This window comes from Geminocystis sp. M7585_C2015_104 (genome assembly GCA_015295805.1).
In the GTDB taxonomy this organism is placed as follows: domain Bacteria; phylum Cyanobacteriota; class Cyanobacteriia; order Cyanobacteriales; family Cyanobacteriaceae; genus DVEF01.
The window spans coordinates 1-40,629 of sequence record DVEF01000028.1 but is presented as its reverse complement, the minus strand read 5'-3'; the positions used below and the strand labels follow the sequence as shown (position 1 = coordinate 40,629).

Genomic DNA, 40,629 nt, shown 5'->3' with positions numbered 1-40,629 from the left:
TTATAATGGGGTGTTATGGTATTGGTGTCTCCCGTCTCGCCCAGGCGGCAGTTGAACAATCCCATGATTCAGACGGTATTATCTGGCCTGTGGCTATTGCCCCCTATCATGTTATAATAGTAATCCCAAATGTCACAGACCCCCTGCAGGTAAAGGCGGCAGAAGACATCTACCATCGTCTCAATGAGGCAGGCATCGAAACTCTTTTGGATGACAGAGACGAAAGGGCAGGGGTAAAATTCAAAGATGCCGACTTGATTGGCATACCTTATCGTCTTGTTACGGGGAGGGCAATAAAAGAGGGTAAGGTAGAATTGGTAGAAAGGGCAACTAAGTATTCTCAACTAATCCCTATTGAGGATGTAGCTGGGATATTACTCCAAAAAATCAAAGCCAACTGCCATAACTAGCATATGTCTGAAAAGCCATTACAAACCTACAAAAATGTGATGGAGGAATTCGTAGAGGAGGAGATTAAATACCAGATAGCTGTAGACAAGAATTTGGCCAAAAAAGCCTCCTACCTCAATCTAGTAGAGGTGGCTACCTTTGCCCTAAACCGCCTCCCCTGTTATTATGCCTCCTCCGTGGAGGGGGTGGAAAGACAACGACGGCAAATTAAAGAGAAGAGGGATTTGAAACAAAAAATCTCCTTCGTAGTCACCCAAGCCTTTGCCGCTGTTGAAAGGGACCCCCTCCGGCGCTCTACTCCCATAATAGAAGAAAGACAGGATCTCATTCAAGAGGCAAAAGAAGTTATTTCCCGTCTGGATACCCAATCCTGTAGACAGGAGTTGTCTTGGATTGTCTCCTTTATCGAAACCTTTTTGATTAACCTGAAAAATCAAGCCCTTTCCCAGGAAGAAATCATCAAATTTTATTACCTACTCTACTACTATTGGCAAGAAGGTGAAGAGGAAAAAAAGAACAAATAATTTCCACTTTTTGCAATGAAGCCACAAGAAACATATTTAGGAGGTGATGTGCCATTATAGGTGACGGTATTTTGCCAAAACAACGTATGGTGTTGCTTATTGTAAATTAAACAAATAACTAATCGTCTTATAATTCCGTTAGCCAAAGATACGTGATGAGGGTTGTTACTACTGTCAGGGGAAAACCAAAATGAAAATGTTGCCAAGAATACAGTCTACAATCCCCCTTTCGCTCCTTCTGCCATAATCAAATTAGCCACTGAATCAAATAGGATAAAACTTCTCGCTAGGGTGGTACTACCGCTTGATGGTAGTCACCTTCCCGGTGATTTCTCCTCCACGATTCCCTGTCAATAACACCACTGGCACAAATCTGCCGTTGCTATTACCAAATTCAAATTATTATTCGGCCAATCTACCATAAAACCGAGAATATTAAAATTTCATACCCAGGGAGTTAAAATAAACAAACCAGAAAACATAATCTACAATGGTCAATGGATTTGTTTAAAGACTTTTTCCGGGTTTATCCGACGAGTAATTAGCAGCATTGTGGCGCCCAGAAATGCTACTTCTGTTATGGGTAATACCACTACAAAAACCGTCAAGGTAGCCGCAGCCATTTGCAGGTTTTTCGCTGGGAAAAGAAACACCGTACTTTGGCCTCTTTCTCCTCTTTCCGGGCATAACCACCACAGTAAACTAAGCTGGATTGCCAAATCAGCTAAGGCAGGAAAAATTAGAGCCTTTGCCAACTATAAATAACCTATTCCCGACAATGGGCTTACTAAAGTATTCTGAAGATTACCACTAATTGTATTGTAGCTAATGGGCCCATTATAAAGGATAGAAAACTGGATTTACCCCTAAACTGTCAGTTAATTCTAGAATAAAGGGTGTCATTTGAAAATAAGGTAGATAAAAACCCCGTCATGGGAGTTGGCGGCACTATCAGTCTAAAAGGTGTTAAAACAATTCTTTATAAATACTGTGTGCCACCACTGAAAATAAACTATAATTAATTTAAATTGCCATTAATTGTCATCACATTCAGCCAAAAAATGATAGTATTCTCATCAATTGCCTCCCAAGCCTCCCATAATTTCAAACCCTCTAAACTAACCAACAAACCAGTGGTAATCAAGGCAATTGTCGCCCGGTTAACCCGAAACGCTGGTAAGTATTCTAAGGCTAAAGCTAAATGACTGCCAATGACAGTCAATACCCCCAATCCAAAAGGTATATCTTGTCAGTGTTTCATATTATTGCCAAACCTTGCCCTGTTAAAAGCTTATATTGTAGCTACTTTTAGAAACCAAAGAAACCTGTAAATCTCTCCTCTACTGCTACTAGAAAAGTCGATGGCTGTCTAGGCTTGAAACTCAGAATGGAATTCAGAAAAATAACAAGATATAAAAAGTAGGGAAAACACAATATTATGGCAGAATACATCACCAATAGACTGAGAAGGTTAACAGAGGTGGAACTTCAAAATAACTGGTTTTTTTCCGATATAGATTACCAGTGTATACCAACAGAGATAGACAAGGAATGGCAGAAGGCCAAAGTCAACGACAAAGGATATCTAATATGGGAAAAAGGCAGAAAAATTAGATGGTTTGCCCAGAAAATTATCATCCCCCATAGTCTCAGTGAAGGATACCCGGTGATAGGATTAGATTTGCGATTGGCCTTGACGTGGTGGGCGGAGTCGGCACGGGTTTTTGTCAACGGGAAATTGAGGGTGGAGGGAGATTTGTTTGACTCATCCTGTAGGTTTTTAGTAGCAGAAAATGTCCAGGAGAATCAGGAATTTTTTATCGCCCTTCGCTTGGTAAGCCCAAGTCATGATAACGGTGGTTTGATGCTTTCTCGTTGCATTTACGAAGCTAAAAAAGGCAAGATTGACCCCAGTTTTGTGGCTAATGAATTAACTATACTATATAAATACCTTCAAAGTTTTTACCCAGACAAGGAAGCAGAATTTGAAGAGGCAATTGGTAATATAAACTGGGGTTGTGTAGACAATCAGGGGTTGTTTAACCAGGAATTAGAAAACCTGAGAAAACGGCTACTACCCCTATCTAAATACATCAAAGAGAGAAACTTTTGTCTACTAGGACATGCCCACTTAGACTTAGCATGGCTTTGGGATATTGAAGAAACATATGAAGTGGCAGAGAAGACTTTTAATTCTGTATTAAACCTTCAAAAAGAGTATAAATACCTGGTATTCGGCCACACAACAATCTACTTGTATTCCTGGCTATCCCAAAAACAACCCCATCTGTTTAGACAAATTCAACAAGCCGTAACTGAGAAAAAATGGGAAGTGTTAGGGGGAATGTGGGTTGAAGCAGAGGTGAATCTGATTGGAGGGGAATCTTTGGTTAGACAGCTACTGTATGGGCAAAAATATGCTTTCTTATTGTTTGGGAAATACTGCAAAGTTGCCTGGCTAATAGATAGTTTTGGCTTCCCCTGGCAACTACCACAATTTTTACAACAAGCAGAAATAAAATACTTTGTTACAGGCAAATTACACTGGAATGACACCAACTTCTTCCCCTATGGTTGTTTCTGGTGGGAATCCCCCGACGGCAGTAGAATTTTCACCTTGATTTCTCCCCCTAATGTGGCAGGAGTCATGGATACTAATCCTCTCACCATGACTGATTATGGCATCCAATGGGAAAAACAAACGGGATTAAAAGATATTTTCTGGCTACCGGGAGTAGGAGATCATGGAGGTGGCCCCACCCGTGATATGCTAGAAATGGCACAACGTTATCAGCAGTCTCCCTTTTTCCCAAACCTCCAATTTGTCACCGCCGAAACTTTCTTGGACAAAATCAGCAACTCCCCCTCTACTGACTATCCCATATGGAAAGACGAACTCTATTTAGAATTCCATCGTGGCTGTTACACCACCCATGGTGACCAGAAGTATTTTAACCGTTATAGTGAAACTTTGCTATACCAAGCGGAATTATTTGCCACCATCGCCACTATCTTGAAACAGAAACATTTCTTGAAGCAACACCATTTTTCAGCCAACTCCACTGAAGGAGATTATAGTCCCAACATTATAGAGTCTCTTTGGCAAAAGGTATTAGTCAACCAATTCCATGATATATTACCCGGTACTTCTATTGCCCCTGTTTTCACCACTGCCAATAGGTTGTGGCAAGAAGTCATTACCACTGCCAAGACAATTATCACTCAAAGTCTTAAATCCATCTCCGCCTATCTCCCTCCACCTCCCCTTGATTGCCTGCAGGAAATAGTAGTTTTTAACAGTCTCAATTGGCAAAGAGGAGGGGTTGTAGAATTAGACTTAAATAAAGACATAGAAAAAGACAAGACAAAACAAATTCTAAAACACCAGTGTCAGGTATATGACGCCGAGGGTAAACCAGTATTAACAGAAGTCACCCCGGAAGGCAAACTGCTATTTTATGCTGACAATATCCCTAGTATTGGCTATAAAACCTTCTATCTGCTTGTTGAGGATGACTTGGTCGATAACCTAAAATTACCCGCCAATATCCTGCCTCATAACCCAATGGAATTTATCTTAGAAAACCAATATCTGAGAGTCACTATTAACCCCTCTACCGGTAATTTAAGTCAGATTTTTGATAAAGTAAACCAAAAAGAGGTGTTAGCCGCCGAGGGAAATCAGTTACAATTGTTTGAGGATAAGGGACAATACTGGGATGCCTGGAATATCAATCCAGAATATAGAAAATTCCCATTGCCATCCCCAAGAATAGAAGAGATTGAATGGCTGGAAAAAGGCAAGTTAAGACAGATAATTAGGGTCAAAAAAACCTATAATCGCTCCTCTTTCACCCAGGACTATATACTAGAGTATAACTCTCCCCTGCTAGAGATAAGAAATGAAGTAGACTGGCAAGAAGACTACACCCTTGTCAAAACAAAATTTCCCCTTACTGTAAAAAACGACTTTGTAACCTATGAAATTGCCTGTGGCAGTATTCAAAGAAGAGTGATAGATAAGGCAGTTACCCCCTTCGACAAAGCCAAATGGGAAGTATATGGCCACCGTTGGGCCGATTTAAGTGATAATCTTGCTGACTATGGGGTTAGTCTCCTCAATGACTGTAAATATGGTTATTCTGCCACTTCTTCTGAATTACATCTGACACTTTTGCGTAGTCCAAGATGGCCAGATGCCACCGCCGACAGGATGACACACCAATTCCGGTATGCCATCTACCCTCATAGGGGGAGTTGGCAGGAGGCAAAAACAGTAAGAAAAGGCTATGAATTCAATCAACCTTTTTGTTGTTTCCTCCCCACCAACAACAATACCAACAACAAAAGGCAACCCTCTCCCCTTGCCTACCAGGGGGAATTTATAAGTCTGGGGGATAACAGTCTAATCTTAATGGCATTTAAACAGGCAGAAAACAGTCCAGACAAGTATATTCTAAGACTGTATGAGAGTGAAGGCAAAAAATGCCAATTAAAAATACAAAACAATCTAGGTTTGGCATTTTCCCACGGGGTAAACCTGCTGGAAAACCATACCTTTAATGAGATGCCCCAGGTGATTCAACCCCATAAAATAGTCAGTTTCCTATTTAAGACAAACTCTCCCGGTTAAGACTACCAACACCCCATTTTACTCCTTTATAATAACCCAAGTTGCCACCTACAGGAAATTTTGAAATAATAAAACAACCACCCGCAAATCCATGGTAAAAGGTGTGCAATGACTTAACTTTAAATCACCCCGTTAAGTTATAACAAATCAATATCAATGACGAACCCCAAGCCAAAACATCATTGTCATATAACATGCCTAGGTTATGCTTGCCGATGACGGGTTAGTAGGTTATAGGTGGCAACCCGGGTTAAAATATACCACCATGTCCCTCTACCGGTTTTGCCAATAAAGTCTTGAAGTCTTGACTTTAATTTACTCTTGTTGGCATTTTTTCACTTCTTCTTTCACAACATATTTGTCAACATTTGTTACACAGTACTTCCTCCTAGGATTATGCGAATGATTATCATTCGTACACGATCAGCTTCCCCAATAACCCCCACCCTCCTAAACCGCTTCATCCACAATCAGCTTGCCACTACTCATGATTTCTGCTAGGTTGATAATGGCTAGCATTTTCTCTTGATAGGGGATTACCCCCTGTAAATACTCCTGCTGGATTTTAACCTCTTCACTCCTTTCTCCCTTTTGTAACTGTTGAGGATTAATCATGGCAATTTCCTTGATTTCGTCTACGACTATGCCGGCTACAATCCCGTCTACATTCACAACTATTGCCGGTGTTTCTTCTGTCAAAGAAGTTGGTGTTAAATTGAATTCCCTCCTAATGTCTATTAGGGTAATCACCTCCCCCCTAAGGTTAATGTTACCCACCACAAACTCAGGGGTGCAGGGGATTGGAGTGTATTTCTTGAATTTTATGAATTCCCTCACCAGGGATAATTCTACTCCGAAATACTCTTGGTTTAGACTAAATACGGCAACGGGTTTTAAACCGGTGAAGTCTTTGAATTGTATTGATTGTCTCAAACGGCTTGCTCTTTCTCTGAGTATCCTCTTCTCATCCTCTGTTATGTTGGGGAAAAAGTCTGTTTTTCTGTATTTTCTCTGCTGTTGACTTTCCTCTGTCTCTGTGGTTGTGTCTTCTCTTCTTTCCCCTTTCTCCACCCCATCGGCAGGCAACTGAAATAAGTCTAATTCTAGAGATAGTGTTTGGGATTCTACATATCTTAGCAGCTTTTCTGTGTCTAGCAAAAAGATAATCTTGTCTTCCTTTTTTGCTACACCCTTAATAAACTTCTCCTGTTTAAATTCCTCACTTCCCCTGTCATAAGGCAACTCGGGAGTGATGTTTTCCTCCTCAATTATGCCTACATCATCTACATGGTTAGTTATTAATCCCACTTTTAATTCTTCATGCCTTACCACTACAAGGGTGTCACTTATTTGGTATCCATTCGTCTCATAGCCAAAACGAATATTTAAATCCATTATTGGCAGAATTTCCCCTCTTAAGTTTATCACTCCCACCATGTCTTCCGGTGCGTCGGGAATTGGTGTCAATTCGGGGATAAAAAATACTTCTTGAATTTCCTCTGCAGGCAACCCATAAGTTAAACTACTGTGGTTGAAAATTAGATAGTAAGCCATTTCCCTCCTCCTACAACCGCCGCTAGCAACTATTTTTCTGCTTATCAGCCTAAAACATTTTTTAACTGTGTTAGCCAGTTTGTTTCCCCTGGCACTTTTGCTTAAAATACCCTGTGACTGTCTGACTGGGTGGGAAAGTGAGTCTTTTTTGCCATCCTTGCCATCAAGGAGAAACAATTCCAACTAGTCAATCAACCACCTCCCCTCTGTGTCAAGCAAATAGCTAGTCAATAACCTTATCCCCCCTTTCATCTACTTAACCCCGCAACACCTCCTAATTCAATTCCCTCATATAATTAGCCCTCTTCTATCATAAAATCATCTCTCTTCTAGCCGAAACACTTTTTAACTAACTCCAGATGGTATTAGCCTGAAACGTTTTATAACCGTCTCTATTTCGGCTTATCATGGCATCCAGTGTAAACATCTCGTTGTTTCCTGCCTCCTCTTCAACCTATCCCCCTCCATCAGATAGTCACCTCCTTCGGAAACACTTTTTAACACCACCCCCCATGGCATTAGGCAAATTAAACCTTGTCAAACAATCACTTTTTGCCTCTAACTTATATCTTACTGCTTTCTGCCATTAGGAAACAATATCATTCCCCTTGATGCCAAAACATCTTTTTTTCAACTTGCGACCATATTACCCCCTCCTTACAAACACCTTCTAACCCTTTTCAGTTTTTAGTTAGCGTCTCCCAGTATGTATGTCGCAATAATATCATTTAATTCCATCAGACACAGTCGCCTTTCTCCTAGCCAAAACCTTTTGTAATTCTGTCAAATCCTCACCTTCTCCCACCCCAAAACTATAACCTCCTGTAACCATCTCCACAAGTAGCTTTCCTCGGTATCACGCTGATGTGTCTTACTGTTTTCTACTATGCCAAATATTGTTTAACCTTATAATCTGTTGTAACTGGGTAACAAACCCTTTTAGCCTCTTGTAAACTAGTCTGTTGTAAATCACGTCAACCACCCAGCCGAATGTCATTTAACCTGTCTAATTATTTCACCACTTAGCCGGATAATCACCTCCCCAGCTGAGACACCTTCTCACCTTGGCGTTAGTTAGGCTGAAACCTCTATCAATAGTGTCAAGCAAATCACTCTGCGGCAGAAACCATCTCGGCAACAATCTCGTTTAATCCTCTCACACCATCACTCTCCTCTAGCTAAAACTTCTTTCAATCTTGTCAACAAGTAGATTTTTTTTTTAATAGTCTCCCCCATGTGTGTCATTTAGTTCTGTCGGGAAATGGATAATGTTAGAATCCGTTTAGGGTTTAACACCTTTTAACTGTCTTAAACCGCCTCCCTCGTCAGATTAAAACCCCTTTTGACTTACTATCTTAAACAATCACCTCCCCACCCACTGTGTTAATTAGCCTATTGTGCCACTTTCCGGAATGTCTCATTGTTTCACTTCTACTTATTAGTTATACTCCCATGCTAGGAAATAATCTCTCTCAGCAAGAGAGTCTCCCCTGGTATTTGACTAAAGCAAACTATAGCCATTTATTTCTACCATTGGGCTTGTTATGGTGTCAGAATAATAAAAGTGGCAGTTAGTCAGCCATGGTTTCATATATAGCCTGTGTTATAGCGAAACCCCTCGCCATTAAGCCGAAATGTCTTGTAACTGTCTCAACAAGTCACCTACAGAGATGTCATCTAATTCTTCTATCTTGTGATTCTTTGGCATCCTTTCTAAAATTTTTAAGGCTGTGTTTCTCAATTTCTTACTTCTGTCCATATCCCCACTATTTTGATATAAATTTGCTAGACTAAGATAGGCCATAAAGTGATCTGGTTGGAGATAAATAACTCTCTTTAAGGCTTCCTTGGCTTCTTCTATATTCCCCTCTTCCTCCTCTATTTGTGCCAGGAGTAAATAGGGTTTTACTTGCAAATTGTCTAAAGACATAGCGGCGTGACACCATTTCCTAGCAACATCATACCTGCCAAGATTGGCATTGATTTCCGCCATCAAATAGGTGGCAGTATAATGGTGAGGGGATTGTCTTAAAATGGTCTGTAACTTTTTTTCGGCTAGGTAATAGGATTTTTGCTGAATTAGTCTTCTAGCCTCCGCCAGCAATTCCTCCTCCACAAAAGTGATGGGAGGTGGAGGGTTGATAATTGGTTTGGGGGAATTGGCGGGGGGGATAGCCATAGTTACTAGCGGGGATGGAGGTGGGGATTGGGGTGTAGAAAATCTAAAAGTTTGGGGTTTAGGCTGAATTGTAGTGGTGTTTGTCTTGGAGACGCTGACACTGGCTGCGGGTAATTTGCCACCACGGCGTTGATATACTACCGATTCTGGGAAAATTTTCGTTTGAAAGACTTTCACCTGATTGTTGCTCAATTCTGCATGTCCTGTGATTAAATAACCATTGGGTCTGAGGGTGTTATAAAATTTCATTACCACCTTATCAATAGCCGTCTCGGTGAAGTAAATAAACACATTCCTACAGATAATTAAATCCATGTCACTCAATCCCATCTCGGCATTTGGCATCTCATCCCTAACAAGATTGAATTGTCTGAATCTCACCAATCGTTTTATTTCTTCATTCAGTTGATAGTAGCCTCCCAGATTCTTGAAATAACGCCGTTTTATTTCCTCTTCCACCTGTCGAAATGACCACGTATTATATAGTGCTTTTTGCGCTTGTTTTAGGGATTCCCTGTTAATGTCTAGTCCTATAATATCAACTTGCCAGTCTTCCCAATCAGGTATTAATTCCCTTATAAGGATAGCCACAGAATATGGTTCCTGTCCAGTAGAACATCCCGCACTACAAATACGTAACGTTTTTATTCTCTGATTGTTGCGGATTAATTCGGGTAAAATCACTTGTCGTAGCAGTTTAAATTGTCCTTTATCCCTAAAAAAATAGCTTTCTTTATTAGTTATTAGACATACAAATCTTTGCCATTCCTCTTCGCTTTCGCTGGTTTCAGACGCCAATAATTCGTAATAGCTTTCCGGGTTTGGCAGGTTTAATTCCCGCATCCTATTTATTATACAATCCCCCATTGCTCCGTAGTTTTGACTTTTTATTTCTATCCCCGTCTGTTGGGCAATAAGGCTGACAAACTCCTCTCTTAGCCTTGGAGAAATTATTTCTGTATTCATTTTCTCGCCTCTTTTTAACCCTTTTTTACCTTCATCTCCCTTTGGATGAAATTTCTGACATTTACTCTAACATAGTTCCCCTTCACCCTTACTTTTTCTCTTTACCTTTTCGCCGCCCGTTTGCTTCTCCTTCCTCCTTTCCACACCTCTTACTTCAGTTTACCCCTTTTTCTCATTTTTGAATCTCTTTTAACTTTTGTTTTACTTTTAGCCCTCCTCTTTTCCTTTTCCCCTTGACATTTTCTCTTTCAAGAGATAAAATGGTATTCGGAGGGGGCTCCTGCCCTTTTTTGTTTACTTAAAATTACTTAAATAGTTTTTGTTACAAAAAAGAGGGGGAAGGGAGAGGGATAGAGAGATTTTTGGGGGGGAGGATGTTACAATAAGCTAAACATTAATTAACAAAAAAAAGGGGGGAAGAGGGAGAGTAGTAAAAAAAGACTAAACACCACTTAAGGAATCGGGAGAGGAGAGAAAGCCACGGGATTGGAGAAGTTTAAGGAGATGAGGGGCGATGTGGGGGAGGGGAAGGACTTTGTGGACGGCACCGAGTTTGATGGCTTCCTGGGGCATGCCAAAGACGATAGAGGAAGATTCGTCCTGGGCGATGGTATAACCGCCTTTTTGTTTGAGGGTGAGAAGGCCTCTGGCACCGTCTCTGCCCATGCCCGTCATTAAAACGCCTACGGCGGAGGGGCCATAGTAGTGGGCCACAGTTTCAAAGAGAACAGTAGCGGAGGGGTTGTGGTTGTCTACGGGGGTGTCATCGCCGCAGTAAAATCGTCCTTGGCCGTCAATTCTAAGATGCATTCTTTCCGGGGGGAAGTATACCTTGCCGGGTTGTGGTTTTTCCCCTGTTTTTGCTATTACCACGGGCAGAGGGATATTACCCTGCAACCACTCCAAAAACCCCTTCAAAAAGCCTGTACTAATGTGTTGGACGCAGAGAAGAGGCACCGGGAAATCCGCTGGCAGACTGCCTAACACCTCCTGAAAGGCCTGGGGGCCCCCCGTAGAAGCTGCCAGGGCCACCACTGCTATTGGGCTCGTACTGGACTGTGTTGCTTCTTGTAACGGCGTTGCCGGGGGCTTGTGGACTTTGACCGGTTTTTCCCAGGGATCCACCAGTCTTATTCTAGCAGGACGAACCCTTTTTGTGAAGACCTTGACCCCTGCAATTACACGGATTTTCTCCAGTAATCGCTCGCGGATAGAGTCGTATTCTTGTAGAGTCCCACTAGCAGGTTTGGGGAAGATGTCTACGGCGCCGGCTTCTAGAAGTTGGAATATATTATTCTCGTCGTCTTCTTGAATACAGCCGCTGATGACCAGGATGGGCACCGGGTTGGTGGTCATTATCTTGTGGATTAACTCCAACCCGTTCATCCTCGGCATCATCAAGTCGGTGCAGACAATGTCTGGTTTCACTTTGGACAGCAATTCCAGGGCTTCCACCCCACTCCTCGCCGTGCCCACCAGTGTCATATCCTCTGCACTTTCAATAATACGTCTTATTATGGTGAGGGCTACGGGAGAGTCTTCCACTAGTAGTACTTTGATGGTCATAGGGGCGGTTAGCCGCTGAAACCTTGCTACTCGGCCTTTGTTACCTCCTATTTTTAGTTTAAGACAATGGAGGAATCATTAGATCATGGACTCCAGATTTTTTGCGGTGGCACTTAACTGGGCAGTACCTGCTCCTACCTGGGTAATGCTAGCGGCGGCCTCCTGTGCCCCTTTATTGATGGCCTCCATGGCCTCCAAAACTTGTTCTACTGCCTTGCCCTGTTGACGGATATTGAGAAGGATTTGTTGGTTATTCATGGCCACAGTGTTGATGGCTTCCACAATGGAAGAAAAGGCCTTGGCCGTGTTTTCCGTGATGGACATGCCGGCATTGGCAGTTTTTGTGCCTTCGTCGGTTACCATTACGGTGGTATTAATGGCATTCTGGATATCTGTTACTAGTTGACCAATATGCAAGGCGGATTGACGACTTTGTTCGGCTAGTTTCCGTATTTCTTCGGCCACCACGGCAAAGCCCTTTCCATATTCCCCGGCCCTCACTGCCTCCACTGAGGCGTTTAGGGCTAGCATGTTGGTTTGTTGGGCTAAATCGTTTACCAGAGAGGATATACTGCCGATTTGACTAGTTTGTTCGGAGAGACGGACAATTTGGTCGGCGATGGCGCCCACTTTGTTCTTCAGGTCTATCATAGCGGCCACCGTCTCTTCTACAGAATGATTCCCCTGTTGGGCCAACCGTAGTACCTCTTGGGCAGCGGTGGCGGCGGCGGCGGCTTGTTCTTCTGACTGGTGTGCCGAGGCCCTCAACTGGTCCATGGTGGTGGTAGTCTCATTCACTGATGCCGCCTGTAAACTGGCCGTTTTCTCCTGTTCCTCCATAGAGGCGGCAATTTGGGCGGCGGAGGCAGAAATTTGAGCCACCGCCTGTTGAATTTCCTGGGCAATGGCTTTAGCAATGTTGTTGGCCAGTACCAGACTAAAACCACCACCCCCAAAAATCCCTACCAGGGTTATCAGTATAGCTATATTTCCTATCAATTCAGCCCGTTTGCCAATGGACTCGATAATTTCATTTTCTGCCTTTATTATCTCATCCGCCTTTTCATCCAAACCGGCCGCCCTTATCCCTTTTATTTTTTGAACAGCCTCTTGGGTTTTGCCGGCGGCCAGTAATTTCATCACCTCATCTGTTCCTTCTGTTAACTCCCCTAATTGCTTCTCAAATTCTGTCCATAGTTCTTTTATTTTCTCCTCTCGTATTTCCGCCAGGGCAAGGGGGGCATGTTTTTCAATTTTCTCTCTTGCTTTCCCATAAGTCTCCTGATAAGAAGCCAATTCTTCTGGGAAGAGGGCGGCACCCCTGGCTGCTCGTAAAGCGCGAGAGGCGCCTATTACTGTTTCCCTCATATTTTCTATTACCCTATTGGCACGAGCTAGGTCTTCTCTTACGCTATTGTTCAATTGGACAACAGTACCGATGACTATGCCGAACAACACTAATACCCCCAGCGGGAGGGAGTAGCCGCGGAGTATTCTGTCCTGTAGTTTTTGGGATTTGAATAGGCCTACCATAGTTTGTGTCAGTCCTTTTTATGTAGTATTTATTTTACAAGTTAATTATATAAGTCTATCAAGGGTTTCCAGGAGAACATCCTGGTTGAATTGCCCTTTTACTATATAGGCATTAGCTCCGACTTGGGCTCCCTTTCTCTTGTCCTCCTCCTTGGCAAGGGAGGTGACAATAATTATAGGGACTTCCCGGAATTCAGGGTGTTGACGCACCTTGGCTGTGAATTCGAGCCCATTCATATTGGGCATTTCGATGTCGGAGATGATGGCATCAACCTGTAGTCCAGACAGCAGTTTGTTGTAGCCGTCGACCCCATCTACGGCAATAACCACCTCGTAACCGGCCTTCTCTAGGATGCGTTTTTCTTGGGTGCGCACGGCTATAGAATCTTCTACTAGTAATACAACCGGTTTTCGTTCCCTTGGCGCCTCTTCTGAGACAACTGGGGTGAGAGGGGTGGTGGTGTGGCGGACAGATTTGACTAAGTCGTGGGGATTGAGAATAATACACACGTCGCCATTACCCAAGATAGTTGCCCCTGTGACATTACGCACCCTCTTTAACAGCCTGCTTTGGGGTTTGACTACCACATCCAACACCTGTTTGCAGTCATCCACCTCGAAGGCCATCATTTCCCCCTCTACCTGCAAGATTATGGCTTTTTTGAGAGTGGCTTGTTGTTGTGTTCGTCTTTTCTGTTTCTGGTTGCTGGCAACAGTGGCAGGTAATTGCAACAAATCGGCCATTTTCACCAAGGTTACCGGTTGTCCTCCCACAGAAATAGTGGGCCTGCCCTCCAGGGTGTATATTTCTTCCGGTTTTATCAGTAGGGTTTGGACGATGGCATCTGTGGGCAAGGCGTGAACTATTCCCTGTACCTCAAAAAGCATTACATTTAGACTGGAAACAGTACTGGGAACAGTTATGCGGAAGACAGTACCTCCACCCGGGGAGGATTCAAGGGAAATGTTGCCCTTTAATTTTTCTACATTATTTCGTAATACATCAAGTCCTACACCTCTACCGGAAATTTCTGTGACGAAGCTACGGGTGGAGAAACCGGGGAGGAAGATAAGGGCGCGTAGTTGTTGGGGTGTCATTTGCGCCAACTGTTCGGCGGTGTAGAGTTTTCGTTTGAGGGCGGTTTGTCTTATTTTGTCCAAGTCCAACCCTCTACCGTCATCCCCCACCTCAATCACCACATTACTCCCCGTGGCGGTGGCCTTTAGCCAGACTCTGCCCACTGGGTTTTTACCCTTTTCCTGTCTTTCTGCGGGGGTTTCAATACCATGGTCTACTGCGTTGCGCAATAGATGCAAGAGGGGATCTTTCATGTCTTCTAGGATTTGCTTATCCACCGTCAGTTCTCCCCCCTCCATCACAAATTCTACTTGTTTTCCCTGTTCAGCCGCCAAATCCCTTACCACCCGGGGAAACAGGAGAAAAATGGTAGATAGGGGCAAAAGCCTTAGAGTTCTAACCTTGTCATCTAACTCCCGGCAGATGGTTTCCAGACGACTGTTATTTTCTGCAATACTGGTTTGTAGGAGGGACACTAACTCGTCCAGACGGGCCCATACACCTTTTTGTCCTCCCCCTTTTTTCCAGCCTTCCCAGATGGTTTTTAAGTCTTTTATCCTTTCCTCGATGTGTGCCAGACTGGTTTTAGCCACCCTCAACTCCCCAGTGTGAATCATCAGGGCGTCTAAATATTGGGTGGGTACCCTGATGGTGTCCAGTTGTCTGTCACTTCTCCTACGACCGTAATACTGCCTTTTTTTCTCCTCTTCCTCATCCCCTTGCCCTTGTAGGTGCTCCAGTGTCCCTATAGCCTTCTCATAGTCTACTTGTATAGCAGCGCCGTTGAGGGCACATTGGCAAAGGGAGGAGACGACCTGGAGTGTCTGTTGAAGGGTTTTATTGGCTTGGAGAGGTAGACTTTTGGATTTTTGTTTGAAGGTTTCGCAAACCCCCCGAAACTTGTGGAGTATATTCTCAATAATATCCAGGCCCACAAAACGGGAGTCCAACTCAAAGCTTTCTATTTCCTTAATGAGTTCGTCAGGGATTTCCCAGTCCGGATTTTCCTCCAAGAGGGATAAATGAGCCTTTATTTTGTTTAGGTGCTCTTCTTGGGAGATGCTGTAAATCTCCCGCAGAGATTCATCCTCAATGAAGAGGGGAGATTGGGGAATGGGGGATGGGGGCTCGTGGGTGTAAGCCGTTGCGGCAGTAGAGGATGACGTTTGGGATTGGGGCAGGAAGGCTTCCAGAAGGCGGCTCAACTGGTCAGGGTTTACGCCACTGGCCTCGTCTGTCACCGCCTCGTGTACCAATTTTCCCAATGCCCCTACTACGGTGTACATGGCATCCCCCAGGTCTTTTGACCATTCTAGGGTGCCATTTTTCAGGCCCCCAAACAACTCTTCCAACTGGTGAGCCAGGGTTTCTACAGATTTTACCCCTACTACCCGGGAGTCCCCTTTAAGACTATGGGCCTCCCGCAGAAGAGTTGCCAACAACTCCTGGTTTTGGGGCTCCTTTTCCAGACTCAACAGCCCGGCTTCCAGATTTTGTACATGTTCCCCACCAGAAACCTGATATATTTCCCTTAGTTCTGCATCTTCAATCATTGTCTTTGACAAGGGTTATTGCTAATCACTGCCAATTCATTGCCAACAAGTGGCCGCCGGCATCCCCTTCCCAGGTCACGGGGAGCCCCTCCTACAGAGATCCTACAATTGTTTCCCCGTGGCGTAACAATTACTTAATCTTTTTTGACATACTGTCTGTCAATGGACTCCCGACTGTTTTGCCATGGGGATAGAAGACAGATAAAGATTAACAGTGGCAATCAACTTGTCGGCTACGGGGGGTTTAGGGAGAAAATCAGTGGCGCCGGCTAACTTAGCTTTGGTTTTATCTAAAGTGCCGTCTTTGGCAGAGAGGATAATAATGGGCGTATTCTGAAAAACGGGGCTTTCCCGTAAAAACCGACAGACACTGTGGCCACTAGCGTTAGGTAAGTTCAAGTCCAGTATAATCAGGTCCGGTTTATGCTCTAGTATTTTGCCCAACCCTGCCATTGGTTCGCTGATAAGTAAGGTGGCAAATCCGGCCTCCTGTAGAATTTTCTTGAGGGTTTGCAGTATTACAGGACTATCGTCAATACAGGCAATTAGATAATTGTCCCTGTTTTTTTCCCCCTCTTGACCCCTTTGGGCTTTTTTGACAGCATCGGCAGTGGTTTTTTCCCCTTCTTCTGGCGGCGGGGTTACAAAGGTAATCAGGCCCCTATTCCCCCAGTCTTTGAGGGATTTGGCCACCACCTCTATAGGCTGTTTTAGGGAAGCGGCTATGTCCCACATGGTATAGTTACCGTTGAGATAACCCCTTTGGGGGGCGTCTTTAAAAACAGTCTTCCCCTCCTCTGACAAAAGGGGCGCCAGGTTAGGTTTTTGCCAGCCTTCCTTCAACCACTGTTGACTTAGTCTAGTTACCCTGTTGTTAATTTCGAGGATTTCTGAGGGAGGAAGACTGAGGAAATAGGCGAAAGACGAAGAGTCTGTCTTTTCTCTCCCCTGCCATTCCAATTTCACCCCCCCACTGAGACACAATTCCAGCAGACATTCTTCCGTCACTTGACTTATAACAGACTTGGCCTGTGGCAGGGTAATTTCCTTTTTCACAACTCCCCGGCGTAGCAATTCATACTCCCACAATTGTCCTTCAAAGTACCCCGTGGCATACTGAGGGTATTTTGTTGCTACTGCCCTTTGCCAACGTCTCCTCCTTGTAAATTTACATACTGTATACTGCAACACGCCCCTGTGGAAAAAAACTGTTTTGGTGTCCCCATTTTTCTCTTGTAAAAGCAGTTTACCACTGGCTTTTTCCCGGTAAATGTTCTCTATCTTTTCCTGCCATTGAGACAAAAAACTACCTTCCATACGGGCCCTTATTTCCTCCTCCGTTTTACATTTCTCAATACTCTGTTAGGATTATAAACATAACGGGGAGGACTTCCAGTATAGTGTGCTGCAAAAAGAAAAAATGTGCTCCTCCGGGGAAGTATAAATTCCTAACCCGTAATCATCTGGTTTTTTTGGATTTTAGCGGGGAGATGTCTTTCAATTAGACTAAGTAATTCCTCCTCGCTGGCGGATTTATTGAGGAAATCAGTAGCCCCAACCAGTTTTGCCTTTGCCCTATCGACGGAACTGTCTTGGGCGGTTAGAATAATGATGGGGGTTTTGTGGAATACCGGGCTTTCCCGTAAGAATTTGCATACACTATACCCGTTGGCATTGGGCATGTTTAAGTCCAACAAGATTAAGTCGGGCTTATGTTCAATTAACTTAGCAAATCCCGCCATCGGTTCGTTTATAGCTAACACATCAAACCCTGCCCTTTGAAGGACTTTTTTCAGATTATGAACCACAATGGGACTGTCATCAATGCAGGCTATTAAGGGTTCATCTCCCCTCTTGGAAACACTTGGGGATTGTATTGTCACTTCAACATATTCTTCCTTTTCTTCTGGTAACAATACCGGTTTTTTCTCCTCTTTTACTGTTTGCTTTGCCGCTGCTGCCGTTGCGGAGGAATCTTCACTTCTGTTGGTATAGTCTTCAATTTCGATGGTCAAATCCGCCACTGGATTGAAGACAATTAGGCCCTTTTCTTGCCAGTTGAGTAGGGAAGAAACTGTGTTGTCCACCCTCTGTTTAGACTTCAAAGCTATATCCCAGATGGTATACTCACCACTGAGGTATTTTAGTTGCAGGGGGTTTTTCACTAGGCTTTTCCCCTTTTCCAACAAAACCGGCGCCAGGGAGGGCCTAATGAGAGTTAAACCACCCCTTATCCAGTTGTCTCTGATAGCCTCTACTTCTTCGAATACTGAGTGAGTATCCGTGGGTACTAGACTGAGGAAATAGGAGAAGGTGCTTTTAACCCTCTCTGTGGGGTGCCATTGTAACTCAATTTGGTCCTCAAGTGAAATTTCCAACAGACACTCTCTCAACACAGAGGCTATTATCTGCTTGGCATCTTCCAGGGTTATGGCTTTACCACTCACCCCCTGGTATAACAAATCATACTCCCAGGGTTGACAAGTCAAGACTTTTTTGGGATAATTCCAGTCGGGGACGAATTGACTGAGGGCCCTTAACCAACGTCTAACTCGGTGGACTGAGTCGGTTACATACTGCAGTCTGCCGGAAAGGAGGTAAAAGGTTTTTAGGGCATATTCCCCTCTTATTGTCAATTCCCCCGTAGCTTTGTCATCATACAGTTGAGCTAGTTTCTCCCTCAGTGTAGGGAGTATTTTTTCGGCATTTACGTCCATCTTTTACTCCTTTGGGTGTTACCCACGTCTACTGGACACCTATCCTTTCCCCGGAGAGATACCTCCAAGGCTTTTTTAACAAAGTCTTAAGTTTTTCTTCCCACCCCTATTTTACAATGCTGATGACGTCTTTGTGTTTTTTTTTTTGTTTGTAAAAAAAATTAATTTTACTTCATATTTTTGTGGTAAAAAAGCTACCATTAGTAACTATCTCTAAGTAAAAACCATTAGATGTGAACAGGAAAAAGTGTCAGAGGAAACTGAGGTTCAGTATAAAAAATAACCGTTAACTTTTCATATTCCCAGTGGGAATTTGGAAGGGGCATTCAAATAGTTCTAGTCCTTTGGAGAAAACTTCGTCAATGGGCAACATTCTACCATCTTTTGTCATAATTTTGTGGTCTGGTGTAGCCCTAACTATTCTGCCGTCTTCTAATTCGTATTCAAAGACTTCCTGCAAGCCGCGATGGTGCCATTGGGCTATGGGTTGGGTGTAAACAAAGCCATTTTCGTCCACAGTATATACATGACATTTTATATTTTCTTCGACGATTTTGCCAATGGGAAGTGCCCCATATTCTACAGTTAAAATTTCCGTGTCATAACTCAGACAATATTCGGCGAAGTTTAGCATTTGTTCAAATAGTTTTTCAGCAATATCCTCGGGCACCCCATTTTTGACCGCACCATCAATAAATTTTTCCCGGTGTTTCTTCATTTCTTCTGGCTTTTTCTTACCCATGGCGCGACGGAGTAAATCGGCTTCTCCTAGGGTATAACCTGCCAAGTCTTGTGCCATTTTCATGATTTGTTCTTGATATACCAAAACGCCATAGGTTTCCTTTAAAATGGGTTCTAGTAGGGGATGCTCATATGTGATAGGCTCCCTACCATGTTTGCGATTTATAAACAGGGGTATTAGGCCTGCATCCAGTGGTCCGGGGCGATATAGGGCTAAAATGGAGGATATATCTTCAATGCCCGACGGTTTTAAGTCTTTGACGATTTGTTTCATCCCCTCCGATTCCAATTGGAAGATGCCTTCTAAGTCTCCTGACTCTAGTAGTTTGTGGGTTTTTGCCACGTCTTCCGGCAATTTTTTGCTATTACCCCTGGAGATAATTTCTAAGGCTTTTCTTTCTCCTAGGGGCAATTCCTCTACATTTATTTCTAGGTTTTGATTTTGTTTGATTAACTCAGCAGTCTTATGGATGTTGGTCAGATTTTTTAGTCCCAGAAAGTCCATTTTTAGCAATCCCAAAGACTCTAAATCTTCCATGGAATACTGAGTAGTAATAGCGCCCTCCTCGTTGCGTTGTAGAGGCACAATTTCGTCCAAAGGCTGACTGGAAATAACCACTCCGGCAGCATGAACTCCCACGGTTTTGTTAGTGCCTTCTAGTCTAATTGCCATGTCAATCCAACGCTTTACTAGAGGGTCATTTTCGTATTTTTCCTTAAACTCTGGGGAGGGGGTTTCATCGGAAATCATCACTTCTAATCTAGTGGGTTTTCCCCTGGATACTGGGATTAATTTACTCATATTATCTGCCTCTGCATAGGGTATTCCCATCACCCTGGCTACATCTTTTAACACTGCCCTTGAAGTCATACGGTTAAAAGTTATAATTTGGGCCACATTAGCTTCCCCATATTTTTCGGTGACATATTTAACAACCTGTTGTCTTTTTTCAAAACAGAAATCTGTGTCAATATCAGGCATAGATTTCCGCTCGGGATTTAAAAATCGTTCAAATAATAGGCCATGATAAACAGGGTCAATGTTAGTAATTCCTAGAGAATATGCCACTAGTGAGCCTGCGGCTGAGCCTCTTCCCGGTCCCACTGGAATATTATTATCTCTAGCAAATTTTATATAGTCCCAAACTACTAAAAAGTAGGTGGAAAATCCCATCTTCTCAATCATTTTTAGCTCATATTCTAGCCTTTCTCGGTACTCTTTTGGCACTTCACCGCGTTGGACACATTTTAGTCTTTTTAACAATCCTTCCCAAGCAATTTCGTGTAAATAGGTGGCTGGAGTGTGTCCAGGTGGAACTTCAAATTTAGGCAGTCGGAATTCTCCTAGAAGGTCATAGGGTTTGACTTTTTCTGCTATTTCCAAGGTGTTTTTGATAGCCTGTTCAACTACATCGCTATCCAGATGATCTCTGAATAAAAGCCGCATCTCTTCCGCGGATTTAAGGTATTCTGTGCCAGAGTATCTAAGTCTATTTTCCTCATCTATTCTCTTATTGGTTTGAATACATAAAAGGGCATCATGAGCTTCTACATCATAACAGGAAACATAGTGGGAATCATTAGTGGCAATAATCTTAATGTCTAATTCTTTTCCTATTTTTACCAACTCCACATTGACAATTCTGTCCTCCCTATAGCCATGATCCTGTATTTCTAAATAAAAATCATCGGCAAAAACATCTCTGTACCACTTAGCAATCTCTCTGGCTTTTTTATAGTTTCCTGCTAGAATATTTTGGGGAATTTCTCCCCCTAAACAGGCACTAGTGACAATTAATCCCTCTTTGTATTTTTTAAGTAAATCTTTATTAATACAAGGACGGGCAAAAATGCCACTGCCTTGGTATCCTTGAAGATGGGAAATGGTGGTGAGTTTGACTAGATTGCGATAACCTTGCTTATCTTTTGCTAAAACCACCTGGTGGTATTTTTTGATTCGCTTGTGGCGGGTGGTAATATCGCCGTTGATGACATACATCTCATTGCCGATAATGGGTTTGATTCCTTTCTCCAGGCAATGTTTAATTAATTGTATTGCACCATACATCACACCATGATCAGTAATGGCAATGGCAGGCAGTTGTAACTCCGCCGCGCGTTTTATCAAAGCCGGAATCTGAGAGGCGCCATCTAGTAGACTATACTCAGTATGAAGATGTAGAGGCACAAAAGACATGGTTGTAGTGGAATATAATTGTTAACCGGGATACGAATTATAGTTTAACTTTAACCCCCACCTACCAGACTAACCCCACACCAGACTAACTGGTGACTTTATTCGATGTTGTGGCGGCGTATCTGTGGAAGAAGAAGTTTCTTTGTGGTGCATAAATGACAAAAGTATTAGGGATAAGTGGGTAGAAGGGGAAAGGGTTAAGCAAAAATCCCCATTCTACTTCCACCATGAATCCATCCCATTGAGTCATGCGGTTTTCCTCCTTTCTGTTTCTCAAAAAACTCAAGGGAAAACAGTTACCCGATACCTGCTGGCAAATTGAGCCATCACTAGAGAGGAATATAAGGTTACTATTAGACAGGGGGTTAGAGAGAAATGAGGAGGTGATTGCTACAAACCTATTGCTTTTTCTCAGACAACAAGAAGACAAACTCAGGGAGAAACATCTAACTGCCTATCTTCAAGAATGTTGTTTTTTCGCCTCAAAGAATGTGTATCGACGCCTGGAAGGTTATTCTAATTCCCCCACTTGGGAGGATTACTTTCAGTGGGGTAAATCACTGGCAACGTCACCACGTGGCACAAAACTAGCTAATTATGGCAGGTATAAAATAATTGAATCTCAACTGGTGGATGAAGCATACCGGCATTTAAGTTGGAAAAAGCCATACCATGGGGGATTGTTAAAACAATTTAAACCCACCAGTCGGAGAAAGTGTTTGGAGATAATAGGGGGTTATGGGGGTGAGACTCTACAACAGTATCTACCAGTGTGGGAATGTTTTTGCCTTATTTATTCCCCATCAGTGACAGAGGAAAATCAAACACCACCCCCTCCCCCTTTCCTGGCAATAAAATACCACCTACCCCTGCCTTCCCTTGATGCTAGGGTATGTGAGAGGATAATCAAAACCTACATTAACTGTGCCCGTAATTATTGTAACCCCAAAACATTCCCTCTTAAATCCCTGGATATTACCTCAAAAGACAACCAATGGGAGGAAGTCTATGCACCACAAGACTATGAGACAATTAATGGAGTTATCCAGTCAGCATATGGGGATTTAAATCCATGTCGGAAAATAATTTCCCCCCTCCGGTTAAGTTTACAACTACCTCAGAAAACTATAGCCCGGATTTTGTCTACCAATTATAGCAATTCTATTAGGGAACAACACCAGGTATCATGGGAGATTGCCGCTGCCAGAAAGTTTATCTTAGAAAGACTAATTAGGGCGTTAAAACAACCCCTTAAAAACGAGTGGCTAACAAGACCATGTCGACAGATTCTTTTACAGCGGCTATACCCCGTGAAATACTTCTTTTTTCAATTCCTAAACTCCAAATTTTCTGTTTACAGATGGGATCTTCCTCCTCCAATTAATTCACTTTTCTAGGGGATAAAAGGTGCTTTGCATGGGGAGTATAACCCACAATTGCCACCAACATTACAGGGGAAGACTAGTATTTATAACATTACTGAGGGTTGGCTTATACTCCAGTGCCACCAACTCCGATAAAATTCCTCTGCTGACTAACAATTTACACCCTTATCTTGGAGAATGTGACCATGAATAACTCACAAAACACTCCCGGGGATATTTTTGACAGCCCTACCGCCATTCAACAGGATAAATCGTTTTTGCCTATTCCTGAATAATGTATCAAAACGGTTAGAGAAAGAGTGAAAAAATGTTTTCCAAAAACCGTTCAATCTCGTTGCTTATTAAATCTTTTGGCAAGCTGCTTAACAGGGGATTGGCTAAAAAAAATCTATCCCGAATTAGCCAATCAAATCTTCCTGGAGTTGGACGAAAATAGTCTGTTTAGCATTTGGCAATTTGTCAATGGTAGTCCAATTATTGTTAAGAGTCATAATATCCGTCTGATAGTTTTGCCAGAAGAATCTGGCGATTTCAGTGAATTTATAATACCGCAGGAGTGGGTGGATATTCCTAGATTTAGGGGAGACTATTTCCTTCCCGTGTTGGTCGACTTAGAAGGTAACAGGTTAAGGGTTTATGGCTTTGTTTCTCGACAAAGGCTAAAAAGACAGGCTGAATACAATTCAAATCTATACCAGTATCATTGCCCAAGTAGACTAATAGAAAGAGAAATTAATCCGACGTTGCTGTATAGCAAATACCTGCCATCATCGGAAGAGGAATTAGTATACATACCTGATTTTTCTTCAGAAGAGAAGGAAAAATTGATGGCCAGATTGGAGGCTATAGACTGTGATGTCATCCGCTGCCGTCTAGATTTTGGGGAATGGACGGCATTATTTGCTGATGACAATTATCGCCTTTTGTTATACCAGAAATATCAGCCAATAAATTTAGGCGAATGGCTGGAAAAAGAATTACATCAGACTTGTAGAGGGTGGCAAAAACTACAGGATTTGAATGAGGAAATTAACTGGATTATACCCAGATATCTTACCCCCCTTTATCCAGTAAGTATGCGCTCAAACTCTGTGTTAAATTTGGAGGATATTTATGGTACAAAAGATGAAGGCAAGCTAAGGATAGCTGCCCAAAAACTGAGCATAATCTCCAGGAGATATAGTAGCAACAAAGAAAAAATTTTAAAAGCATTGAATTATATCATAACCAACTCACAAGACGAGGAAACGCGGTGGTTGGCGGCGGAGGGTATTTGGCAGTTAAAACCCAATCACCCTCATGCAGGTTTATGGTAGGGGAAAAGATTCAATTTGGGGGTAGAATTAGGGGGATTATCTCTGACTATAGTGATGGGAATACTGTCAAAATCTGCCAACCAAAATAGCATCTTTCTTAGACTATATCCCACCGACAAATCATCCCGTTTGCCGGCAGGGTTAATACTGAGAATACTGGATGGAAATACGGAAGTATTCAAAGAATTAATAGCCAGAGAAGGAGATATATTGTTACAATACAAGTTTTGGGGCAACAAGGGAGAGGTTTTCTGGATACAAATCCAATATCAATCCAGTCAACTAGCTGAAGCCTTCATTATCTAGAAATATCAGTCGATCTAGCTAACTAAATAACTGAAGCCTTGGATAAGGGTGAGGGGAGGGTAGAGGGGTGACTGTAATAAGATTACCCCCCGCCTGCAATGCAGGAATATGCAATACAGAAAAAAAAAGCAAAATCGCCCCCTCCTACTCCCTACATCCTACTCCCTATATCCTATTAGCCACTACTAAAAGCTGTTAGTAAAATAGAAAGCCTAGAAAGTTGTTTAATTAAACCAATAAATGCAGTTTATTACAATTGCTTTAAAGTCCCCCAATATTATCTTTCTTTACAAAAAAATAGTGCAGTGGGTACTTATATGGGGAAAATTATGTAATCTGAGGCTAGCCATTCTAAGTCTAACCAAACCGGTGGTGTGGCGGTGATTGGGAGAAAATAGATTTGGTTACTGAGAAATCCCAGACTCAATACAATAGAGATATGTCAGTAGTTGCGGATTTTCTAGGATGCGAATTACCCTTTGATGAGAGTTTGTTACCCTCCCAGTGTTATTTGGTGGGTGGGATAGTCAGAGATGTCTTGTTGGGGAGAAAAAGGAAACCCCTAGACATAGATTTTGTTGTGCCTCACGATGCTATAAGGATAGCTAAGACTATTGCCCGTAAATATCGTGCTGGATTTGTAGTATTAGATCCTATACACATTATCGCCAGGGTGGTATTCCCCCAAGCCACTGTAGATTTCGCACAACAGGAGGGAGATTCTCTTTTTGCCGATTTAGGGAGACGGGATTATACTATCAATGCCATTGCCTTTGACTGTCAACAGGGGATGCTAATTGATTTTTTTGGAGGCCAAGAGGACTTACAAAAAGGCATAATCAGGATGATAAATCCTCAAAATCTACAAGACGATCCTCTTAGACTTTTAAGGGCCTATCGTTTAGCTTGTCAACTGGATTTTACCATAGAATCCGACACCCGTTATTGTATTAAAAAATTGGCGCCTCTGTTAGCACGAGTGGCCATGGAGAGGGTGAATCAGGAATTAGATTATCTCTGGGGGGAAAAACGGGGAAGTTACTGGCTAAAAGAGACATTTAAGGACGGCTTACTTTCTATTTGTTTTCCTTCCGTCACGGAGGAGAAAGTGGATTTGCTGGAAATAATAGACGAATCTGCTAATTTTATTACTGCTAATTTTAAACAGGAATTTGGAGAAGAATATAGGTGGTACAAAGATGCTAAATTGGCGTGTTTGGTAAGTGAAGAATTGACTGAGGCGGAGGAGGAACTCTGGCGGTTAAAATCTTCCCGTCAGGAGGTAAAAACAGTCCTTACTATTCTAAAGCACACCCCAGATTTATTTGCCGAAGACTTCCCGCAAAGTAAAAGAAAACAGTATTTTTTCTTTCAGGCAGTCCAAGATAACTTCCCAGTGTTAGCAGTATTTGCCCTTGCTAATAGAATGAATTTTTACAATAAAGATAGAAGCAGTTTGGAGGCATTTAAACAACTAATTGTTGAGCTGATGGGACGTTATCTGAATCCGGAAGACATAATAGCTCATCCAAAGCCAATTTTAACGGGGAATGAAATAATGAAAAAATTGAAATTATCTCCGGGGCCTCTAATAGGCGAAATGTTAACCGAGGCGCAAATAGCCTATATTGAGGGTAAGGTGAAAGATAAAACCAATGCTTTGCAGTGGTTAGAAGAGTATCTAGAAAGGAGAAAAAACTAATAGTTACCATTAGAAAAATAAATTATAGCCGGGAGAAGTGAGGGGGATAATATGGTATGATTGGTGGGGAAAAGGGGTAACTCTAGTTTTTAAAAGCCTGAATGAAAAAATTAATAAGTGGATTTGTCATATCCCTTTCCTTGACGATAATTATCTTTTATCCCCTCAAGGGGGCAAGCCAATCAGCCACAACACAAACAGAAATAAGAGGCGTTTGGATTACCAAAAATGATAGTGATGTTTGGCTAGATGGTAAAAAACTCTCAGAGAGTATGAGGGAATTAGCTAGCCTGAATTTCAACACCGTGTATCCAGTAGTGTGGAATTCAGGCTACGTGGCTTATGACAGTGAGGTGGCAAAAAGAGTTGGCATTCCCATAATCAAGGGGAAAAGCAACTGGGATATAGTAGCAGAAATTGTTTATCAGGCGCACCGTAATGGCTTACTAGTCATTCCCTGGTTTGAATTTGGTTTTATGACTCCCCCCACCTCGGAGTTAGCCATCTACCACCCCCAGTGGTTAACCAGCAGAAGGGATGGTAGCCTTATTAGCGAGACTGGGGCGGGGGAGGTAGTATGGTTGAATCCATTTCATCCCGAAGTACAACAGTTAATCATAGACTTGGTGGTGGAAATCTGTAGTCGTTATCAGGTGGATGGTATTCAGTTTGATGATCATTTAGCATTACCAAGAGACTTTGGTTATGACGCCTATACTGTTAGCCTATATAGGGAGGAGACCAATAAAAACCCCCCTGCCAATTTCCAAGAGGAGGAGTGGGTAAAATGGCGCGCTGACAAAATCACCGACTTCATGCTTAGACTACGACAGAGACTGAAACAAATTAACCCTCGTCTTATAGTATCCTTGGCACCCAATCCCTATCGACAGGCCTATAATTTTTCCCTACAGGATTGGCAGAGGTGGGTAGACTTAGGCATTGTGGACGAGCTTGTAATACAGGTGTATCGAGACGACTTAGCCAGTTTTGTAAGAGAATTGAATCAGCCTGAAGTACAGAAAGCTAAACAGAAAATTCCCACTGGTGTGGCTATCCTCACGGGGTTGAGAAACAAACCCACTCCCATCACCTTGGTAGAAAACAAAGTCAGAGAGGCTAGGAGAAATGGTTTAGGTGTCGCCTTCTTCTACTATGAAACCCTATGGTGGGGGAAGCCAGGAGAAACACCAGACTTGCGCAAGGCAGTCATAAGGGCATTGTTTTATCAACCCATGCCCCGTTTCCCACTCTCTCGTATAAGCAAATCATTGTGACAACCCCTGCAACCCCAATCCCTAACCCTAATCTTAAGATTATCTTCAGCTTTTCAGCTAATATTGATCAAGAATTAGTAACCTATGCAAGGGAATATGGATTTTTCTACTCAAGTAGCTAGCCAACTCAACGTGGGGGCAACCCTCCCCGAGATAATAGTCACAATCACCCTATTATTGGTAATAATTATAGACCTAATAAGCGGCAGAAAAGTAGCAGTACCGCTAGCCTATTTCTCAGTGGTGGGCCTATTGGCCTCCGTGGTAGCCCTTGCCCTCCAGTGGAATAGTGCCAATGTAGATTCCTTCTTGGGGGCCTTTACTGCGGACAACCTCAGCATAGTATTTAGAGCCATTGTCGCCCTTTCCACAGCCCTTACCATCCTGATGTCCATTGCCTACATCCAAAATACGGGCACATCCCTAGCGGAATTTGTAGGCATCCTATTGACTGCCACCCTGGGGGGTATGTTGTTGTCGGGGGCATCGGAGTTAGTTATGATATTCGTCTCCCTGGAAATGCTAAGTATCTCCTCCTACCTGATGACAGGGTACATGAAAAGGGATGTTCGCTCTAATGAAGCTGCCCTTAAATATCTTCTCATAGGGGCTGCAAGTTCCGCCATTTTCCTCTATGGTTCATCCCTCCTCTACGGCTTATCTGGCGGGAAGACAAATATCAATGAGATAGCGGCCACTGTGCCGGCAGCCGGAGGCATAGAATCCCTAGCCTTAGCCATCGCTCTTGTGTTCATGGTAGCCGGGGTCGCCTTTAAAATCTCCGCTGTGCCCTTCCATCAATGGACGCCGGATGTGTATGAGGGCTCGCCTACACCAGTAGTGGCGTTCTTGTCCGTGGGCTCAAAGGCGGCCGGTTTCGCCATTGCCGTTAGATTGCTAGTTACCGTGTTTGCCCCTCTGGAACAACAGTGGCATTTCATCTTCGCCGCCTTAGCCATTCTAAGTATGGTGCTGGGCAATGTGGTGGCCCTGGCCCAAACCAGTATGAAACGGATGTTGGCCTACTCTTCCATCGGCCAGGCAGGTTTTATTATGATTGGCCTAGTAGCAGGCACAGAAGCGGGCTATTCTAGCGTCATCTTCTATCTATTCTTATACCTGTTCATGAATTTGGGGGCCTTCGCCTGTGTCATCCTCTTCTCCCTGCGCACCGGCACCGATAAAATTAGCGACTATGCCGGACTGTATCAAAAAGATCCCCTCCTTACCCTCGGACTCAGCCTTTGCCTGCTGTCTTTGGGCGGAATTCCTCCCCTTGCCGGCTTTTTCGGCAAAATCTATATCTTCTGGGCTGGATGGCAAGCTGGACTCTACTCCCTTGTCTTCATCGGTCTAATTACTAGTGTAATCTCTATATACTACTACATTCGAGTTGTGAAGATGATGGTAGTAAAAGAGCCTCAGGAAATGTCGGAGGCGGTAAGAAACTACCCACCCATCCGTTGGAATCTTACCGGCATGCGTCCAATCCAGGTAAGTCTGATTTTCCTTATTGTGGCGACCTCCCTTCTAGGCATCCTCTCCAACCCTGTGGTGGAGCTTGCCAACCAGTCGGTGGCTAGCAGCAATATCCTCAAATCCCCCATCACCTCCGCTCACCAGTCTACCTCCCCCTCCCTCACCACATCCCTTTAGAGACAACAGCGGGGTTAGTTAACCAAGCTAGCCCCCAATTCATCAAAAAATCCTTGCCTTTTACCCCCTCTCTCTGTTATAATATGGGGTTGTGGGAACTCAAGGGTCGATGCCCGAGTGGTTAATGGGGGCGGACTGTAAATCCGCTGGCTCTGCCTACGGTGGTTCGAATCCACCTCGGCCCATTCTGTTTTCCTAGCTTATTTCAAATTCAGGGGTTTGAGCCGTGTGACGCCTCCCTGGAGGCAGTGTGTCGGCGGGGAGTTAGCCAGCGGCGTGGTGGTTTCTGTGGCGTGCAGTTAATTTTGGGGCATTACGGGGTTAACGGGGCATAATAAACAGCTCCGCCTAACTGGGGGTAGTATTGCCGACTTTATGCCTTGTTTTCCCGCTTTGTTTTAAATTCAGAGTAAAAAATGCTAGCCAGTCTGGCTAAAACCATCAATCCCTCCCCCCATTGATTCCACTACCAAAGTCTGTGTCTATATAGTAACCAACTCTGATACTCCTAGAGGGGTAACAGGGGGAATTAATGGCAGACGAATGATTATCACTCCCTAGCTTGTCAGTTGGATTTGACTTTCCTAAAAAGTCTTTTGTAAATCCCTCCCAACAACATACTATCGTTTTTTTGCCCAGTGAGTGGAGTAGGTTTGGAAGATAAAAAGTTTCCCAATTCTCTATTGAAATTCTTAGGCATACAAAAAACCCATTCATCTTTTCTCTCTCTTGGTTTCTTTCTTTGCCGCCGTATAATCACCAGTGAGTGGTGACTGGTTGGTGACTAGCCAACTAGTGGTTTGTTTCCCTCTCCCTCTCCCCACTGTTTTACTGTCTGGCGCCCTTTTTATCCCACAATAGCGGTAATCAAACTGGCTTATTGTTGTTTGCCTTTGGTTGTTTAAAAAGTCAGCCTTTTGTACAATACATGTCAATAGTAGCAAAGGAGAACAAGATCTAGTTAATATGGAACATAAGGGAGTCACTATCTGGTTTACGGGTTTAAGTGGTGCTGGCAAGACTACTATTAGTAGAGAGGTAGAGGCTAGATTAAGGGCACAAGGTTATAAGGTAGAAGTATTAGACGGAGACGTAGTGCGCACCCATCTCACCAAGGGATTAGGATATACTAAAGAGGACAGGGATGAGAACATTAGACGTATTGGTTTTGTTGCTCATCTTCTCACTCGCAATGGTGTGATTGTTATCGTTTCCGCTATCTCACCCTATCGCGCTATCAGGGAGGAAATTCGTGCTAAAATCGGTAACTTTGTTGAAGTATATGTTAACGCTCCTCTGGAAGTATGTGAGGCAAGGGATGTTAAGGGTTTATACAAAAAGGCTAGAGCAGGTGAAATAAAAATGTTTACAGGCATAGATGACCCCTATGAGCCCCCCCTAAACCCGGAAATAGAATGTCGCACGGATATAGAAACACTGGAGGAAAGTGTGGAGAAGGTTTTGCGGGGTTTGGAAAAATTGGGTTATATTTCCTTACCTGTTGCCTCTTAGATTCTCCCCGAAAAGATGCATTATCCCCAAGTCTTCCCTGAAAAACAAAGGAAGGCATAAGTAGTATAGTATGGAAATTGTTGCTTTAATTTTATCTAATTCCTGGCTTACGGCGGTTGTAGTCAACACCCTCCTGTTATTGCTGGCATTAATCCTTCCCCAAAAATTGCTAACGGTTTTCGGTTATCTTAATGCTTGGGCGTTGGGGGTAGTGATTTGGGGTTGTCTACAATGGCGGGGTTATGTTATCGTGTTGTTCTATTTTATCCTAGGGTCCGCTATAACTAAATTGGGGTTGGAGGAAAAAATTGCCGCCGGGATAGCAGAAAAAAGGGGGGGGAAAAGAGGGGCAGAAAATGTATGGGGAAGCGCCTTTGTTGCCTTTCTTTGTGCCTTGGCTTCTGTCTTTTTTCCCCAGGCAAAATCTCTTTTTCTCCTAGCATATACGGCTAGTTTTGCTACTAAATTTTCGGACACTTGTGCTAGTGAGTTTGGTAAAGTATATGGAAGTCGCACCTTTCTGATTACCACTTTTCAACCTGTGCCAAAAGGGACAGAAGGTGCTATAAGTTTGGAAGGCACTATAGCAGGCATTGTAGCTAGTGTGGCTATCTCCCTCTTAGGGTGGTTTGTTAATCTTATCGATGCCACTGGTGTGGTTATATGTGTCGTCTCTGCTTTTGTTGCTACCAGTATAGAAAGTATTATTGGCGCTACTTTTCAACAAAAGTTTTACTGGTTGACTAATGAGATTGTTAATGTCATTAATACTCTTGTTGGTAGTGTTTGCGCAATACTTTTACTTTATGTCTACCAAAGTTTTTCTTTTTTTTACCATTTCCTTTTGAGTGTTCAGATGGTAGAATAGTAGGTGTTTGACAGGACAGCAAAGCCGCTAGACAATCTTACAACCCACATCCCCGGCTGAGGTGTGTTTTTTTTATCATAACTCTTCTTGCCACTCCAAACCCATAGTATCTTTTAAACTCTCTTTGGGAAAAAACAATGGATGAGCTAGATAATATTAAAGATAAATTTGAAAAAGCCTCGGAGAAAAACCAACTATTGCTAGTGGACGAAATAATAACCAAGGGGGAAAAAGGCTACCAGTTTCTGAGAGATTTTCTGGTATCCACCGCTGATGTTTCTCCAATAAGAGGCAAAATATACCAGGTTTTAAGAAACAGCAACACAGAGGAGAATGATAGGTTTTTGAGGGATAAATTTCCCGAAGGCTTAGTGGAATTGGTGTCAGAAAAAAACATAGAATACAGAGAATTGCAACAATTATTGGTAGAAAGGAAATACCAAGAAGCTGACAGTCTGACAAGGGAAAAATTGTGCGAATTAGCAGGGGAAGGGGCGGTAAGAAGAAAATGGGTTTACTTTACGGAGGTTAAGAAGTTTCCCGTGGCAGATTTAAAAACAATCGATACTCTCTGGTATGTTTATTCGGAGGGAAAGTTCGGCTATAAGATTCAAAGACAAATCTGGTTAAGTTTGGGTAAGGATTACAATCAACTCTGGGTAAAATTGAAGTGGAAAAAAGGGAACAAATGGACAAAATATCCCGGTGAATTTATATGGGATTTGAGCGCCCCCCCAGGACATTTGCCATTGTCTAATCAGTTGAGAGGGGTGAGATTTATTGATGCTTTATTCTCACACCCGGCTTGGGAAAATAAAAGTAAATGAGAATAAAAAAGGGATTAAATCATGCCCCCAATGCTTCCTTGGCGGCATACATAACCTCCAGGGTAATCCGAGTAATCCCCCTTTCCCTAGCAAATTTCTCTGTATTCCTCTTCACCCTGCCACGCACAAAGCCGGGAATTTTTTCTAATTCCCTTAGGGCCTCCTCACTCCAGTTTAAATCTGACTGGGCAGATATTGACTTGGTTAGCACTTCTTTGGTATCATGACCGCCAAATATTTCTAAAAGATGGTCCTCCATTCCAAGGGTAAAGGAATTATAAACCAGGTCAGCAATCTGATTACTCCCCTCATACCCCAGGAAGGGGCGATAACCTATGGGGAAATTCTGGATATGAATAGGCGCAGAAATCACACCACAGGGTATATTCAAACGTTTAGCTACATGACGCTCCATTTGTGTTCCAAAAATCGCCTCTGGTTCGATTTCGGCAATGGCGTCTGCAACCTCTGTGTAGTCTTCAGTAACCAAAACTCGGTCACAAAGGCCTTCCACCTGTTGACAAAACCAGTCTCGGTCGTATTTACAGTAAGTGCCAGCTAAAACTACATGGACCCCCATCTCCCGAGTCAGGATTTTAGTCATGGCGGCAGCATGGGTGTTGTCGCCGAAGACTACAGCCTTTTTCCCAGTGAGGTTTTGACAGTCGATGCTACGAGAAAACCACACTGCCTGGGAGACATTTAGAGTCTGATGGGTGATATAATCCTCATAGTTTACATTTGCTCCCTGTTGATTTAGTACTTCTTGTATTTTGCGAATACAACGGGCTGTTTCCAAAACTCCCATGGGGGTAATATCCACATAGGGCATGCCCCATTTTTCCTGCAAATAAGTGGCAGTGGCTAGTCCTAATTCCCGATAGGGGATAAGATTAAACCAGGCACTAGGCATTTTTTTCAGCTCATGTACTGATGCCCCCTGTGGTACAATCGAGTTGACGGTAATGCCCAAGTCTGTCATTAATTTTTGCAATTCCCTACCATCGTGCTGGTTATGAAAACCTAGGGTTGAGATGCCGATGATGTTGACAGAGGGGTTTGGTGTTTTTTCTGTGACTATATCTCCCTTCCTTTCCGCCTTTTCTAGGTAAAATTGTACCACTTGCTTGAGGGTGCGCTCTGCTGCCTGTAATTCATTGACGCGATAATGGTTGACGTCTGCCAACAGCACGTCACTGTCAGTGTTTAGTCTTGCCCTTTCCACAAAATTGGCCAAATCCTCTTGTAGAATACTAGAAGTGCAGGTGGGTGTAAGTATTATCAAGTCGGGTTTTTCTTCTTTGTCTTTCCTTATGATGTTGTCTACTACTTTTTCCTGTGACCCCCTTGCCAATACATTCCTGTCCACTATACTAGCAGTAACAGGGGTAAAATTCTTTTCCCGCTCTAACATTGAACGCATTACGTTAAAGTAGTCATCCCCCAGGGGCGCATGCATGATAGCATGGACCCTTTTAAAAGAACTTGCTATCCTCAGGGTGCCGATGTGAGCGGGACCTGCATACATCCAATAGGCTAGTTTCATGGTATCACTTTTTCCAGCTCGTGTCAATGGCCATTTCTTTTTTCCAGTTTCCGTCTTCTGTCACTCCTTCCTCCTTTTTATTTACAAATATTTACTAAACAAAACTTCATAAAAATAGGTACTAATCAGGGGTAATTTTACTCAGTGGCTTTTGGTTATCGGAAAGTGTTTTGCCTCTCAAGTAATTCCCTAGACAACTGGTAATTCGGGGGTCTTTCAAATAAGACATACTTTTTTAAAAAGGGGTGTTTTCCTCTTCCATGGTTTACCGGGGTAAACTTAGAGTGATATTCTCTCTTATTGACGTTTTTGAGATAGAATTAAACCCCCATGACTGTATGACATTGTTGTCTAGTTGACAGGCTTTTTTCTCCCGCGAGAATGAGGCTCCGGGGGAAAAGTAGAGTTATAATCTCCATCAGTAGGGGAGAAAAATTACTAGAAAACTTTATGACTTTGGAACAATTTAGTCTTTTAATTCACCCGATACTAGCAGTAGCGGGAGTGTTTCCTCTTTTGGGAATAGTATCATATTTTGCCTGGGAGACAAGACAAAGAAGACTGCAAATAAGAAAGAGGGGGGATAGTTATATACCCAGCATCGTGGCGCGAAATCACGTAAATCTTGGGAAGTATCTGGCTAGTGGAGTTGTTTTTGTTACGTTGGCGGGATTAGCGCAGCCGATTATAACTAAGAATATTATCAAAAATAGTTTGTGGCAGACGAATATATTCCTGTTTATTTTTTTGATTTTGATGTTTATATTCACCATCGCCTCCCAGATATTTCTATTAAAGGCGAGGGGGAGAATATGGCGAGGGGTTTTTGCCACTCTGGCGGGGATGGGAGTGATAATTTTAGGCAGTCAGGAGGGGGTTTTTAGACGCACCAACCAGTGGTATATCTCCCATTACTATTACGGGGTAGCTGTCTGCCTATTAATGATTTTCTCTGTGGCGATTATAGAGGAAATCTACCAAGATAAATCCCTGCGATGGCGTAATCTCCATGTCATCCTCAATTGTATCGCCCTGTTGTTGTTTTTGGGACAGGTTATTACCGGCAGTAGGGATTTGTTTGAAATCGGCTTGTGGACTCCTCCCCCTGCTACAATTCTCTGATAATTTTTATCCCCTGTAGGGTTTAACAACAAAATTGTTGCTAAAGTGTCCTAAAATAGTATCTAACCAAAAGCTAAAAGAGAACACAGGATAGAGAAATGAGTAACACGATACTAGAAATAAGGAATCTAAAGGCGGCAGTAGAGGGAGTGGAGATTCTCAGGGGGGTAAACCTAAAGATAAAGGCGGGGGAAGTGCATGCTATAATGGGGCGCAATGGTTCTGGAAAAAGTACCCTTTCTAAGGTCATCACAGGACACCCCGACTATGAGGTGACAGAGGGGGAGATTATATATCTAGGGGAAAATCTACTAGAAAAGACTCCAGAAGAAAGGGCACTAGCGGGGATATTTTTAGCCTTCCAATACCCCATAGAAATCCCGGGGGTAAGTAATTTAGATTTTCTGCGGGTAGCCTATAACAACCGTCGCAAGCATCTCGGGTTAGAGGAGTTAGATGCCTTTGACTTTGAAGACTTGGTGAGGGAAAAACTAGAGTTGGTTTCCATGGATGCTTCCTTCCTGGAAAGGAGTGTCAATGAAGGTTTCTCCGGAGGCGAAAAGAAACGCAATGAAATCCTACAAATGGCACTATTAGAGCCCACTTTAGCTATTCTAGACGAAATAGACTCCGGTTTGGACATTGACGCCCTAAGAATAGTCGCAGGGGGGGTAAATCAATTACGTAAACCTGATAATGCCCTTCTGCTGATTACCCACTATCAGAGACTATTGAACTATATTGTCCCCGATGTGGTGCATGTTATGTCTAGGGGAAAAATTGTGATGAGTGGGGATAAGAATCTGGCATTGGAATTGGAAGCCAAGGGTTATGACTTTTTGGATGAAGAAGAAGAATTAACTACGGTTTAATCCACTATAGTTTGACAGGATGGGGAGGGTTAGAGAAAATATCTCAAACCGTCTTAGACTTATTAGACTTAGACTTACTAGGGTTACTAGACTTAGATTTCACCCTCTCTTTTTTGTTGTTTTCTATTTTGTTTAGGTTTCTAGACTATTTTTGTATAGTATGGAGTGACAGGAGATGATAATCTTAAACAGGGAAAACCGCGACGTCACCATAGACGGGGAGACTTATATAGGGAGATTACTACAACAGGCAGAAAATCAACCCCTTTGGTGGCAGGGAAATTTAAGACAACTAGTGGCAGAAACCAGAAGGCGGGGTGGGAGACGAGTAGCGGCATTACATCTACCCACCAAAAAAGACGAGGAGTGGCGTTTTACTGATTTGAGTGACTTATACCAACACAATTGGCATTATGCCATCCCCAGCCAATTAAACCCAGAGGTGTTGGCGGAGTTTATTTTACCCCCCACTAACCATTCCCGTTTGGTATTGGAAAATGGCTATTACCAGCCTCCATTGTCTGATGTTTCTGCCATTGCAACAGATGTAGCCTATCTTGGTAATTTAGGTGGTTTAAGGGAAGAGGAAATTAACAACATTGCCTCTTATTTAGCAAAAGAGGAGTCTGAAGAGGGGGATATATTTGCTGCCTTGAATTCCGCAGGTTTAGTAGATGCCTTAGTGGTGTGGGTAAAAGCAAATCAGACTGTTTCACTTCCCCTTCATCTCCTACATATTACTGTAACAGACACCCTCCCCCGGTGGAGTCAACCGCGAATTTTAGTGGTGGTGGAGGAAAATTCTGTTTGTGAACTGATAGAATGCTATGGAGTCATCAGTAATATTAGTAATCCTAGTTGTTCCTACACTGCCACAGGGAAGTGTTATTATTTCAACAATGCTGTAACGGAAATTTATCTAAAGGGTAATGCCAGAATCAATCATACTCGCATCCAAATGGAGTCGGGGGATGGTTTTCATATAGCCAAGACGGTGGTATACCAGTTTGAACATAGCCATTATACCCTTAACGAGGTCAGTCTTGGAGGAAAACTATATCGCCACAATCTTAAAGTCTACCAACGAGGGGAAAAAACAGAGACTTTCCTCTATGGTTTAACCCTATTGCAGGGGAAACAGTTGGGAGATACCCACAGTGAGGTGAATTTAGACTACCCTCATGGGTTGGTAAATCAGTTGCATAAGTACATCATTGACCACAAGGCCACTGGGGTTTTCAATGGTAAAATAAGAGTGCCAAAAAGGGCACAGTTGACTAATGCCTCCCAGTTGAATCGGAATTTGTTACTCTCACCTGGGGGGAAAATTAACACCAAGCCGGAATTACAGATAACTGCAGATAATGTAAAGTGTACCCATGGGGCTACTGTTAGTCAACTAGAGGCGGAGGAGGTATTCTATCTTCGCAGTCGTGGCTTGAGTGAAGAGATGGCGCGTCATTTGTTGATTGATGCCTTTGCCGCCGAAATTCTTGACAAGATTCCCCTAGATTCTCTCAAACAACGTCTTCGTCAGTGTTTTACCTGTCGCACCTAGCTCCAATTATTTTATCTATAATGCCCCTATTCGGGAAATCGGGTAGGGGTGAGTATAACAGTGAGATAAGAGACTAATAGGAGGTGGAAAAATGCAATTAAAACGTCTTTGGGATACTCTTAGTTTTTTCGAGGTAATTCCCTTTGCTAATTGTCTCAATCAGTTATTTAACCCTTCCCAGGATAGTATTACATTTAGGAAAACGGTTATGGGTTTAACGCTGGTTTGTTATGATGGCAGTGTACAGGGGAGGGAAACCTTATCTTCATTGAGGGAAAAAGGGATACCCCTGAGGGTTTTAAATACATCTAATTCGTTGCCGGATGTGGATTTTTCTCGGGAGAATATAGAGGTAATTAATGTTAATTTGGAAGGAGATTCTCTAAATCCTAGTATCTTGGAAAGGGTTAGTAGAATTATTTGCCTACCACAAAGGGGGATAGACAAATTTATTAGCTTAGTGGAAAAAACCCTGCAGAAGGGAGAAATCCTCTTGTTTGACTTTCACAACCAGAGTGCTATAAATCAATGGGGTGCGGTGGATGATATAGTGATGGGGGGGATTAGTAGTAGTAGGCTAACATGGAAAGATGGTGTTGCTGTTTTTACGGGGGAGGTGTCTACAGAAAATAATGGCGGTTTTGCCTCTGTTAGAAGTAAGAATTTGAATCCCCCCTGGGATTTGTCTGGTTATGAGGGGATTAGGTTAAGAATACGAGGAGACGGACAACGATACAAGTTTATCCTCCGTTGTGAAGGCAAATGGGATGGGATAGGTTATTGCTATTCTTTTGATAGTCAAGCCAACAGTTGGATAGACGTAGACATCCCTTTCAGAAAACTAATACCAGTTTTTCGTGCCAAAACAGTTGCCTCGGCGGGGGATTTCCTTTCTAGCCAAGTCTATTCCTTCCAGTTGATGTTGAGTAAATTTGAATACGACGGCAAATATAATCCCTTTTTCCGCCCTGGCCCATTTTGTCTGGAGATAGAATCTATTAAAGCCTATGGTGGGCATAATTCCCCTCAGTTGATTCTAATAGGTAACACCTCCCAATGGCAGGACTATCTTTCCCACACCCCCACCCTGGATACCGTGTATGGGGATATTCCTATAGTGTCCTAACACTGTGATGGGGGTTCCATGACCGTAAATACCACGAGCTTATTGCATAGTACGGTGTCCTGTTCATGGAAACCAGTATTTCAAACAAATACACGGGGCGTTCATGGGCAGAATCCCCAGTTGTCTCCACCGCTAATCCAGTTTTGCCCTCCCCCTGACGAGTGAAATAACTGTTGTTATAGTTGTTCAAATTGGGCTACAGGCTCAGTATACGTCCAGTTGTCTGCAGATTCTAGTCCCTGCCAGAGGGCTTTTTTTTCATCTCTTACTATATAATATCCTTTCTCCTTTGGGCTAGATAGGTAATTACCAGATAAATGCCACAATGTACCAATAACATCTCCCAGTTAGCGGTGAGATTCTCCCAGGTTGGGGTATACATGTATTTTTCTGTAAAAGGGGTAGCTACTTCTTCGCCGCTAGGGAGTCTTACGGGAGGGGGAATAAGACTGTTTATATCTACAAGTGAACCATAAGCGCCTACAGACCAGCGACTAGCCATAAGCCAGGAGACATATTCTACTATCCCCTTCGCCTCAAACAATACCCCAGAGAAGATAATTTGTGGTAAAAGTAACAAGGGGAGGGCACTATTAGCCTGGGTGGTGTTTTTGACTAAGGCAGATACCATTAAGCCGAGGCAGATGGAGGCAACTATACTCAAAAAGGTAGTAACAGTCAACCCCAACCACCAGGAAATCATTTCGGGTTTAGGGGGAGAGAAAGCAACAAGGGTAACCACCACCATCAACAGGGTTTGTAAGCCTGCCAAGGCGGAGAGGATAGTGATTTTTGAGCCGAGATAGGAGAGGAGATTGAGATTCACTAGCCTCTCCCTGCTGTATATATCATTTTCTTTGACTATTTCCTGAAGGGAAGAGGCTAACCCCACCCAAATAGCAGCACAGGTGAATACAAAAACAACCGTCTGAGCCAAGGTAGCCACAGTGGCATCTCCTTCTTTTCCTGGGAGGAAAGGCTGTATGTCTCTGGTGGCAAGACGGATGAGTAAAATGCCGATGGGTGCGGTTAAGAGGGATATGATTAGATTACTGCGATCTCGTAATACTAGTTGTAGGGAGCGTTGACACAGATGGACCAGTTGACGCCAAAAACCGGCTTTGATTGCCCTGGGCTTGGGCTTTTGGCAACGGGTTTCTGGGAGTGCAGAGAGTTTCTGGGCGATGTTTTTGGCATAGTGGGGTGACTGTTGGTATCTTTCTGCCGTTTGTTTTACTGCCTCTGGGCTATCCAACTCTAGGTATACATCAGCAAAATCCTTGTTGTCTTCCAGCCCAAAAAATTCCCTGGCTTCTTCGTAACTGCCGTAGAAACAGAGATTGCCTCCCCTGCCCAAGAATACAATTCGATCACACAGCTTAATATTTGTGGTAGCATGAGTTACAATTATAATAGTGCGTCCCTGGTCAGCGAGTTTGCGTAATAGTAGCATCATTTTCTTGTCCAAACCAGGATCTAACCCAGAGGTAGGCTCATCCAAAAAGAAGAGTTTAGGGTTGACTAGTAATTCCACACCGATGGACACCCGTTTTAACTGGCCACCACTGAGGTTTTTCACCAACACATCCCTTCTTTCCAACATTTCAATATCGGCCAGGGTTTTTTCGACAATGGCATCCACATCTGCATCGGGGGGTAGCCTCAGCTTGGCGGCATAACGTAATACCTCCTCTACCCGCAAATCACGGTGTACAATGTCCGTCTGGGGCACATAGCCAATCTGGTGCCGGTATAGGTTAAAATTGGTGGTCAAGTCTTCGCCGTTAAGATATACCACCCCACTAGTAATTGGCTGGATACCCAGAAGAGTGCGTAACAGGGTGGATTTGCCTGCACCACTGCCTCCCACTAGTGCTACCAGTTGCCCTGGTTCGATGGGTATG

General features: G+C 43.2%; 30 protein-coding genes and 1 tRNA gene. 17 read left to right on the top strand and 14 right to left on the bottom strand.

From position 1 onward, the window contains the following. Positions 1-410 (top strand): proline--tRNA ligase (locus IGQ44_03270; protein ID HIK36997.1); only part of this gene is annotated, 410 nt, incomplete at its 5' end. A 3-nt stretch (positions 411-413) separates the two neighbouring features. Further along, positions 414-935 (top strand): late competence development ComFB family protein, encoded by a 522-nt coding sequence (locus IGQ44_03265; GenBank protein ID HIK36996.1) that lies wholly within the window; start codon positions 414-416, stop codon positions 933-935. 494 nt (positions 936-1,429) lie between these two features. On the opposite strand, the gene IGQ44_03260 is transcribed toward IGQ44_03265, so the two are convergent. Beyond that, on the bottom strand, positions 1,430-1,690 hold the full coding sequence (locus IGQ44_03260) for a hypothetical protein (GenBank protein HIK36995.1): 261 nt from the start codon (positions 1,688-1,690) through the stop codon (positions 1,430-1,432). Between the two features lie 263 nt (positions 1,691-1,953). After that, positions 1,954-2,157 carry a hypothetical protein gene (locus IGQ44_03255; protein HIK36994.1) on the bottom strand — a complete coding sequence of 68 codons (204 nt, stop codon included), beginning with the start codon at positions 2,155-2,157 and terminating at the stop codon, positions 1,954-1,956. Between the two features lie 216 nt (positions 2,158-2,373). Here IGQ44_03255 and IGQ44_03250 point away from each other — a divergent pair, with 216 nt between their 5' ends. Continuing rightward, positions 2,374-5,568, top strand: coding sequence for an alpha-mannosidase (locus IGQ44_03250; GenBank protein HIK36993.1), 3,195 nt, complete (start codon positions 2,374-2,376; stop codon positions 5,566-5,568). 450 nt (positions 5,569-6,018) lie between these two features. On the opposite strand, the gene IGQ44_03245 is transcribed toward IGQ44_03250, so the two are convergent. The 9 genes from IGQ44_03245 to IGQ44_03205 form a co-directional block, all read right to left on the bottom strand. After that, positions 6,019-7,305 carry a purine-binding chemotaxis protein CheW gene (locus IGQ44_03245; protein HIK36992.1) on the bottom strand — a complete coding sequence of 429 codons (1,287 nt, stop codon included), beginning with the start codon at positions 7,303-7,305 and terminating at the stop codon, positions 6,019-6,021. A 1,441-nt stretch (positions 7,306-8,746) separates the two neighbouring features. Then, complete coding sequence (locus IGQ44_03240; protein ID HIK36991.1) at positions 8,747-10,267, bottom strand: tetratricopeptide repeat protein; 1,521 nt, start codon at positions 10,265-10,267, stop codon at positions 8,747-8,749. A 441-nt stretch (positions 10,268-10,708) separates the two neighbouring features. Next, positions 10,709-11,833, bottom strand: coding sequence for a chemotaxis-specific protein-glutamate methyltransferase CheB (gene cheB, locus IGQ44_03235; GenBank protein ID HIK36990.1), 1,125 nt, complete (start codon positions 11,831-11,833; stop codon positions 10,709-10,711). Between the two features lie 78 nt (positions 11,834-11,911). After that, the gene (locus IGQ44_03230; protein HIK36989.1) at positions 11,912-13,366 is read right to left on the bottom strand and encodes a methyl-accepting chemotaxis protein; all 1,455 of its coding nucleotides are present in this window, start codon (positions 13,364-13,366) and stop codon (positions 11,912-11,914) included. 45 nt (positions 13,367-13,411) lie between these two features. After that, the gene (locus IGQ44_03225) at positions 13,412-15,997 is read right to left on the bottom strand and encodes a hybrid sensor histidine kinase/response regulator (GenBank protein HIK36988.1); all 2,586 of its coding nucleotides are present in this window, start codon (positions 15,995-15,997) and stop codon (positions 13,412-13,414) included. 159 nt (positions 15,998-16,156) lie between these two features. Further along, the gene (locus IGQ44_03220) at positions 16,157-17,314 is read right to left on the bottom strand and encodes a response regulator (GenBank protein ID HIK36987.1); all 1,158 of its coding nucleotides are present in this window, start codon (positions 17,312-17,314) and stop codon (positions 16,157-16,159) included. Positions 17,315-17,445: 131 nt separating this feature from the next. Beyond that, positions 17,446-18,714 (bottom strand): response regulator, encoded by a 1,269-nt coding sequence (locus IGQ44_03215; protein HIK36986.1) that lies wholly within the window; start codon positions 18,712-18,714, stop codon positions 17,446-17,448. Positions 18,715-19,000: 286 nt separating this feature from the next. After that, positions 19,001-21,652, bottom strand: coding sequence for a DNA polymerase III subunit alpha (locus IGQ44_03210; GenBank protein ID HIK36985.1), 2,652 nt, complete (start codon positions 21,650-21,652; stop codon positions 19,001-19,003). A gap of 85 nt (positions 21,653-21,737) precedes the next feature. Continuing rightward, positions 21,738-21,902 (bottom strand): hypothetical protein, encoded by a 165-nt coding sequence (locus IGQ44_03205; protein ID HIK36984.1) that lies wholly within the window; start codon positions 21,900-21,902, stop codon positions 21,738-21,740. Here IGQ44_03205 and IGQ44_03200 point away from each other — a divergent pair. The 7 genes from IGQ44_03200 to IGQ44_03170 all read left to right on the top strand — a co-directional run bounded on the left by IGQ44_03200 (position 21,901) and on the right by IGQ44_03170 (position 29,479). Further along, a complete protein-coding gene (locus tag IGQ44_03200; protein ID HIK36983.1) occupies positions 21,901-23,049 on the top strand; it encodes a hypothetical protein in 1,149 nt (382 codons plus the stop codon). The two genes, IGQ44_03205 and IGQ44_03200, sit on opposite strands and share 2 nt — an antisense overlap. Before the next feature lie 338 nt (positions 23,050-23,387). Continuing rightward, positions 23,388-24,353, top strand: coding sequence for a DUF1822 family protein (locus tag IGQ44_03195; GenBank protein HIK36982.1), 966 nt, complete (start codon positions 23,388-23,390; stop codon positions 24,351-24,353). 15 nt (positions 24,354-24,368) lie between these two features. Beyond that, positions 24,369-24,659 carry a DUF1822 family protein gene (locus IGQ44_03190; protein ID HIK36981.1) on the top strand — a complete coding sequence of 97 codons (291 nt, stop codon included), beginning with the start codon at positions 24,369-24,371 and terminating at the stop codon, positions 24,657-24,659. A gap of 439 nt (positions 24,660-25,098) precedes the next feature. Further along, a complete protein-coding gene (locus tag IGQ44_03185) occupies positions 25,099-26,361 on the top strand; it encodes a CCA tRNA nucleotidyltransferase (GenBank protein ID HIK36980.1) in 1,263 nt (420 codons plus the stop codon). Positions 26,362-26,462: 101 nt separating this feature from the next. Next, positions 26,463-27,638, top strand: coding sequence for a glycoside hydrolase family 10 protein (locus tag IGQ44_03180; GenBank protein ID HIK36979.1), 1,176 nt, complete (start codon positions 26,463-26,465; stop codon positions 27,636-27,638). A gap of 96 nt (positions 27,639-27,734) precedes the next feature. Continuing rightward, positions 27,735-29,294, top strand: coding sequence for an NAD(P)H-quinone oxidoreductase subunit N (locus tag IGQ44_03175; protein ID HIK36978.1), 1,560 nt, complete (start codon positions 27,735-27,737; stop codon positions 29,292-29,294). Positions 29,295-29,397: 103 nt separating this feature from the next. Then, positions 29,398-29,479, top strand: a tRNA-Tyr gene (locus tag IGQ44_03170). A gap of 528 nt (positions 29,480-30,007) precedes the next feature. On the opposite strand, the gene IGQ44_03165 is transcribed toward IGQ44_03170, so the two are convergent. Further along, positions 30,008-30,229 carry a hypothetical protein gene (locus tag IGQ44_03165; protein HIK36977.1) on the bottom strand — a complete coding sequence of 74 codons (222 nt, stop codon included), beginning with the start codon at positions 30,227-30,229 and terminating at the stop codon, positions 30,008-30,010. Positions 30,230-30,260: 31 nt separating this feature from the next. Between IGQ44_03165 and cysC the strand changes: the two genes are divergently transcribed. From cysC to IGQ44_03150, 3 genes are all read left to right on the top strand, one after another. Beyond that, positions 30,261-30,806, top strand: coding sequence for an adenylyl-sulfate kinase (cysC, locus tag IGQ44_03160; GenBank protein ID HIK36976.1), 546 nt, complete (start codon positions 30,261-30,263; stop codon positions 30,804-30,806). A gap of 70 nt (positions 30,807-30,876) precedes the next feature. Further along, entirely contained in the window at positions 30,877-31,674 is a 798-nt protein-coding gene (locus IGQ44_03155) for a TIGR00297 family protein (protein ID HIK36975.1), read from the top strand. A gap of 137 nt (positions 31,675-31,811) precedes the next feature. Beyond that, complete coding sequence (locus IGQ44_03150) at positions 31,812-32,501, top strand: GUN4 N-terminal ARM-like repeat domain-containing protein (protein HIK36974.1); 690 nt, start codon at positions 31,812-31,814, stop codon at positions 32,499-32,501. Between the two features lie 19 nt (positions 32,502-32,520). Here IGQ44_03150 and IGQ44_03145 read toward each other — a convergent pair whose 3' ends face one another. Beyond that, positions 32,521-34,047 (bottom strand): ferredoxin:protochlorophyllide reductase (ATP-dependent) subunit B, encoded by a 1,527-nt coding sequence (locus IGQ44_03145; protein ID HIK36973.1) that lies wholly within the window; start codon positions 34,045-34,047, stop codon positions 32,521-32,523. Between the two features lie 450 nt (positions 34,048-34,497). On the opposite strand from IGQ44_03145, the gene IGQ44_03140 reads away from it, so the two are divergent. The 4 genes from IGQ44_03140 (at position 34,498) to IGQ44_03125 (ending at position 38,725) form a co-directional block, all read left to right on the top strand. Next, the gene (locus tag IGQ44_03140; GenBank protein ID HIK36972.1) at positions 34,498-35,169 is read left to right on the top strand and encodes a DUF4079 domain-containing protein; all 672 of its coding nucleotides are present in this window, start codon (positions 34,498-34,500) and stop codon (positions 35,167-35,169) included. Positions 35,170-35,267: 98 nt separating this feature from the next. Further along, on the top strand, positions 35,268-36,041 hold the full coding sequence (gene sufC / locus IGQ44_03135) for a Fe-S cluster assembly ATPase SufC (GenBank protein ID HIK36971.1): 774 nt from the start codon (positions 35,268-35,270) through the stop codon (positions 36,039-36,041). A gap of 175 nt (positions 36,042-36,216) precedes the next feature. Further along, complete coding sequence (gene sufD, locus IGQ44_03130) at positions 36,217-37,599, top strand: Fe-S cluster assembly protein SufD (protein HIK36970.1); 1,383 nt, start codon at positions 36,217-36,219, stop codon at positions 37,597-37,599. Positions 37,600-37,690: 91 nt separating this feature from the next. Then, on the top strand, positions 37,691-38,725 hold the full coding sequence (locus IGQ44_03125) for a CIA30 family protein (protein HIK36969.1): 1,035 nt from the start codon (positions 37,691-37,693) through the stop codon (positions 38,723-38,725). A 268-nt stretch (positions 38,726-38,993) separates the two neighbouring features. On the opposite strand, the gene IGQ44_03120 is transcribed toward IGQ44_03125, so the two are convergent. Continuing rightward, on the bottom strand, positions 38,994-40,629 hold a 1,636-nt coding region (locus IGQ44_03120; GenBank protein HIK36968.1), incomplete at its 5' end, for an ABC transporter ATP-binding protein/permease.

What these genes read in the sequence shown, in the direction of transcription:
- cheB (HIK36990.1), bottom strand. Translation starts at nt 11,833, where the DNA reads ATGACCATCAAAGTACTACTAGTGGAAGACTCTCCCGTAGCCCTCACC.
- IGQ44_03240 (HIK36991.1), bottom strand. Translation starts at nt 10,267, where the DNA reads ATGAATACAGAAATAATTTCTCCAAGGCTAAGAGAGGAGTTTGTCAGC.
- IGQ44_03225 (HIK36988.1), bottom strand. Translation starts at nt 15,997, where the DNA reads ATGATTGAAGATGCAGAACTAAGGGAAATATATCAGGTTTCTGGTGGG.
- IGQ44_03150 (HIK36974.1), top strand. Translation starts at nt 31,812, where the DNA reads ATGGATGAGCTAGATAATATTAAAGATAAATTTGAAAAAGCCTCGGAG.
- IGQ44_03125 (HIK36969.1), top strand. Translation starts at nt 37,691, where the DNA reads ATGCAATTAAAACGTCTTTGGGATACTCTTAGTTTTTTCGAGGTAATT.
- IGQ44_03215 (HIK36986.1), bottom strand. Translation starts at nt 18,714, where the DNA reads ATGGACGTAAATGCCGAAAAAATACTCCCTACACTGAGGGAGAAACTA.
- IGQ44_03205 (HIK36984.1), bottom strand. Translation starts at nt 21,902, where the DNA reads ATGACTCAATGGGATGGATTCATGGTGGAAGTAGAATGGGGATTTTTG.
- IGQ44_03155 (HIK36975.1), top strand. Translation starts at nt 30,877, where the DNA reads ATGGAAATTGTTGCTTTAATTTTATCTAATTCCTGGCTTACGGCGGTT.
- IGQ44_03145 (HIK36973.1), bottom strand. Translation starts at nt 34,047, where the DNA reads ATGAAACTAGCCTATTGGATGTATGCAGGTCCCGCTCACATCGGCACC.
- IGQ44_03220 (HIK36987.1), bottom strand. Translation starts at nt 17,314, where the DNA reads ATGGAAGGTAGTTTTTTGTCTCAATGGCAGGAAAAGATAGAGAACATT.
- IGQ44_03250 (HIK36993.1), top strand. Translation starts at nt 2,374, where the DNA reads ATGGCAGAATACATCACCAATAGACTGAGAAGGTTAACAGAGGTGGAA.
- sufC (HIK36971.1), top strand. Translation starts at nt 35,268, where the DNA reads ATGAGTAACACGATACTAGAAATAAGGAATCTAAAGGCGGCAGTAGAG.
- IGQ44_03200 (HIK36983.1), top strand. Translation starts at nt 21,901, where the DNA reads ATGCGGTTTTCCTCCTTTCTGTTTCTCAAAAAACTCAAGGGAAAACAG.
- IGQ44_03180 (HIK36979.1), top strand. Translation starts at nt 26,463, where the DNA reads ATGAAAAAATTAATAAGTGGATTTGTCATATCCCTTTCCTTGACGATA.
- IGQ44_03265 (HIK36996.1), top strand. Translation starts at nt 414, where the DNA reads ATGTCTGAAAAGCCATTACAAACCTACAAAAATGTGATGGAGGAATTC.
- sufD (HIK36970.1), top strand. Translation starts at nt 36,217, where the DNA reads ATGATAATCTTAAACAGGGAAAACCGCGACGTCACCATAGACGGGGAG.
- cysC (HIK36976.1), top strand. Translation starts at nt 30,261, where the DNA reads ATGGAACATAAGGGAGTCACTATCTGGTTTACGGGTTTAAGTGGTGCT.
- IGQ44_03230 (HIK36989.1), bottom strand. Translation starts at nt 13,366, where the DNA reads ATGGTAGGCCTATTCAAATCCCAAAAACTACAGGACAGAATACTCCGC.
- IGQ44_03185 (HIK36980.1), top strand. Translation starts at nt 25,099, where the DNA reads ATGTCAGTAGTTGCGGATTTTCTAGGATGCGAATTACCCTTTGATGAG.
- IGQ44_03140 (HIK36972.1), top strand. Translation starts at nt 34,498, where the DNA reads ATGACTTTGGAACAATTTAGTCTTTTAATTCACCCGATACTAGCAGTA.
- IGQ44_03175 (HIK36978.1), top strand. Translation starts at nt 27,735, where the DNA reads ATGGATTTTTCTACTCAAGTAGCTAGCCAACTCAACGTGGGGGCAACC.
- IGQ44_03210 (HIK36985.1), bottom strand. Translation starts at nt 21,652, where the DNA reads ATGTCTTTTGTGCCTCTACATCTTCATACTGAGTATAGTCTACTAGAT.